General features: G+C 54.7%; 50 protein-coding genes and 1 tRNA gene (2 of these 51 cut by a window edge). 24 read left to right on the forward strand and 27 right to left on the reverse strand.

The genetic code is table 11. The features are described 5' to 3' along the window. From hflC to nnr, 9 genes are all read right to left on the reverse strand, one after another. Positions 1-399, reverse strand: the start of a protein-coding gene (gene hflC / locus ACFL9S_RS08820) for a protease modulator HflC (protein ID WP_405261471.1). The gene continues 606 nt to the left of window position 1, outside the view; only the first 399 of its 1005 coding nucleotides appear in the window; the start codon lies at positions 397-399; the stop codon falls past the left edge of the window. A gap of 3 nt (positions 400-402) precedes the next feature. Beyond that, complete coding sequence (gene hflK / locus ACFL9S_RS08825; RefSeq protein ID WP_405261472.1) at positions 403-1653, reverse strand: FtsH protease activity modulator HflK; 1251 nt, start codon at positions 1651-1653, stop codon at positions 403-405. Positions 1654-1721: 68 nt separating this feature from the next. Then, positions 1722-3002, reverse strand: coding sequence for a ribosome rescue GTPase HflX (gene hflX / locus ACFL9S_RS08830; RefSeq protein ID WP_405261473.1), 1281 nt, complete (start codon positions 3000-3002; stop codon positions 1722-1724). Positions 3003-3232: 230 nt separating this feature from the next. Continuing rightward, positions 3233-3544 carry an RNA chaperone Hfq gene (gene hfq, locus ACFL9S_RS08835; protein WP_191934338.1) on the reverse strand — a complete coding sequence of 104 codons (312 nt, stop codon included), beginning with the start codon at positions 3542-3544 and terminating at the stop codon, positions 3233-3235. 103 nt (positions 3545-3647) lie between these two features. Beyond that, positions 3648-4598, reverse strand: coding sequence for a tRNA (adenosine(37)-N6)-dimethylallyltransferase MiaA (gene miaA / locus ACFL9S_RS08840; protein WP_405261474.1), 951 nt, complete (start codon positions 4596-4598; stop codon positions 3648-3650). Further along, positions 4591-6438 carry a DNA mismatch repair endonuclease MutL gene (gene mutL, locus ACFL9S_RS08845; RefSeq protein WP_405261475.1) on the reverse strand — a complete coding sequence of 616 codons (1848 nt, stop codon included), beginning with the start codon at positions 6436-6438 and terminating at the stop codon, positions 4591-4593. The genes miaA and mutL overlap by 8 nt, the downstream gene beginning before the upstream one ends. 9 nt (positions 6439-6447) lie before the next feature. Next, a complete protein-coding gene (gene amiB, locus ACFL9S_RS08850) occupies positions 6448-8124 on the reverse strand; it encodes an N-acetylmuramoyl-L-alanine amidase AmiB (RefSeq protein WP_405261476.1) in 1677 nt (558 codons plus the stop codon). After that, on the reverse strand, positions 8121-8597 hold the full coding sequence (gene tsaE / locus ACFL9S_RS08855) for a tRNA (adenosine(37)-N6)-threonylcarbamoyltransferase complex ATPase subunit type 1 TsaE (protein WP_405261478.1): 477 nt from the start codon (positions 8595-8597) through the stop codon (positions 8121-8123). Before tsaE ends, amiB begins: the two co-directional genes overlap by 4 nt. Beyond that, a complete protein-coding gene (nnr, locus tag ACFL9S_RS08860) occupies positions 8594-10117 on the reverse strand; it encodes a bifunctional ADP-dependent NAD(P)H-hydrate dehydratase/NAD(P)H-hydrate epimerase (protein ID WP_405261480.1) in 1524 nt (507 codons plus the stop codon). The genes tsaE and nnr overlap by 4 nt, the downstream gene beginning before the upstream one ends. Here nnr and queG point away from each other — a divergent pair. Then, on the forward strand, positions 10116-11255 hold the full coding sequence (queG, locus tag ACFL9S_RS08865; RefSeq protein WP_405261481.1) for a tRNA epoxyqueuosine(34) reductase QueG: 1140 nt from the start codon (positions 10116-10118) through the stop codon (positions 11253-11255). The two genes, nnr and queG, sit on opposite strands and share 2 nt — an antisense overlap. An 855-nt stretch (positions 11256-12110) precedes the next feature. On the opposite strand, the gene orn is transcribed toward queG, so the two are convergent. After that, positions 12111-12656: an oligoribonuclease gene (gene orn, locus ACFL9S_RS08870; protein ID WP_405261482.1), complete on the reverse strand. Its 546-nt coding sequence runs from the start codon at positions 12654-12656 to the stop codon at positions 12111-12113. 119 nt (positions 12657-12775) lie between these two features. Between orn and rsgA the strand changes: the two genes are divergently transcribed. From rsgA to mscM, 3 genes are all read left to right on the forward strand, one after another. Continuing rightward, positions 12776-13834 carry a small ribosomal subunit biogenesis GTPase RsgA gene (gene rsgA / locus ACFL9S_RS08875; RefSeq protein WP_405261483.1) on the forward strand — a complete coding sequence of 353 codons (1059 nt, stop codon included), beginning with the start codon at positions 12776-12778 and terminating at the stop codon, positions 13832-13834. A 138-nt stretch (positions 13835-13972) separates the two neighbouring features. Further along, positions 13973-14872, forward strand: a complete 900-nt coding sequence (asd, locus tag ACFL9S_RS08880; protein WP_405261484.1) for an archaetidylserine decarboxylase — start codon at positions 13973-13975, stop codon at positions 14870-14872. 9 nt (positions 14873-14881) lie between these two features. Then, positions 14882-18217, forward strand: a complete 3336-nt coding sequence (gene mscM / locus ACFL9S_RS08885) for a miniconductance mechanosensitive channel MscM (RefSeq protein WP_405261485.1) — start codon at positions 14882-14884, stop codon at positions 18215-18217. Between the two features lie 63 nt (positions 18218-18280). Here mscM and epmA read toward each other — a convergent pair whose 3' ends face one another. Beyond that, positions 18281-19258: an elongation factor P--(R)-beta-lysine ligase gene (epmA, locus tag ACFL9S_RS08890; RefSeq protein WP_200641862.1), complete on the reverse strand. Its 978-nt coding sequence runs from the start codon at positions 19256-19258 to the stop codon at positions 18281-18283. A gap of 315 nt (positions 19259-19573) precedes the next feature. Here epmA and frdA point away from each other — a divergent pair, with 315 nt between their 5' ends. Genes frdA through blc form a run of 5 tightly spaced genes read left to right on the forward strand, consistent with a single transcriptional unit; the run spans position 19574 to position 23429 of the window. Next, positions 19574-21364, forward strand: a complete 1791-nt coding sequence (gene frdA, locus ACFL9S_RS08895) for a fumarate reductase (quinol) flavoprotein subunit (protein ID WP_405261486.1) — start codon at positions 19574-19576, stop codon at positions 21362-21364. Then, positions 21357-22091 (forward strand): succinate dehydrogenase/fumarate reductase iron-sulfur subunit, encoded by a 735-nt coding sequence (locus ACFL9S_RS08900; RefSeq protein WP_405261487.1) that lies wholly within the window; start codon positions 21357-21359, stop codon positions 22089-22091. The genes frdA and ACFL9S_RS08900 overlap by 8 nt, the downstream gene beginning before the upstream one ends. An 11-nt stretch (positions 22092-22102) precedes the next feature. Next, positions 22103-22498 (forward strand): fumarate reductase subunit FrdC, encoded by a 396-nt coding sequence (gene frdC / locus ACFL9S_RS08905; RefSeq protein ID WP_405261488.1) that lies wholly within the window; start codon positions 22103-22105, stop codon positions 22496-22498. Between the two features lie 9 nt (positions 22499-22507). Beyond that, complete coding sequence (gene frdD / locus ACFL9S_RS08910) at positions 22508-22864, forward strand: fumarate reductase subunit FrdD (protein WP_405261489.1); 357 nt, start codon at positions 22508-22510, stop codon at positions 22862-22864. A 40-nt stretch (positions 22865-22904) separates the two neighbouring features. Further along, positions 22905-23429 (forward strand): outer membrane lipoprotein Blc, encoded by a 525-nt coding sequence (gene blc, locus ACFL9S_RS08915; RefSeq protein ID WP_405261490.1) that lies wholly within the window; start codon positions 22905-22907, stop codon positions 23427-23429. A gap of 41 nt (positions 23430-23470) precedes the next feature. On the opposite strand, the gene ACFL9S_RS08920 is transcribed toward blc, so the two are convergent. The 3 genes from ACFL9S_RS08920 to efp form a co-directional block, all read right to left on the reverse strand. After that, positions 23471-23602: an entericidin A/B family lipoprotein gene (locus ACFL9S_RS08920; RefSeq protein ID WP_405261491.1), complete on the reverse strand. Its 132-nt coding sequence runs from the start codon at positions 23600-23602 to the stop codon at positions 23471-23473. Between the two features lie 107 nt (positions 23603-23709). Continuing rightward, entirely contained in the window at positions 23710-23835 is a 126-nt protein-coding gene (locus ACFL9S_RS08925) for an entericidin A/B family lipoprotein (RefSeq protein WP_133842573.1), read from the reverse strand. A 61-nt stretch (positions 23836-23896) separates the two neighbouring features. Then, positions 23897-24463: an elongation factor P gene (gene efp, locus ACFL9S_RS08930; RefSeq protein ID WP_405261492.1), complete on the reverse strand. Its 567-nt coding sequence runs from the start codon at positions 24461-24463 to the stop codon at positions 23897-23899. Positions 24464-24504: 41 nt separating this feature from the next. Between efp and epmB the strand changes: the two genes are divergently transcribed. Further along, positions 24505-25533, forward strand: coding sequence for an EF-P beta-lysylation protein EpmB (epmB, locus tag ACFL9S_RS08935; RefSeq protein ID WP_405261493.1), 1029 nt, complete (start codon positions 24505-24507; stop codon positions 25531-25533). Positions 25534-25619: 86 nt separating this feature from the next. On the opposite strand, the gene ACFL9S_RS08940 is transcribed toward epmB, so the two are convergent. The 4 genes from ACFL9S_RS08940 to ACFL9S_RS08955 all read right to left on the reverse strand — a co-directional run bounded on the left by ACFL9S_RS08940 (position 25620) and on the right by ACFL9S_RS08955 (position 28825). Further along, entirely contained in the window at positions 25620-25964 is a 345-nt protein-coding gene (locus tag ACFL9S_RS08940) for a DUF4156 domain-containing protein (RefSeq protein WP_227535189.1), read from the reverse strand. Positions 25965-26153: 189 nt separating this feature from the next. Beyond that, entirely contained in the window at positions 26154-27797 is a 1644-nt protein-coding gene (gene groL, locus ACFL9S_RS08945) for a chaperonin GroEL (protein ID WP_405261495.1), read from the reverse strand. A gap of 47 nt (positions 27798-27844) precedes the next feature. Further along, positions 27845-28138 carry a co-chaperone GroES gene (locus tag ACFL9S_RS08950; protein ID WP_405261498.1) on the reverse strand — a complete coding sequence of 98 codons (294 nt, stop codon included), beginning with the start codon at positions 28136-28138 and terminating at the stop codon, positions 27845-27847. A 225-nt stretch (positions 28139-28363) separates the two neighbouring features. Continuing rightward, complete coding sequence (locus ACFL9S_RS08955) at positions 28364-28825, reverse strand: FxsA family protein (protein WP_405261499.1); 462 nt, start codon at positions 28823-28825, stop codon at positions 28364-28366. A 368-nt stretch (positions 28826-29193) separates the two neighbouring features. Here ACFL9S_RS08955 and aspA point away from each other — a divergent pair, with 368 nt between their 5' ends. The 5 genes from aspA to ACFL9S_RS08980 all read left to right on the forward strand — a co-directional run bounded on the left by aspA (position 29194) and on the right by ACFL9S_RS08980 (position 34693). Beyond that, positions 29194-30630, forward strand: coding sequence for an aspartate ammonia-lyase (aspA, locus tag ACFL9S_RS08960; RefSeq protein ID WP_405261500.1), 1437 nt, complete (start codon positions 29194-29196; stop codon positions 30628-30630). Between the two features lie 118 nt (positions 30631-30748). Further along, positions 30749-32050 (forward strand): anaerobic C4-dicarboxylate transporter, encoded by a 1302-nt coding sequence (locus tag ACFL9S_RS08965; protein ID WP_405261501.1) that lies wholly within the window; start codon positions 30749-30751, stop codon positions 32048-32050. Positions 32051-32176: 126 nt separating this feature from the next. After that, the gene (locus ACFL9S_RS08970) at positions 32177-33889 is read left to right on the forward strand and encodes a protein-disulfide reductase DsbD (RefSeq protein ID WP_405261502.1); all 1713 of its coding nucleotides are present in this window, start codon (positions 32177-32179) and stop codon (positions 33887-33889) included. A 39-nt stretch (positions 33890-33928) separates the two neighbouring features. Further along, positions 33929-34507, forward strand: a complete 579-nt coding sequence (locus tag ACFL9S_RS08975; RefSeq protein ID WP_339458933.1) for a transcriptional regulator — start codon at positions 33929-33931, stop codon at positions 34505-34507. Between the two features lie 110 nt (positions 34508-34617). Then, positions 34618-34693: transfer RNA gene (locus ACFL9S_RS08980), tRNA-Phe, on the forward strand. Positions 34694-34801: 108 nt separating this feature from the next. Here ACFL9S_RS08980 and ACFL9S_RS08985 read toward each other — a convergent pair. From ACFL9S_RS08985 to ACFL9S_RS08995, 3 genes are all read right to left on the reverse strand, one after another. Next, complete coding sequence (locus ACFL9S_RS08985; protein WP_405261503.1) at positions 34802-36193, reverse strand: VasL domain-containing protein; 1392 nt, start codon at positions 36191-36193, stop codon at positions 34802-34804. 436 nt (positions 36194-36629) lie between these two features. After that, positions 36630-37538 (reverse strand): hypothetical protein, encoded by a 909-nt coding sequence (locus ACFL9S_RS08990; RefSeq protein ID WP_405261504.1) that lies wholly within the window; start codon positions 37536-37538, stop codon positions 36630-36632. After that, positions 37535-39556, reverse strand: coding sequence for an RNA-binding domain-containing protein (locus tag ACFL9S_RS08995; RefSeq protein WP_405261505.1), 2022 nt, complete (start codon positions 39554-39556; stop codon positions 37535-37537). The genes ACFL9S_RS08990 and ACFL9S_RS08995 overlap by 4 nt, the downstream gene beginning before the upstream one ends. Positions 39557-40101: 545 nt before the next feature. Here ACFL9S_RS08995 and ACFL9S_RS09000 point away from each other — a divergent pair. From ACFL9S_RS09000 to ACFL9S_RS09010, 3 genes are read left to right on the forward strand one after another with little or no spacing between them, the layout of a single operon-like run. Next, complete coding sequence (locus tag ACFL9S_RS09000) at positions 40102-41589, forward strand: OmpA family protein (RefSeq protein ID WP_405261507.1); 1488 nt, start codon at positions 40102-40104, stop codon at positions 41587-41589. A 15-nt stretch (positions 41590-41604) separates the two neighbouring features. Then, entirely contained in the window at positions 41605-43254 is a 1650-nt protein-coding gene (locus tag ACFL9S_RS09005; RefSeq protein ID WP_405261508.1) for a hypothetical protein, read from the forward strand. Beyond that, positions 43251-44081, forward strand: coding sequence for a hypothetical protein (locus ACFL9S_RS09010; RefSeq protein ID WP_405261509.1), 831 nt, complete (start codon positions 43251-43253; stop codon positions 44079-44081). The genes ACFL9S_RS09005 and ACFL9S_RS09010 overlap by 4 nt, the downstream gene beginning before the upstream one ends. Positions 44082-44146: 65 nt before the next feature. Here ACFL9S_RS09010 and ACFL9S_RS09015 read toward each other — a convergent pair whose 3' ends face one another. Beyond that, positions 44147-45085: a LysR family transcriptional regulator gene (locus tag ACFL9S_RS09015; RefSeq protein WP_405261510.1), complete on the reverse strand. Its 939-nt coding sequence runs from the start codon at positions 45083-45085 to the stop codon at positions 44147-44149. A gap of 99 nt (positions 45086-45184) precedes the next feature. Between ACFL9S_RS09015 and ACFL9S_RS09020 the strand changes: the two genes are divergently transcribed. Continuing rightward, a complete protein-coding gene (locus ACFL9S_RS09020) occupies positions 45185-46393 on the forward strand; it encodes an MFS transporter (RefSeq protein ID WP_405261511.1) in 1209 nt (402 codons plus the stop codon). Positions 46394-46534: 141 nt separating this feature from the next. Here ACFL9S_RS09020 and fsa read toward each other — a convergent pair whose 3' ends face one another. After that, positions 46535-47200: a fructose-6-phosphate aldolase gene (gene fsa, locus ACFL9S_RS09025; RefSeq protein WP_405261512.1), complete on the reverse strand. Its 666-nt coding sequence runs from the start codon at positions 47198-47200 to the stop codon at positions 46535-46537. Between the two features lie 258 nt (positions 47201-47458). After that, positions 47459-48196: a DeoR family transcriptional regulator gene (locus ACFL9S_RS09030; protein WP_405261513.1), complete on the reverse strand. Its 738-nt coding sequence runs from the start codon at positions 48194-48196 to the stop codon at positions 47459-47461. Between the two features lie 326 nt (positions 48197-48522). On the opposite strand from ACFL9S_RS09030, the gene ACFL9S_RS09035 reads away from it, so the two are divergent. Beyond that, positions 48523-49335, forward strand: coding sequence for a Cof-type HAD-IIB family hydrolase (locus tag ACFL9S_RS09035; protein WP_405261514.1), 813 nt, complete (start codon positions 48523-48525; stop codon positions 49333-49335). Between the two features lie 121 nt (positions 49336-49456). Here the strand turns inward: ACFL9S_RS09035 and ACFL9S_RS09040 are convergent, their stop codons facing one another. Beyond that, entirely contained in the window at positions 49457-50791 is a 1335-nt protein-coding gene (locus ACFL9S_RS09040) for a VOC family protein (protein WP_405261515.1), read from the reverse strand. Positions 50792-51274: 483 nt separating this feature from the next. Here ACFL9S_RS09040 and ACFL9S_RS09045 point away from each other — a divergent pair, with 483 nt between their 5' ends. The 3 genes from ACFL9S_RS09045 (at position 51275) to ACFL9S_RS09055 (ending at position 54597) form a co-directional block, all read left to right on the forward strand. Beyond that, positions 51275-52852 carry a carbohydrate porin gene (locus tag ACFL9S_RS09045; protein WP_405261517.1) on the forward strand — a complete coding sequence of 526 codons (1578 nt, stop codon included), beginning with the start codon at positions 51275-51277 and terminating at the stop codon, positions 52850-52852. Positions 52853-52890: 38 nt separating this feature from the next. Then, the gene (locus tag ACFL9S_RS09050; protein WP_405261518.1) at positions 52891-54075 is read left to right on the forward strand and encodes an alpha/beta hydrolase-fold protein; all 1185 of its coding nucleotides are present in this window, start codon (positions 52891-52893) and stop codon (positions 54073-54075) included. A gap of 105 nt (positions 54076-54180) precedes the next feature. Beyond that, entirely contained in the window at positions 54181-54597 is a 417-nt protein-coding gene (locus ACFL9S_RS09055; RefSeq protein WP_405261519.1) for an NUDIX hydrolase, read from the forward strand. On the opposite strand, the gene ACFL9S_RS09060 is transcribed toward ACFL9S_RS09055, so the two are convergent. Next, positions 54594-55343 carry a 6-phosphogluconolactonase gene (locus ACFL9S_RS09060; protein ID WP_405261520.1) on the reverse strand — a complete coding sequence of 250 codons (750 nt, stop codon included), beginning with the start codon at positions 55341-55343 and terminating at the stop codon, positions 54594-54596. The genes ACFL9S_RS09055 and ACFL9S_RS09060 overlap by 4 nt on opposite strands. 758 nt (positions 55344-56101) lie before the next feature. Between ACFL9S_RS09060 and ACFL9S_RS09065 the strand changes: the two genes are divergently transcribed. Next, entirely contained in the window at positions 56102-56881 is a 780-nt protein-coding gene (locus tag ACFL9S_RS09065; RefSeq protein WP_405261521.1) for a 2OG-Fe(II) oxygenase, read from the forward strand. Between the two features lie 2 nt (positions 56882-56883). Here ACFL9S_RS09065 and ACFL9S_RS09070 read toward each other — a convergent pair whose 3' ends face one another. Continuing rightward, a protein-coding gene (locus tag ACFL9S_RS09070; protein ID WP_405261522.1) for a DUF2817 domain-containing protein crosses the window boundary here: on the reverse strand, positions 56884-57671 show its 3' portion. 307 nt of this gene lie beyond the right edge of the window; the window shows 788 of its 1095 coding nt (coding positions 308-1095); the start codon falls outside the window, past its right edge — the gene reads right to left on this strand; the stop codon is at positions 56884-56886.

Below are 57671 nucleotides of genomic sequence, written 5' to 3' on the forward strand. Positions count from 1 at the left end.
ACGACCAATCTCAGAACGCAGACGGTCACTGAACTTACGTTTCAGCAGCACTTCGGCCTGAGACACATCACCGCCGCCAGTGGCGAGGTAGTAACGGCTGAAGTCGCTGACACGCCATTTGATGTAGGAATCAACGATCAGGTCTTTCTTCTCTTTGGTGACGAAGCGATCGGCCTGGTTGTCCATCGTCTGAATACGCGCATCAAGTGACTTCACGGATTCCAGGAATGGGATCTTGAAGTGCAGACCTGGCGCGTAGACCAGCGGTTTATTTTCAGAATCGCGCAGAACTTTACCAAAGCGCATCACAATGCCACGCTGGCCTTCCTGCACAACAAACAGTGACGCGTACAGCACCACCAGCACAACAATCAATACTACGATTAATGGCTTACGCATCGCTTACTCTCTCCCTTCGCGCTGGGTGTCGTTACGCTGAGCATTCACCCGGCGCTGATCCATAATGTCGTCCGGACTGAACGACGAACTGCCGCTGGCGCGCTCGTTACTGCCTGATGCCGGTGGCAGACGCAGCAGACCGCCGCTTCCGTCCTGACCATTGGCAGATGCACCGCTCTGGCCACGCATCAGCTGATCCAGTGGCAAGACCATCAGATTGTTGCCTTTATCGTTAACCAGCACCTTGCGGGTATGACCCAGCACGCGCTCCATGGTTTCGATATACAGACGCTCGCGGGTAATCTGCGGTGCGGCTTTGTATTCGGGCAGAATACGCGCAAAGCTGTCGACTTCACCCTGAGCTTCCAGTGTGACGCGAGATTTGTAGGCACGAGCCTGTTCCAGAATCCCCTGCGCATCACCACGAGCACGTGGCAGTTTGTCATTAGCGTAGGCTTCTGCTTCACGAACAGCCTGCTCACGGTTTTCACGTGCAGCAATCGCATCATCGAAGGAGGCTTTCACATCTTCCGGTGGACGCGCTGTCTGGAAGTTGACGTCCAGCAGGGTGATACCCATATCGTACGGACGCACAGTTTCTTCCAGCTCACGCTGAGTTTCGCTACGCACCACGGTACGGCCTTCGGTCAGGATACGGTCCATGGTTGAACGTCCGATGACGCCACGCAGGGCGCTGTCAGTTGCCTGACGCAGGCTGTCATCAGCACTGGTCACAGCGAACAGATAGCGTTCCGGGTTGGTCACGCGGTACTGCACGTTCATCTCAACGCGCACGACGTTTTCATCAGAGGTCAGCATGGTGCCGGAAGCAGACAGCTCACGCACCGCCTCCACGTTCACCGCACGCACCTGATCAACGAAAGTCGGTTTCCAGTTCAGACCAGGCTCGACCAGATGACTGAACTTCCCGAAGCGTGTTACCACGCCGCGCTCGGCTTCTTTGATGGTATAGAAGCCGCTGGCAGCCCAGATAACGACCGCAGCCACTGCCACGATGCCGACCAGACGTCCGGCATTGCCGGGTTTGCGCTGGCCACTGCCATTGCCGTCACCGCCTTTTTTACCACCGCCCAGGCCACCGAGCTTATTGCTCAGCTTACGGAAGATATCATCTAAATCAGGAGGCCCCTTATCGCGCCCTCCTTTATTTCCCCCAGAGTTGCCGCCTTGGTTATTGCTGCTTCCCCACGGGTCGCGGTCCTGTCCGTTATTCCCGGGCTGATTCCACGCCATGTTTATACTCCATTAATTGTGTGTGCGGTGGTATCCCAGGCCGGGATACACGTGTCAGGCAACATCAGTTAAACAATATAATCGACCAGCGAGGGTTCCTGTTTACACAGGCGACGCCAGTCAACGATTGGCATACGCACATGTAACCCTACGCTACCATCGTCTTCATTCCACTCTTTCTCTATCGCCTGCAACTGGTAAAAGCGGCTACGTAACCGCCCAGCTGCTGGCGGCAGGCGTAAATCATACTGTGCGATTTCACCGGCCAGACGCTCAGTCAGCGCCTGGAATAACAGTGGAATTCCTTCCCCGGTCTGGGCTGAAAGCCAGACGCGGATGGGCAGGTTTTCTTCATCACGGTCGATACGCGGAACGAAATCATCCAGCATATCGATTTTATTCATCACCAGCAGGCTGGGGATTTCATCGGATTCAATTTCTTCCAACACCACGTTAACCGCTTTGATGTTGTCATCAAGCCGGGCATCCGCTGCATCAATCACATGCAGCAACAAGGTTGCCTCACGGGTTTCCTGCAACGTTGCTTTAAATGCCGCCACCAGGTCATGGGGAAGATGGCGGATAAAGCCTACGGTATCGGCCAGCACCACTTCACCCACATCAACCACATCCACACGGCGCAAGGTCGGGTCGAGGGTGGCAAACAGCTGGTCAGCCACATACACCTCAGAGGTGGTCAGGCGGTTGAATAGTGTGGACTTACCGGCGTTGGTGTATCCCACCAGAGAGACGGTTGGGACATCGGCCTTGTTACGGGCCTGCCTGCCCTGCTCGCGCTGCTTAGAGACGCGTTCAAGGCGGGAAAGAATCAGGGTAATACGGTTACGCAGTAAACGGCGGTCGGTTTCTAACTGGGTTTCACCCGGGCCGCGCAGGCCAATGCCGCCTTTCTGGCGTTCAAGGTGCGTCCAGCCGCGAACCAGTCGCGTGGCAAGGTGACGCAGCTGCGCCAGCTCAACCTGCAATTTACCTTCATGAGTTCGCGCGCGTTGGGCGAAGATATCCAGGATCAGTCCGGTGCGGTCAATGACACGGCACTCACACAGGGCTTCCAGATTACGCTCCTGTGCCGGACTCAAGGCGTGATCGAACAGCACCACGGAGGCACCGCTCGCTTTTACCGCATCGGCAATTTCTACAGCCTTTCCTTCACCGACAAAATATTTGGGGTGTGGCGCTTTGCGGCTGCCGGTAACAACACACAGCGCTTCCACGCCAGCAGAAGACACCAGAGTTTCAAACTCCTGTAAATCTTCTGTATCTCTGTCTTGCGAGAAATAGATGTGCACCAGTACGGCCTGCTCACCGGCATCATAACGGTCAAACAAACTGAAAACCTCTCGATACTTTGTTAAACCTGCTGCGCGTTGGCCATACTGCGTCAAAACCAGATTCAAAATGCGCGTTTAGCTCACTAAACGGCGTTTTTTGCATGGATTCGCTTAATGTCTTAGCGCAATAAGGAAACCAGGCGATAGATTCGTTGCCATAAAAGGTATTGCCAGGACGGGGAACCAGGATCAAAAGACTCCCCGTCTTGGAGGGACAGCCACGCTAATTATTCAGCGTCATCGCTATCTTGTTGAGGCTGAGAAGACGCCCCCTGGTTACTGCCACTATGATGATAGTTGCTGCTTCCGCCACCTGCATTGTTGCTATGATGGGAGACCGGACGGGACGGAACAACGGTAGAGATCGCGTGCTTGTACACCATCTGGCTAACCGTGTTTTTCAAAAGAATAACAAATTGATCAAACGACTCGATCTGGCCCTGAAGTTTGATGCCATTTACCAAATAAATCGAAACCGGAACACGTTCACGACGCAGTGCGTTCAAGAACGGATCTTGCAATGATTGCCCCTTAGCCATTCTATCTTTTCCTTATATGCTTGTTGTTTGTAACTTTAAGAACCATAGGGTTCGAAATACGACGTAAAAAATTTGCGCAAGATAACGCACCAATTGTACACAATCACCCAGGCTTCGCACTAAGAACCTGTAACACTCTGTCGTAAGCAGCATCAGGCTGTTCGCTGTCAAGCCAGTGAACTTCCTTCCAGCCGCGTAACCAGGTTATCTGTCGTTTCGCTAACTGCCGGGTTGCGCAAATTCCCCGATAAACCATGTCATCGTAATCAATTTCACCGGATAAATATGACCACATCTGGCGATAACCAACACAACGAATGGAAGGCATGTCCGTATGCAAATCACCTCGGGCAAAAAGGGCCCGAGCTTCCGCTTCAAATCCTGACGCCAACATCTGATGGTACCGCTGCTCAATACGCTGATGAATCAATGCACGACTCGCAGGTGCGATAGCAAACTGTGCAACATCATATGGCAGAGGATCGCCCGACGTTTTTGTCAGTTCCGTTAAAGTTTTACCCGAAATAAAAAAAACTTCCAGTGCTCGCGAGAGTCTCTGGGGATCATTCGGATGAATACGACGTCCAGCAACGGGATCTACATCACATAACTGACGGTGAAGGGCTTCCCAGCCTTCTTCACTCGCCATCTGCTCTATACGCTGACGTACTTCTGGATCGGCCGAGGGCAACGGCGATAATCCTTCCAGTAACGCTTTGTAATAAAGCATGGTGCCACCAACAAGCAACGGAATATTTCCCCGCCGGGTAATTTCCGCCATTTCAGCCAGTGCATCGCGCCGAAACTCTGCGGCTGAATAGGCCTCAGAAGGATCGCGTATGTCCAGCAAACGATGGGGCGCGAGCGCAAGTTCTTCTGCGGATGGCTTGGCGGTACCAATATCCATCCCGCGGTAGATCAGCGCTGAATCAACACTAATCAGCTCTACCGGTAGCGCCTGACGCAATGCAATCGCCAGGGCGGTTTTACCGGAGGCCGTAGGCCCCATCAAAAATATTGCCTTAGGCAGGCCAGCCGTGGATTGTTCACTCATGCTTCAGGGCGTTCATCGCCGATTCAATATCGATGTATTGCAATAATCCAGAAGGTGGCGATTTCACTAACTGCGGGCAAAGCCGTTCGACTTCAGCCAGCAAGGTAATCGCCTGCGAGTGATTCCAGTGCTGATGTTCAGAAACCGACTGACGCGCTAACCACTGCGCCGTCTGGCTGGCTGAAGCATCTTGCTGCCGGGCCAAATACCCTAACATTTCTGGAATCAAGTTTTGTAAATTTTGTTGGCGTAATGGTAAAGGCACGGCGCGTAACATCACATGATGAGCGTCAAACAGCAGATCAATGCCCATCTCGCTCAATAAAGCAGCGTTGCGGTTGCCAGCCTCGCGCTCGGCCTTCTCCAGCTTCAGCCGGACCGGAATCAAGAGTGGTTGAGGTTTCAGCCCCTCGCTGCCGGGTTCCAGCTGCGTCTGCTTCAGCCAGCGTTCTGCCACTGCCAGCGCGATTAATGCCACACCCGCCGTTCCGTCAACCAGCGCATACTGTTCGCGTACCACCGTCAGCACCCGACCAAAGCTGTGCACATGCCCGCTTAACGGTGCGGGTTTGTCTTCTTTTGCGGCCGCCACCGGGCGCGGCACTTCACGACTGACCGGGGTATTCAACAGCTGCTGATAGACGGCACCTTCACGCTTCTGATACTGCGGCTCCTGCCGCTGCCAGCTGCTGTTGCCACCGCTCCCGGTATTTCCCGCCGGAGCAGTACGGGGTGGCGTCACTGGCGCAGGTTCAGCGAAATGATTCCCGCCAGCGGCCTGGCGGTTTTCCGGCTGCCAGCGTTCAGCGGGGGCAGATGACATCTCAGGCAGCACTTCAGTGCCCGTTTCCTGTAAGACACTCACCACGCCCTGATAGATAAAGTCATGCACCAGGCGCGACTGATGAAAGCGTACTTCATGTTTCGCCGGGTGTACGTTGACATCCACCTGATGCGGGTCAATTTCCAGATAAAGGACATAAGCAGGCTGGTGCTGTTCCCCCAGTTTATCCTGATAGGCCTGACGGATAGCGTGATTGATTAAGCGGTCGCGCATCATGCGGCCATTTACATAGCAGTACTGTAATTCCGTCAGCGCTTTTGATCCCACCGGGTCAGCCACCCAGCCGCGTAAACTCAGATCGCCATGCTGCCATTCAATGGCAAGCGCATGAGTCATAAAAGCAGTGCCGCAGATAGCAGCCACACGGCGCTCACGCTGCGAATTATCGCTGACGCCACGATACTGACGTACCAGCTTGCCGTTATGAGTCAGGGAGATCGCCACATCAAAGCGCGCCAGCGCGATGCGCCGGATCACTTCATCAATATGGGTAAATTCGGTTTTTTCGGTCCGCATGAATTTGCGGCGCGCCGGGGTGTTGTAGAACAAATCCAGGACTTCCAGCGTGGTGCCCACCGGATGCGCCGCCGGTTTGACGGTCACCGCCTGATCGCGCCCTTCCGCATACGCCTGCCAGGCTTCGCTTTGTGCTTCCGTCCGTGACGTCAGGATCAGACGCGACACCGAGCTGATACTGGCCAGCGCTTCACCGCGAAATCCGAGGCTGATAATCGCCTCAAGATCGTCAAGTGTCGTGATCTTACTGGTCGCGTGACGCGCCAGTGCCATCGCCAGCTCATCTTTATTAATGCCACAACCGTTATCACGAATGCGGATCAGCTTGGCGCCGCCCTTTTCGATGTCGATATCAATGCGCGTGGCACCCGCATCCAGACTATTTTCCACCAGCTCTTTCACCACCGATGCCGGGCGTTCAACGACTTCACCCGCGGCAATCTGATTAGCAAGTTGTGGCGGTAATACCTGAATGGGCATGATTTATCCTTATGAAGCTGGGATTTTTAACGTCTGGCCCAGCATGACATTCTGAGACTTCATTTTATTGGCCTGTTGGATAGCCTGCGGGCTGACGCCATATTGCGCAGCAATCGCCGTCAGCGAGTCGCCACGCACCACTTTATGCCGGGCCGGCTTTTTACTTTTTGCCACACTGGCGACGGCGGTAGTTTTGCTGCCTGCGGGCACTTTCAGCCGCTGTCCCACCCACACTACATCTTTTTTCAGGGTGTTCATGGCGCGCAGTGTCGACATGCTGACGCCGTAGCTGGCGGCAATACCGGATAACGTTTCGCCGCGTTTCACCACATGGCGCTGCGTTGCGCCAGTGTATTCGGTCGCTGTTGGTTCCGGGTTAGCCTCGACTTCAACCGCCGTTGCGGCTTGCAACGGACGGTTTTCCTCCTTTGGGATCGACTGTAGCGGGTGCGCCAGGAAGTAGTTGCGCAGGCCTTTATAAATCGACTCGGCAATCTTCTGCTGGTAAGCGCTACTGCCCAGCAGTCGCTCCTCCGAAGGGTTACTGATAAAGCCGGTTTCTACCAGCAAAGAAGGAATATCCGGCGAGCGCAATACGCCCAGGCTGGCATGTTCCGGCCGACGCTTGTGCAGCGCACCGACGCGTTGCAACTGTGCGATCACTTTCACTGCCACATCGTAGCCAACACGCTGCGAGTGGCCGAACTGTAAGTCCAGTACAGCCTGGCTCAGGTAGGGATCGGCCTGACTGTTGGCCAGCAGGTCACCTGCGCCACCCAACAGTTCGGATTGCTTCTCATGCTGCTCCAGCCAACCCGCCATTTCACTATTGGCACGACGGTTCGACAGCACCCAGACCGATGCCCCGGAGGCACCACGGTTTGGTGCGGCGTCAGCATGAATAGAAACCAGCAGATTCGCGTTCTGTTTACGCGCCACATCCGAACGCCCCATCACGGAGATAAAGTAATCACCGTCGCGGGTCATCACCCCTTTAAACATCGGGTCGGCATTGAGCAGCTCTTTCAGCTTACGCGCAATCGCAATGGTGACGTTTTTCTCTTTCAATCCACCACCGCCAATGGCGCCGGGGTCCTGACCACCGTGACCGGCATCAATCGCCACAATCACCGTATCGTTGCTGCTGACCGCGCTGCGCGGTCGCGCCACCTGATTACCGCTGCTGACCGACGTCACCGGATTGGCATCAAACGGGCTTTTTCCAGGCTGGCTGGCCGGTCGCGAACTGGACACACTGCTGACCGGTGCATGACGACTGGCAGTTTGTGCGGCAGGCTGCGTACCGGTAATGGTAAACACCACATTGTAGTTACTGCCGTTACGCTGGGTGACCGCACGGGTTTTCCCGCGCTGGGTCAGCTCAAATACCAGCCGGATACTCTGGCTGTCTTTCGCGGTACTGGAGCGAATGCGTTTGACAATATTTTCACCACTGAAATTCAGCGGCAATCCCCGAACAATCCCGCTCTGGCGAATATCCAGCACCACACGGTCCGGGTTATGCAGCGGGAAAAAGGCATAGACGGGCTGCCCGGCAAAACTCAGGGTGACTTCCGCCTGATTACTGCCGTTCGAAACTTGAATATCTGATAAATTTGCCGCCAGCGAACTAAACGAGCAGCAGAACAGCGCCAGCAGACACCAGGCTTTCAATCGCAGCATCATGCTCCACCCTGCTCAGCGGTCATCCGCGCCAGCATCACTTCACCCGCAGGCGAGCGGGCACGCAATAAGGCTTCGCGCGCATGCCCCTGATAACTGAGGTGCAGTTCCAGATCCGGCTCAGGGAGTACACCCGCCCCCTGCTGCGGCCATTCGACCAGACACAAGCTGTCCGGGCCAAAGTAATCACGAATTCCCATAAACTCCAGTTCTTCCGGGTCAGACAAGCGGTACAGGTCAAAGTGATAGACCCGGCGATCCGGTAGCACATAAGGCTCAACCAGCGTGTAGGTAGGGCTTTTCACATTGCCTTGATGGCCGAGTGCCTGCAAAAATCCGCGACTGAACGTGGTTTTACCCGCTCCCAGATCGCCATAGAGATAGAGGGTCGCCGCGCCATCACAGGCGCGGGCCAGGCGGGCACCCAATGCGAGGGTTGCTGCCTCATCGGGCAACGCAATGTCACAGGTCATCATTCTTTAGTATTCGAGATCTCAGGATTGACAAACAGATACAGCTCGGAGAACAAATCGGTGGCTAACATTCCGCGTGTACCGCGACGTTGCGCCACTGCGTCAGCCGCCGCTCCGTGCACTACGCATCCTGCGCAGGCGGCATCGTACAGTGAGAGCTTTTGCCCTGCCAGGCTGCCGATGATACCAGATAACACATCTCCCATTCCCCCGCTGGCCATACCGGCGTTGCCAACATCGGCAATTGCCAGTTCGCCCTGCTCGCTGGCAATGAGCGTCCCGGCACCTTTCAATACCACAACGCCGCCATAACGCTTTTGCAGGCGCCGTACAGCCAGTAAGCGGTCACTCTCAATATCGCTAACTTTGCTATTCAAGAGCCTCGCGGCTTCGCCGGGGTGCGGCGTAATAATTCGATTTTGACGTTTATCGGGACTGATTGCCAGCAGGTTAAGCGCATCCGCGTCCCAAAGCATCGTTTTCTGGGAGTTTTCTACCTTTTTCAAGGCTTTTTTACCCCATTCACCCAGACCAAGACCGGGACCAACGACAATCACATCAGCCCATTCCAGACCGGCATCCAGCGTCTGTGCCGTCATCTCCTGCACCATCAGCTCGGGCCGTGCGGTCAACAGCGGGCCAACATTCTCAATGTGAGTAAGCACTCGCACCAGACCTGAACCTGCACGTAAAGCGGCCTCAGCCGTCATGCGGATGGCCCCGGCAGTACCATGATCGCCACCGATAACCAGCAGGCGACCATGATCCCCTTTATGCGAGGTGGAACGACGGGGCGGCAGCCAGGCTGCCAGATGATGAGCGTCATAACGCGTGATGGGTGCAGTCCGGCTCTGCAACCACGAGTCGAGATGCAAACTGTGGTAATGCAATTGTCCGACATGGTCACGTGCTTTACCCGTCAGTAAACCAGGCTTTAACGCCACAAACGTCAGCGTGTGTTCAGCATCTATCGCTACACCCGGTGTTGTACCGTTAGCAGCCACTAACCCGGAAGGAACATCCAGAGAAAAAACCGGCGCAGTATGACGGTTTGCCTGCTCGATAAGGCGGTCATAAGGGGCCGCAGGGGCGCGATTGAGACCAGTACCCAGCAGCGCATCGACAATGACATCTGCCTGTTCAGGCCATGCAAACGAGACATCGTGGATCACACCACCGGCCGCCAGCCAGTTTTCACGTGCCTGACCCGCTTCCTCCGGCAGTGGGCTGTCACTCTCAACCATAATCAGCGTTACCGCCATACCTGCCGCCTGCGCCAGACGCGCCACCACAAAACCGTCACCACCGTTGTTACCGTGTCCGCACAGGATCACCCAGTGTTGCGCCTGCGGCCACTGCTGACGCAGCAAACTGAAGGCGGCTTCCCCCGCCCGCTGCATCAATTCAAACAGGGTAATGCCCAGACTGTCTGCCCCCTCGCGCTCCAGCCCGGCTATCGCCTCCACAGGCCAGACAGAATAGGGTAAACTGACAGGGTCTTTTTGCTGGTTCAGGTTATTCATGTCGCATCCTCTCGATTTCCATCAACTCGCCCTGGATATTAAACAGTGGGGGCTTGACCTCGGCTTTCAGCAGGTGGGTATCTGTGATACCGACTTAACACTGGAAGAGCCGCGTCTTCAGGCCTGGCTGGATAAACAATATCACGGAGAAATGGACTGGATGGCGCGTCATGGCATGATGCGCGCCCGTCCCCATGAACTGCTGCCCGGCACGTTACGGGTGATCAGCGTGCGGATGAATTATCTGCCCGCAAAAGCCGCCTTTGCCAGTACGCTGAAAAATCCGCGCCTTGGCTATGTCAGTCGTTATGCCCTTGGCCGCGATTACCACAAAGTATTACGTAATCGACTGAAAAAGCTTGGCGATATGATCCGCGAACACTGTAACGAGGCCCAGTTCCGGCCCTTTGTCGACTCAGCGCCCTTGCTGGAGCGCCCACTGGCCGCCAAAGCGGGCCTGGGCTGGACGGGCAAACACTCGCTGATCCTCAACCGTGAAGCGGGTTCGTGGTTTTTCCTTGGCGAATTACTGATCGACCTGCCGCTGCCGGTCGATCAACCGGTAGAAGAAAACTGCGGGCGCTGCGTTGCCTGTCTCACCACCTGCCCAACGGGCGCGATTGTCGAACCCTATACCGTTGATGCCCGTCGCTGTATCTCCTACCTCACGATTGAGTTAGAAGGCGCGATCCCGGAAGAGTTTCGTCCATTAATCGGTAATCGTATTTATGGATGCGATGACTGCCAGCTGATCTGCCCGTGGAACCGTTACGGCCAGCTCACCGATGAAGATGATTTCAGCCCGCGTGCGGTGTTACACGCCCCACCGTTAATCGAACTTTTTGCCTGGGATGAAGCGAAATTTCTGCGTATCACGGAAGGATCCGCGATCCGACGCATTGGTCATCTGCGCTGGTTACGTAATATTGCGGTGGCGTTGGGCAATGCTCCCTGGGATGAAAAGCATCTGGCGGCGCTGGAAACACGGCGTGGCGAAAACAGCATGCTGGATGAGCATATCGACTGGGCTATTGGCTGCCAGTTAGCACGACGTGAAGAAAACAGGGTCGATGTTCAGAGCAACCAGCACAAACGCCTGGTGCGCGTCATTGAGAAGGGATTACCACGTGATGCTTAATTGCACAACATACTGAATATTACCCACGCGAAATCTTTTCCACATGCTGTGAATAAAAATAAAAAGTCGTTGTCATTCAACCGTCACAGAATCCACAAGTGATCCAGATAACAATTTGAAAGATTCACAATAGTAGACAAAACAGTAAGTTACACAGAGCGCTTGATCCAGCGCGGTTTTTTCGCGTTCGAAGATCAACAACATAAGCTGTGGATAAGTCTGTTTAAAACATTTTTGACCCATGCGAAAATGGGTTACCGCACGGCGCTTAACGCTGTGGATAATTTGGAAGGCTATTGAGAAAGATTTTTATTTGGAGCGGGAAACGAGACTCTACCAACTGAGCTATTCCCGCTTAGGAGTACTGCTGAATTTCTGTGCTAAAAACCTTATAACTACTTGATTGTTTTAGCTTTTAACTCTTCCTTCCGGAGGAGAGGTCGCTATTATGGACCTGTTTACAGGCGCTGGCAAGGCTTGTGCGAAAAAAATTTAACGTAGATCGCAGGATGATCAATCCGTTTACAAAAGCGCATAAATACAGGCATAAAAAAAGAGCCTCTCGGCTCTTTTCTTACTGGCTTGCAGACAGGATGCCCTCTCTACAACCTAAATTTTGGAGCGGGAAACGAGACTCGCTACCAACTGAGCTATTCCCGCTCTGGGTAACGATGAAAATTCTTCACCGGTACGGGGTGCGCATTATACGAGAATTCTTTCTCCTCGCAACCCTGCCACAAACATTTTTTGCTTTTTTTCTTCCAACTGCCGATTAAACCGTCATTACGCTGATTTAATCGGCATTTTTGCATCATTTACCGGGGTTTCCCCCTTTTTCATCCGGATGTTAAAAAATCACAGTTGAATAAAATGTTCGCGGTAATAGGCCAGTTCCGCCACGGACTCGCGGATATCGTCCATTGCCTGGTGGGTGCCCTGCTTTTTGAAACCTGGCAGAATCCCCGGCTTCCAGCGACGCGCCAGTTCTTTCAGCGTGCTGACATCCAGGTAACGGTAATGGAAGTAAGCTTCCAGTTCCGGCATATATTTGAACAGGAAGCGGCGATCCTGACCAATGCTGTTGCCACAGATCGGCGAGCTGTTGTGTGGCACCCACTCTTTCAGGAACGCAATCGTGGCCTGCACGGCAGCGTCTTCATCGTACTGGCTGGCTTTAACACGCTCAACCAGGCCGCTGTTAGTGTGCGTACGCACGTTCCACTCATCCATTAATGCCAGCTGGGCATCGGACTGATGGATGGCAAGCACCGGTCCTTCCGCCAGGATATTCAGATCGGCATCGGTCACCAGCGTGGCGATCTCAATGATACGGTCCTGCTCCGGGTCCAGCCCGGTCATTTCAAGGTCAATCCAAATCAGGTTGTCGGCGTTGGCAGTCATAGTACGTCTCACAATGTATACTCGAATAATTCAGAGTATAGGGCTGCATGGTTAAGTAGCGTGTATGATAGACGTTTTGCCCTCTCAGGGCGAAATATGCAAAACCGATGTGAGGAACAGTGACTAAAAACAAACTATCCAAGGGTCAGCAACGTCGCGTGAGTGCCAACCACGATCGTCGCCTGAAGCAGCGTGGCGATAAACCTGAGCCAGATGACAATCTGTTCGGTGAAGTCCGCGATGGCGTGGTGATCAGCCGTTTTGGTATGCATGCTGATGTGGAAGATGCGGATGGTTCCGTTCACCGTTGTAACATCCGCCGCACCATTCGTTCGCTGGTGACCGGTGACCGCGTGCGCTGGCGTCCAGGCGTTGAAGGCGGTGCCACCGTTAAAGGCATTGTTGAAGCCGTTCACGAACGCACCTCAGTACTGACCCGTCCTGATTTCTATGACGGCGTAAAGCCGATTGCTGCCAACATCAATCAGATTGTCGTGGTCTCGGCGATTTTGCCGGAGCTGTCGCTGAACATCATTGACCGCTATCTGGTGGCGTGTGAAACGCTGGGCGTTGAGCCGTTGCTGGTGCTGAATAAAACCGATTTGCTCGATGACGAAGGCCGCGCCTTTGTCGATGAGCAAATGGATATCTATCGTCACATTGGCTACAACGTGCTGATGGTCTCCAGCCACCGTAAAGAGGGGCTGGTTGAACTGGAGCAGGCACTGACCGACCGTATCAGCATCTTCGCCGGGCAGTCTGGCGTGGGGAAATCCAGCCTGTTGAACGCCCTGCTGGGGCTGGAACTGAGTCAGGCTGAGATCCTCACCAATGACGTCTCGGATAACTCAGGCCTTGGCCAGCACACCACCACCGCCTCCCGTCTGTATCACTTCCCGCAAGGCGGCGATGTGATTGACTCCCCAGGCGTACGTGAATTTGGCCTGTGGCACCTCGAACCGGAACAAATCACGCAAGGATTTGTCGAATTCCGTGACTATCTGGGTGGATGCAAATTCCGTGACTGTAAACATGACAACGATCCCGGCTGCGCCATTCGCGAAGCAGTGGACAAAGGTGAGATCAACGAATCACGTTTCGTTAACTATCACCTGATTCTGGAAACCATGTCGGAAGTGCAGGGTAAAACCCGCCGCTTTACCACGGATAAAAACTGATTATACCTGCCCACGTGGCGTGAACGTCATGCAGCAGCCCCGAGCGTCAGGCAATAGCCTAAACCTCCGGGCGCTGCTACAATCCGCCCCCTTTATTTTAAAGCGCTATACCCGTCTGATTTGAGCCAGGAGGCTAACGTGTTAGATCGTATTAAACTCGGCCTGAATAACTTACTGCCTAAAAAGGCCCTGACTGAACTGGCCGGCTGGGGTGCCAGCAAGCGTGGTGGACGGCTGACCAAAGCAGTGATTGATGCTTTTGTCTGGTACTACAAGGTGGATATGAAAGAGGCGCAGAAGCCTGATACCGCCAGCTATCGCACCTTTAACGACTTCTTCGTCCGCCCGTTGCGTGATGATGCGCGTCCGATTGAAACGGACCCGAACCTGCTGATCCTGCCTGCTGATGGTGCTATCAGCCAGCTTGGCCGTATCGAAGGTGAACAGATTTTCCAGGCCAAAGGCCACACCTATTCGCTGGAAGCGCTGCTGGCAGGCAACGCCGCGATGACCGATATGTTCCGTGACGGCGAGTTTGTCACCACGTATCTCGCACCGCGTGACTACCACCGTGTCCATATGCCGTGTAATGGTATCCTGCGTGAAATGATCTATGTTCCGGGCGATCTCTACTCCGTGAACCCGCTGACCGCGCAGAACATTCCCAACCTGTTTGCACGTAATGAGCGCGTCATCTGCCTGTTTGATACTGAATTTGGCCCAATGGCGCAGATTCTGGTCGGTGCAACCATCGTCGGCAGTATTGAAACCGTATGGTCCGGTACCGTTACGCCACCGCGTGAAGGTGTGATCAAACGCTGGAGCTGGCCTGGTGCTGATGCCGAAGGTTCTGTCGTGCTGCTGAAAGGCCAGGAAATGGGCCGTTTCAAACTGGGATCTACCGTCATCAACCTGTTCGCAGCGGGCAAAGTGAAACTGGCTGAAAGCCTGGCGGCAGAAAGTAAAACCCGTCTTGGCGCCACGCTGGCCATCGCACTGCAGAAAGAAAGTGCGGAAGACGTCCTCCATCATCCATAGCGAATTGCCATGTCACGTCTGATTCTTACTGTGTTATTAGGCTGGAGCTTACTCCAGCCGGTTTATGCCGCCAGCGCACCGGATGCATCGCTGATCAAACAGCAGCTGGAAGAGGCGAAGTCAGACAAGACGTCGGCGAATCAGACGGCTATCGTCGATGCCCTGCAATCCACGCTGACCTGGCTGGACGAGTATCAAAACTCGCTCAACCTCACGCAGGATTACCAGCAGGTCATTGACGATTTTCCTAAGCTTTCCCGCGCATTACGTCAGCAGATCGTCACGCTGACGGACAGCAGCAAGCCCCTGCGCAGCAACATGAGTGCCGCTGACCTTGATCAGGAGATCTTACAGGTCAGCAGCCAGCTGCTGGAAGAGAGCCGCCAGGTTCAGCAGGAGCAGGATCGCGCACGCGAAATCAGTGATTCCCTCTCTCAGCTACCGCAGCAACAAACAGAAGCCCGCCGGGCGCTGAACGAGATCGAACGCCGTTTACAGGGGCAACCCTCCCCGACCACGCGTCTGGGTCAGGCACAGCTGGCACAGCGTCAGGCTGAATCTGCCGCGCAAAAAGCCCGGGTGGATGAACTTGAACTGGCACAGTTATCGGCTAACAATCGCCAGGAGCTGGCGCGTATGCGCGCCGAAGTCCACCAGCGCAAAGCCGCCAGCCTGGATGCCTACCTGCAAGATTTACGTAACCAACTGAACAGCCTGCGCCAGCGCGAAGCCGAAATGGCGCTGGCCCGCACCGAACAGCTGGCAGAAGACAGCGGTGATATGCCGAAAGGCATCACCGAACAGTTCCGCATTAACCGCGAACTGTCCAGCGCACTGAATCAGCAGGCGCAGCGTATGGACCTGGTGGCGTCGCAGCAGCGCACCGCCGCCAATCAGACCATTCAGGTCCGTCAGGCACTGAGCACCATTCGCGAACAGTCACAGTGGCTGGGCGTATCCAATGTGCTGGGCGAAGCGCTGCGTGCGCAGGTGGCACGTCTGCCAGACATGCCAAAACCCCAGCAGCTGGACAACGAAATGGCCCAGCTGCGCGTCCAGCGTCTCTATTACGAAGACCTGCTGGAACGCCAGAACGCCCTGCTGCAGCTGCGCCAGGATGACAACAGTAATCTGACCGCAGAACAGCGACGCATTCTGGATGCTCAGCTCAAAACCCAGCGTGAACTGCTCACCTCTCTGCTCTCCGGCTGCGATAACCTGATCCTTGGTGTCACCAAGCTGAAAGTCGGTAACAGCCAGCTGGTGGATGCGCTGAATGAAGTCAAAGAGGCCACGCACCGCTATCTGTTCTGGACGGCCGATGTCAGCGCAGTGGACTTCAGCTACCCGATCAATCTGGCGCGCGATCTGCATCGTCTGCTGTCGCTGGATACCCTGGGCCAGCTGGGTGGCGCAATGGTAATGATGGTCACCAGCCGCGAAACCGTGCTGCCTCTGCTGGGCGCGATGCTGCTGGTCAGCTTTAGCATCAGCTCCCGCCGTCATTTCCGTAAATTCCTTGAACGTGCCTCCAGCAAGGTCGGCAAAGTCACCCAGGATCACTTCAGCCTGACACTGCGCACGGTGTTCTGGTCGATTCTGGTGGCGTTGCCGCTGCCGGTGTTATGGGCGGCGCTGGGTTACGGTTTACAGCATGCCTGGCCGTATCCTATTGCCATCGCCATCGGCGACGGCGTCACCGCCAGCGTACCGCTGCTGTGGGCCTTTATGGTGAGTAATACCTTTGCCCGTTCGCAGGGTCTGTTTATCGTCCATTTCCGCTGGCCGCAAACCCGCGTAGCACGCGCCATGCGTTTCTACACGCTGTGCATCGGCCTGGTCGTGCCACTGATGATGATGCTGATCGCCTTCGATAATCTCGAAGATCGTGAATTCTCAGCCACCCTCGGCCGCCTGTGCTTTATCCTGATTTGTGGTGCATTAAGCCTGGTGACCGTCAGCCTGAAGCGTGCCGGTATCCCGCTGCACCTCGACAAAGAGGGCAACGGCGAGAACTTCATGAACAACGTGCTGTGGAACGCGATGATTGCCATTCCGATGGTGGCGGCACTGGCCTCCTGCATCGGCTATCTGGCCACCGCGCAGGCCTTGCTGGCGCGTCTGGAAACCTCGGTGGGTATCTGGTTCCTGCTGCTGGTGATTTACCACATTATTCGCCGCTGGATGCTGATCCAGCGGCGACGCATCGCCTTTGATCGCGCCCGTCAGCGCCGTGCTGAAATCCTGGCCCAACGTGCCCGCGGCGAGGAAGAAGTCGCGGCACAACAGACCGCCGTTGATAGCGTGGATGTGGAAGAGCCGGTTATCGACCTTGATGCCATCAGCGCACAGTCATTACGCCTGGTACGCTCGATTCTGACGCTGATTGCGCTGGTCTCCGTGATTGTGCTTTGGTCGGAGATCCACTCGGCCTTTGGTTTCCTGGAAAATATCCGCTTGTGGGATGTCAGCACCACCGTTCAGGGCGTCGAAAGCCTGCAGCCGATCACTCTCGGGTCGGTAATGATTGCTATCCTGGTGTTGGTTATTACCACCCAGCTGGTACGCAATATGCCTGCCCTGCTGGAGCTGGCCCTGCTGCAACACCTCAGCCTGACACCAGGCACCGGTTACGCTATCACCACGCTGACCAAGTATCTGTTGATTCTGATTGGCGGCCTGGTCGGGTTCTCGTTGATTGGTATCGACTGGTCGAAGCTACAGTGGCTGGTCGCGGGTCTGACCCTGGGCCTGGGCTTTGGTATGCAGGAGATCTTTGCCAACTTTATGTCCGGCCTGATCATTCTGTTTGAGAAACCGATCCGCATCGGCGATACCGTGACCATTCGCGATCTCACCGGCAGCATTACGCGTATCAATACCCGCGCCACCACCATTACCGACTGGGACCGCAAAGAAATTATCGTGCCGAATAAGGCCTTTATCACCGAACAGTTTGTTAACTGGTCACTGTCGGATTCCGTCACCCGCGTGGTGCTGACGATCCCGGCCTCGGCAGAGGCCAACAGTGAAGAGGTAACGAATGTCCTGCTACAGGCCGCGCATCGCTGTAGTTATGTGCTGGAAACGCCGCAGCCGGAAGCCTTCCTGGTGGATTTACAGCAGGGTATTCAGCTATTTGAATTGCGTATTCATGCGGCAGAGATGGGGCACCGTATGCCGCTGCGCCATGAGCTGCATCAGTTGATCCTGCGCGGTTACCAGGAACACGGGCTGGAAATGCCGTTCCCTCCGTTCCAGGTACGGGTGGATACCATCGGGCGTAAAACCCCGGCCAGCAACGGTGCACCGGCAGCAAGAAACTATAAGTCAGGCGGATTGTAACGACTGGGATCACGGGGCGATCGAAAAAAATGATCGCCCCCTACGATTTGATTGATGGCCGGATTAACAACGGTCGACGGTAAACGCGATCACATCACTGAGCTGTTCGGCTTTCAGTGCCAGCATCACAATACGATCAACGCCTAATGCCACACCGGAACACTCCGGCATACCGTGCGCCAGCGCGTCCAGCAGGTTAGTGTCAATCGGTTGTACCGGCAGGCCTGCGGCCGCACGCTTACGGTTATCCTGCTCAAAACGCAGACGCTGTTCACGACTGTCGGTCAGTTCACGGAAACCATTCGCCAGCTCAATGCCTTTAAAGTAGACCTCGAAGCGTTCTGCCACGCGGTGATCTTCCGTACTGATCTCAGCCAGCGCCGCCTGACTGGCCGGGAAGTGATAGACGAACGCAGGTTTCTCTTTACCGATTTCCGGTTCCACACCCAGCATAAACAGCAGTTGCAGCAGCGTATCGCGATCTTCTTCACGATGGGCGAGATCGCCTGCACCCAGTTTTTCGGCCGCTTCACGCAGCTGCGCTTTATCCGCAGACAGCGGGTCAATCTCCAGATGACGAATAAACGCCTGCTGGTAGGACAGGGTTTCAGCCGGAGCACACTCCAGCACCTGTTGCAGCAGATCGTCCACCTCGTTCATCAGGCGGTACATATCGTAGTGCGGGCGATACCATTCCAGCATAGTGAATTCGGGATTATGGTGGCGCCCCATCTCTTCATTACGGAAACTGCGACACAGCTGGAAGATCGGCCCGCTGCCTGCGGCCAGCAAACGTTTCATATGGTATTCAGGGCTGGTCATCAGATAAAGATCGATACCGGCGGCGGCGCCTGGGCCAACAAACCGGGTCTGGAACGGGAACAGATGCACATCGGTCACCGTCGCCTGGCTCATGGCCGGGGTTTCCACTTCCAGTACGCCACGATCGGCAAAGAAACGCCGGATTTCAGCCATGATCGCCGCACGCTTTAATAAATTGGCGATGGATGCACTTGGCTGCCAGCTAGCCGAATCGCTCATCTTTTTTACTCCAAAATCAGTAGGGCCAGGAAGTCTACCTGTACGCGCCGCAACACACAATTCTACGTCGAAAAAACCAGCAATACGCTTCTCCACAAAAAGCGAATGGTTTTTATCGTTTACCCACCTAAATGCCCGAACACATCAAATTGACGCCATTTTAACCCCCTTATACTGAGCCGCGACTGTCGGGTAGAGCCACCCGCTTTGCCTCTGGAAAAATCTCAAACACAAAATACCCATCATGGTTCGCGTGGCAGAAAGACAGGCAACACAGATGCTGCGCGACGTATGCAGGGGATAAGGGAGGAAATTGTGCAAACCCTGAATGCCGATTTGGTCATTGTTGGTGCTGGTGGAGCCGGGCTGCGTGCTGCGATTGCCGCCGCAGAAGCCAACCCGCGATTGAAGATTGCTCTGATCTCCAAAGTCTATCCGATGCGCAGCCACACGGTGGCCGCCGAAGGCGGTGCCGCTGCCGTCACCCAGGAGCAGGATAGCTTCGATTCTCATTTTCACGATACCGTTGCCGGGGGCGACTGGCTGTGCGAGCAACCCGTGGTGGACTACTTTGTTGAGCACTGCCCGCAGGAAATGGCGCAAATGGAGCTGTGGGGCTGTCCCTGGAGCCGCAAAGAAGATGGCTCCATCAACGTCCGTCGCTTTGGCGGGATGAAGATTGAACGCACCTGGTTCGCCGCCGATAAAACCGGCTTCCATATGCTGCATACCCTGTTTCAAACCTCGCTGAAATACCCGCAAATCCAACGCCTTGATGAGCATTTCGTCCTCGACCTGCTGGTGGATGACGGCGTGGCGCACGGACTGGTGGCGATCAACATGATGGAAGGCACGCTGCTGGAAGTGCGCGCACAGTCGGTGATCCTCGCGACCGGCGGTGCGGGCCGCGTCTATCGCTACAACACCAATGGCGGCATCGTCACCGGCGACGGTATGGGCATGGCGTTCCGCCACGGCGTGCCGCTGCGCGATATGGAGTTTGTTCAATACCATCCCACCGGCCTGCCGGGTTCCGGCATCCTGATGACGGAAGGCTGCCGTGGTGAGGGCGGTATTCTGGTCAATAAAGACGGTTACCGTTATCTGCAGGATTACGGCATGGGGCCGGAAACCCCGCTCGGAGAACCAAAAAACAAATATATGGAACTCGGCCCGCGCGACAAGGTTTCCCAGGCCTTCTGGCACGAATGGCGTGCCGGGCGCACCATCGCAACACCGCGCGGGGATGTTGTTTATCTCGACCTGCGCCACCTCGGTGAGAAAAAGCTGCGTGAACGCCTGCCGTTTATCTGCGAACTGAGTAAAGCCTATGTCGGCGTAGACCCGATTACCGCCCCAATCCCCGTGCGCCCCACCGCCCACTACACGATGGGGGGAATTGAAACCAACGGTGAATGTGAAACCCGTATTCAGGGGCTGTTTGCCGTCGGTGAATGCTCCTCCGTTGGGCTGCACGGTGCGAACCGCCTCGGTTCTAACTCGCTGGCAGAGCTGGTGGTGTTCGGGCGTCTGGCGGGAGAGCAAGCCGCACAGCGTGCTTCCCAGCCGCATCCGGTGCGGGATGCCGCGCTGAGTGCGCAGCGCAACGACATTGAAAAACGTCTCCACGGGTTAGTGAATCAACAGGGCAGCGAAAATGCGGCCACGATGCGTGATGAAATGGGCATGGCCATGGAAGAAGGCTGCGGGATTTACCGCACCACGGAGCTGATGCAAAAAACCATCGATAAGCTGGCGGAGCTGAAGCAGCGTTTCTCTAAACTGCGTGTAACCGATACCTCCAGCGTGTTCAACACCGAGCTGCTGTACGCCGTTGAACTGGCCCACGGGCTGGACGTCGCGGAGTGTATGGCGCATTCGGCCATTCAGCGCAAAGAGTCTCGCGGTGCGCATCAACGGCTGGATGAAGGCTGCACCACGCGTGATGACGAGCATTACCTGGCGCATACCCTGACCTTCTTCAACCCGCAGGGAGCGCCTTCGGTCGCTTACGATCCGGTGACCATTACCCATCTGCCGCCTGCTGCGCGCGTGTATGGCGCGGCCTCTGAGGGCAGCACCCACAAGGAGCCTGGCCATGAGTGAGAGCAAAAACCGTCAAATCAACATCATGCGCTACAACCCGGAAACCGACCGCGTCCCGCGCAACGAGATTTTTGACGTCCCCTGGGATGAAACCACCTCGCTGCTTGATGCCCTCGGCTACATCAAAGACAACCTTGCTTTTGACCTGTCGTATCGCTGGTCATGCCGCATGGCGATCTGCGGTTCGTGCGGGATGATGGTGAATGGCGTCCCCAAACTGGCGTGCAAAACCTTCCTGCGCGATTACCCGGCAGGCGTGAGAGTCGAGCCGCTGGCCAACTTCCCGATCGAGCGCGATCTGGTGGTCGATATGACCCACTTTATGGAAAGCCTGGAAGCCATTAAACCCTGGGTGATCGGCAACCCGCGTGAAGCCAGCGAAGGCCCGGGCCTGCAAACGCCGGCACAGATGGCGAAATACCATCAGTTCTCCGGCTGCATCAACTGTGGTTTGTGCTATGCCGCCTGCCCACAGTTTGGCCTCAATCCTGAGTTTATTGGCCCTGCGGCGATCACCCTTGCCCACCGCTATAACCTCGACAGTCGTGACCGGGGTAAAGCGCAGCGGATGCCGCAGCTTAACGGCATTAATGGCGTCTGGAGCTGTACGTTTGTCGGCTTCTGCTCCGAAGTGTGCCCGAAACATGTCGACCCGGCGGCAGCTATCCAGCAAGGCAAAGTGGAGAGCAGTAAAGACTTCCTGATCGCCACCCTGAAACCCCATTAAGGAGGCTGTAAATGACCACGAAACGTAATGCTTATATTCGTCCGATGTCAGGAAGCTGGTGGCAGTCGCTGCAGTTCTACCGTCTGTATATGCTGCGCGAAGGTACCGCCATTCCGGCACTGTGGTTCAGTATTGAGCTGATTATCGGTCTGTTTGCCCTGAAAATGGGGCCGGAAAGCTGGGAAGGTTTTGTTTCCTTCCTGCAACATCCTGTCGTTCTGCTGCTGAATCTGGTGACGCTGGTCGCCGCCTTGCATCACAGCAAAACCTGGTTTGACCTCGCCCCGAAAGCACAAATTATTATCGTTAAAGGCGAGAAGCTGCCGCCGGAACCGATCATTAAAGGGCTGTGGATCGTGATGATTATGTTAAGCGGCGTGGTACTGGCCGTGTCGCTGCTGGCTTAAGGAGTGATAATGAACACACAACCGCAACGTTCTAATGAACCCATCTTCTGGGGACTGTTTGGTGCCGGAGGAATGTGGGCTGCGCTGGTCAGCCCGGTTATCGTTCTGCTGGTCGGGTTGCTGCTGCCGCTCGGCTGGGCACCGGCAGAGACCTTCAGCTATGAGCGGGTTATAGGGTTTGCCCAGTCATGGCCTGGCCGATTGATCCTGCTGCTGGTGATTGTGCTGCCGCTGTGGTGCGCCCTGCACCGCCTGCACCACAGTCTGCATGATCTGAAACTGCATATTCCCGCCAGCAAGCGGCTGTGCTACGGCATTGCCTCGCTGTTAAGCGTGGTGGCATTGATTGGCGTGATCGCTGTATAAATCTATACTTAAGCCATTCATACAAAAAGGAATGGCTTAGATGTCACTGTGGAAAATGCTTACCGCAGGTGCCGGGGCGTTGCTCTCGGTTGCCTGCTCTACCACCCCGCCGCAAGGCGTTACCCCGATTTCTGGATTCAATGCCGAACACTATCTTGGTCGCTGGTATGAAATTGCACGCCTGGACCACCGTTTTGAACGCGGCCTGGACCAGGTGACGGCGACCTACAGCAAACGCGACGATGGCGGGCTGAAAGTGGTTAACCGTGGCTTTAATACCCGCAAACAGCGCTGGCAGGAGAGTATTGGCAAAGCATATTTTACCGGCCCTGCTGACCAGGCTGCACTCAAGGTGTCATTCTTCGGGCCATTTTACGGTGGGTATAACGTGATCGCGCTGGATAACAATTATCAGCACGCGCTGGTGTGCGGGCCGAATCGGGATTATCTGTGGATTTTGTCGCGGACGCCGCAGCTGGAAGCCGGGGTAAAAGCAGAGTTAGTGTCTAAAGCACGCAGTGCAGGCTTTGCCGTGGATAAGCTGATTTGGGTCAATCAGCAGTAACAGCACTCGTGCCGGTGCAGCGCACCGGCCTTTCAGACAGATTAGTTCGTGCTTTTCTGAATTGCCTTACCGCCCGCCTCAACATCTTCACCCACACCACGCGTGGTATTACAGGCAGAGAGTACGGAAGAGAGCACCAGAACAGAAAGAAGGGCAATAATACTTTTCTTCATAGCTATTTCCTTTTAATGAGAGATAAAGCACAGCGTTATAAGCATAGCTCTATTTTACCCGCCTGCCTGGAAGGCATCACGAAAAGGGAATGATCTAAGAAAGGAGGTTACTTATTGGCTGCGTCAGTGATGGCGCCGCCGAGATGCTGCACGTCCTCACCAAAGCCATGGAAGGTATTGCAGGCGCTCAGTGCGCAGGTCATCAACAATGCAACAGCAATGAATTTCAACATATACTTAAACTCACATCGTCAAGGATAAGGGCCTGACCGGCAGGCCCTCACTGGTTCGGGCTTATTTTACGCGTGAAACGTATTCGCCAGAACGGGTATCAACTTTGATCACTTCACCAATCTGCACGAACAGTGGCACTTTTACTACCGCACCGGTAGACAGTGTCGCTGGCTTGCCGCCAGTACCTGCGGTATCACCCTTCAGGCCTGGGTCAGTATCAGTGATTTCCAGCTCAACGAAGTTCGGTGGTAACACCTGGATCGGCTTGCCGTTCCACAGGGTCACAATACACTCAGCGTTGTCGAGCAGCCATTTTGCTGCATCGCCCACGGTTTTCTCTTCAACAGGGTGCTGTTCGAAGGTTTCCGGGTGCATGAAGTGATAGAACTCACCGTCGTTGTACAGGTAGTTCAGGTTGGTATCTACTACGTCAGCGCCTTCAGCGGAGTCGGTAGATTTAAAAGTTTTCTCAACACGCGTTCCGGTCAGCAGACGACGCATTTTTACGCGTGCGAATGCCTGGCCTTTACCCGGCTTAACAAACTCGCTTGATTCGATGGCAAAAGGCTCGCCTTCGAACATGATTTTAAGACCGGGACGGAAATCGTTGCTAGAATAAGTCGCCATAAAGGCCCTCTACAATTTATTACTGGTACTTAGCCAAAAAAATGGCACACATTGTAACCCTAAATACCCCTGTGCGAGAAGATTGGTTGCATCAACTTGCCGATGTAATCACTGATCCGAATGAATTACTGCAACTTTTAGCGTTGCAACATCACCCTGAACTGGTTTCAGGCCATGACGCACGGCGTCTTTTCGCCCTGCGCGTCCCCCGGGCCTTTGCTGCACGTATGCGCAAAGGCGATCCGCAGGATCCTCTGCTGCTTCAGGTTATTACCTCGCAGCAGGAGTTCGTTGATGCACCGGGTTACAGTACCGATCCGCTGGATGAGCAGAGCAGTGTGGTGCCGGGTCTGTTACATAAATATCGTAATCGTGCGCTATTGCTGGTCAAAGGCGGCTGCGCCGTCAATTGCCGTTACTGTTTTCGCCGCCATTTTCCGTACTCTGATAATCAGGGCAATAAACGCAACTGGCAGCAAGCCCTGGAGTATATCCGACAACAGCCAGAACTGGATGAGATTATTTTCTCCGGCGGCGATCCGCTGATGGCAAAGGATCACGAGCTGGACTGGCTGATCGCAGAACTGGAACAGATTCCCCATATCAAGCGCCTGCGCATCCACAGCCGCCTGCCGGTGGTGATCCCCAAACGTATCACCGAAGCACTGTGCCAGCGGCTGGCACAGTCACGTCTGCAAACGCTGATGGTGACCCATATCAACCATGCGCAGGAGATCGATGACGACCTGCGCCACGGTATGCATAGGCTAAAACGTGCTGGGGTCACGCTGCTGAATCAGAGCGTACTGCTGCGCGGCATTAACGATGATGCCACCACGCTGGCCGCACTGAGTAATGCGCTGTTTGATGCCGGGATCCTTCCTTATTACCTGCATGTGCTGGATAAGGTCCAGGGCGCCGCGCATTTCTACGTTGATGACCAGCGCGCACGCGCCATTGTGCGTGAGCTGTTGGCTAAGGTTTCAGGTTATTTGGTGCCGAAGCTGGCGCGTGAGATTGGCGGAGAACCGAGTAAAACGCCGCTGGATTTGCAGCTACGTCAGGAGTAGTCGCGGCGACATTGCAGCAATAAAAAAGGGTGTGCTGAAAGCCACCCTTTTTTATTCATCGTCGAATGCCCGTCAGGCGATAACGATTACGAGCACTTATACACCTGGCCACTCATTTTGCTGTCGAGCGGTGCAAAGTTGGACCAGATGTTCTGGGTTGGGCTGGTGGCACCGTAAATCACGTTACCGCCCATCTCTGCCGCACGGTTACGCAGATCGTTGGCTGCGCCGCGCAGTGAACTGCCTTCACCACCAGAACCTGAGAACCAGTTACTTTGTGCGCCGGTCACGTTGCCCAGCAACTGGCAGCTGCTGGCCGGTTGTTGATCGGTAAAGGTGACACGTTCGCCCGCAGAACTCAGCGTGTTAGAAGAACTACAGCCTGCCAGCAGCAGGGCCGCCACAGAGAGTCCCAGCAAGTTAATCCGCATTATAATCCCCATTTATTATCATCAGAATCAGGCCAGTGCGTAACAGAAATCAGCATGATTTCGTATTCATCCTTGCCCCATAACCCTGTCACCAGGTTAGCTTTGCGCCATTACTTATACTATCTTCCCCCCAAAAAGAAAAACCCCCTGTCAAAGACAGAGGGTTTTTACTCACGCGAGGTGGGGGGATTACATCATGCCGCCCATGCCGCCCATACCACCCATGCCGCCAGCACCTAAATCAGGCGCATCGCCTTTAGGCAGATCAGTCACCATACATTCGGTGGTGATCATCAGGCCGGCAACAGAAGCCGCGTACTGCAGAGCAGAACGGGTCACTTTAGTTGGGTCCAGGATACCGAAGTCGATCATGTCGCCGTACTCTTCGGTCTGCGCGTTGTAACCGTAGTTACCTTCGCCTGCTTTCACGTTGTTGGTAACAACAGATGGCTCTTCACCGGCGTTAGCCACGATCTGACGCAGTGGGGATTCCATTGCGCGCAGCGCAACTTTGATACCCACGTTCTGGTCTTCGTTCTGGCCACGCAGTTCAGACAGTTTAGAAGCCACGCGCACCAGTGCAACACCACCACCCGCAACCACGCCTTCTTCTACTGCTGCACGGGTTGCGTGCAGAGCATCTTCAACGCGTGCTTTCTTCTCTTTCATTTCAACTTCAGTCGCTGCGCCAACTTTCAGAACGGCAACGCCGCCTGCCAGTTTCGCTACACGTTCCTGCAGTTTTTCACGATCGTAATCAGAAGTCGCTTCTTCGATCTGCTGACGGATCTGAGTCACACGGCCCTTGATCGCCACTTCTTCACCAGTACCATCGATGATGATAGTGGTGTCTTTGTTGATCACAACGCGTTTCGCCTGGCCCATATCTTCCAGACCTGCTTTCTCCAGTTCCATACCGATCTCTTCAGAGATAACGGTACCACCGGTCAGAACAGCGATGTCCTGCAGCATGGCTTTACGACGGTCGCCGAAACCTGGTGCTTTAACAGCAGCCACTTTCACGATACCGCGCATGGTGTTCACCACCAGCGTTGCCAGAGCTTCGCCTTCAACATCTTCAGCGATGATCAGCAGGGGTTTACCGGCTTTCGCAACGGCTTCCAGCACTGGCAGCATTTCGCGGATATTGGAGATTTTTTTGTCAGCCAGCAGGATGAATGGAGTTTCCAGCTCAACTGCGCCAGTTTCTGGCTTGTTGATGAAGTAAGGAGACAGGTAGCCACGGTCAAACTGCATACCTTCAACCACGTCCAGCTCGTCTTGCAGGCCGGTGCCTTCTTCAACGGTGATCACGCCTTCTTTGCCGACTTTTTCCATCGCCTGAGCAATCAGTTCGCCCACGGTTTCGTCAGAGTTAGCAGAGATAGTACCTACCTGGGCAATCGCTTTAGAATCAGAGCAAGGAACAGACAGTTTTTTCAGTTCCTGAACCGCAGCGATAACAGCCTGGTCGATACCGCGCTTCAGATCCATCGGGTTCATACCCGCAGCGACGGCTTTCAGGCCTTCGGTGATGATAGACTGTGCCAGTACGGTAGCAGTGGTGGTGCCGTCGCCCGCAGCGTCGTTCGCTTTGGATGCGACTTCTTTTACCATCTGAGCGCCCATGTTTTCGAACTTGTCTTCCAGCTCGATTTCACGCGCAACAGAAACACCATCTTTCGTGATGGTCGGTGCACCAAAAGATTTATCCAGGACCACGTTACGGCCTTTCGGGCCCAGGGTAACTTTTACTGCATCTGCCAGTACGTTCACACCGCGCAGCATTTTTACGCGCGCGTCATTACCGAATTTTACGTCTTTAGCTGCCATTTTATCTTTTTCCTTAAATTCGTTACGTTCAGTGAATTACGCGTTAATTACGCTTCAACAATCGCCAGAATGTCGTTTTCTGAGATGATCAGAACTTCTTCGTTGTCGATTTTTTCAGTTTTCGCGCCGTAGCCTTCGCTGAAGATGACCACATCACCTACTTTCACGTCCAATGGCTTCACGTCGCCATTTTCCAGGATACGACCGTTGCCAACAGCCAGGATTTCGCCACGAGTAGATTTACCCGCCGCAGAACCGGTCAGCACGATGCCACCTGCAGATTTGGATTCAACTTCTTTACGTTTGACGATAACACGATCGTGCAATGGACGAATTTTCATTGTTAGCTCTCCTTTGAGAAGTCCAATCAGTTTTGGGATGAAAGCCGGGCTGCATTGGCTACCGGCCTCGTGACGGAAGAGATGCGGCCGCCGAAGAGGCCTTTCAAGGGCCAGAAGTAATTTTTTTTGTTAACTGCCTCGTTCGGTGGTTTTTTGCACATCCTGTCCGGCAGGCAAAAAAAACGGCGCTCCATCAGGAAAGCGCCGTCGTTGACTGGCAAAACGTTAACGTCGGTCGTCGTCGCGGTCGTGCTCAATCAGGTTCGATTCTTTACGCTCGTATTCGCCATCAACGGTAAAGCCGCTGTCAGGCGCAGCACGCGCACCGCCCCAGACTTTCAGGTGCGGCATCAACTTTAGCGTCAGATGCTTCTGTACCGGAGGCAACAGCAGCAGCAGACCAATGAAGTCGGTAAAGAAGCCTGGCAGCAACAGCAGGAAACCGGCCAGCACCAGCGAGACACTCTTAATCATCTCTGCCGCCGGGCTTTCGCCCGCATTCAGCTTCTGCTGCATCAGCATAAAGTTTTTCATCCCCTGATTTTTCACCAGAGAGATGCCGATGCAAGAGGTGAAGATGACCAGCAGCATGGTCATCAACACACCCATCACATGGGCAACCTGGATGAAGAGAGAAATCTCGATCCATACCAGGGCAAACATCACTAAGAACGGTAACCAGCGCACCGTATTCTCCTGTATCAATGGCCACCCTGCGGAGTGCACGGCGGCATAAAATGGCGATCATCATGACCGATAGTATAGAAGGTGGGAGCGACAGCCCTCTTTTTCAACGGGAAATGTTGAAATAGATCCGACACCTTTCATTGTGAGTACGATCACATATCATTGAAACTGTTTGATATGGCAGGCAGTTTAAGTGATCTGGATTCAGGCTTTTGCATCACGACAGAATATGATCGTGCTCGGTGTGACACAAACAGATAAAATCTTGCGGCAGCCGTTCTCCGGCCCGATATTCTCTGGATGTCGACCGCAGAAACAGGCACTTAAATTGTGATGATTTTACCGGTAATCCTTTAAAGAAGGTTCTCATGACTAATAACATTCGTATCGAAGAAGACCTGTTAGGTATGCGTGAAGTCCCCGCGGATGCTTACTACGGTGTTCATACTCTGCGTGCGATTGAAAACTTCTATATCAGCAACAGCAAAATCAGTGATATCCCTGAATTTGTGCGCGGTATGGTCATGGTTAAAAAAGCGGCGGCGCTGGCCAATAAAGAGTTACAAACCCTCCCCCGCAACGTGGCAAACACCATTATCAGTGCCTGTGATGAAGTCCTGAACAACGGCCGGTGCATGGATCAGTTCCCGATCGACGTCTACCAGGGCGGCGCTGGCACCTCGGTGAACATGAACACCAACGAAGTGCTGGCCAATATTGGCCTTGAGCTGATGGGGCATCAGAAAGGGGAGTATCAGTACCTCAATCCGAATGACCACGTGAACAAATGCCAGTCCACCAATGATGCTTACCCAACCGGGTTCCGCATCGCGGTTTACAGCTCCATTTTGAAACTGCTGGACGCTATCGGCCAGTTGAGTGAAGGCTTCCAGCGCAAAGCGGTGGAATTTAACACCATCCTGAAAATGGGCCGTACCCAGCTTCAGGATGCAGTGCCAATGACACTCGGCCAGGAATTCCATGCCTTTAACGTGCTGCTGAATGAAGAGATCCGCTGCATCCTGCGCACCGCCGAACTGCTGCTGGAAGTGAACCTGGGCGCGACCGCTATTGGTACACGTCTGAATACCCCGGACGGCTATCAACAGCTGGCGGTACAGAAGCTGGCAGAAGTCAGCGGCCTGGCCTGCGTGCCTGCGGAAGATCTGATCGAAGCCACCTCCGACTGCGGTGCCTACGTGATGGTGCACAGTTCGCTGAAGCGCCTGGCGGTTAAGCTGTCGAAAATCTGTAATGACCTGCGCCTGCTCTCTTCCGGCCCACGCGCTGGCCTGAACGAAATCAACCTGCCGGAATTGCAGGCAGGCTCTTCAATCATGCCTGCCAAGGTGAACCCGGTCGTGCCTGAGGTGGTCAACCAGGTGTGCTTCAAAGTCATCGGCAACGATATTACGGTGACGATGGCCTCTGAAGCCGGTCAGCTTCAGCTTAACGTGATGGAACCGGTTATCGGCCAGGCGATGTTTGAGTCAATTCATATTCTGACCAACGCCTGCTATAACCTGCTGGAAAAATGCGTCGACGGTATTACCGCCAACAAAGCGGTGTGCGAGGCCTACGTGTTTAACTCTATCGGCATTGTTACCTACCTTAACCCGTATATCGGCCACCACAATGGCGATATCGTCGGCAAGATCTGCGCCGAAACGGGTAAGAGCGTACGTGAAGTGGTACTGGAGCGCGGTTTACTGACCGAAAGCGAGCTGGATGATATTTTCTCTACGCAGAACCTGATGTTCCCGGCTTATAAAGCTAAGCGCTATACCGATGAAAATGAACAATAATTTTAATCACAGTTAGCCTTTTAGGGCACGTCAGTTCTGACAGAACGGCGTGCCTTTTTACTTTTCGCAGCACACAAAATTTTAACGGTTTATTAGCAAAAAAATTAAGGAATACCCAATGTTATTACCTGAGCTTATCGTCGTCTTTGCCGCGATTTATCTGGGCAGTCGGCTGGGAGGGATTGGTATCGGTTTTGCCGGGGGTCTTGGGGTGCTGGTGCTGACCCTGGGATTTCAGATCAAACCCGGAGCTATCCCATTCGACGTTATCGAAATCATCATGGGCGTTATTGCCGCTATCGCCGCGATGCAAGTGGCCGGAGGGATGGATTATCTGGTCAATCTGGCCGAGCGCCTGCTGCGTAAACATCCGCGCTATATCACCCTGCTGGCACCGCTGGTGACCTATGTGATGACCCTGCTGGCTGGCACCGGGCACACCGCGTTCTCCACGCTGCCAGTGATTGCCGAAGTGGCCAAAGAGCAGGGCATACGCCCTTCCCGTCCGCTGTCGATTGCCGTGGTCTCTTCGCAGATTGCGATTACCGCCTCGCCGATTTCAGCGGCAGTGGTGTTTATGGCAGGCATCCTTGAACCCAAAGGCATCAGTTACCTGATGCTGCTGGCCGTCGCAATCCCCTCCACGATGGCGGCTATCTTTATCGCTGCGCTGATCACCAACTTCCTCGGCAAAGAGCTGAAGGACGATACGGTGTATCAGGCTCGCCTGGCAAAAGGCGAAGTCGCCCTGCGCGGTGCCAGTAAGTTTGCAGAAAAACCGGGCGCCAAACGTTCAGTACTGCTGCTGCTGCTCGGCATTGTTGCCGTGGTGCTGTATGCCACCGCGATCAGCGATGCGGTTGGCCTGATTCAAAACCCGGTGCTGCCGCGTAACGAAGCCATCGTGGTATTTATGCTGACCGTCGCCGCGCTGATCTGCTTAACCTGCAAAATTGATACTGGTGAAATTCTCAGTGCCAGCACCTTTAAATCCGGCATGAGCGCCTGTGTCTGCGTGCTCGGCGTGGCCTGGCTTGGGGATACCTTTGTCAAAGCGCACATCGGTGACATCCAGCAGGTGGCGGGCGAATTGCTGCACGATTATCCGTGGATGCTGGCCGTGATCCTGTTCTTTGCCTCAACGCTGCTTTACTCGCAGGCGGCCACCACCAAAGCGCTGATGCCGGCAGCCCTGATGCTCGGTGTTTCCCCGGTCACTGCTGTTGCGTCGTTTGCCGCGGTATCCGCACTGTTCGTGCTGCCGACCTATCCAACGCTGCTGGCCGCCGTAGAGATGGACGATACCGGTTCCACGCGTATCGGCCGCTTTGTCTTTAACCACTCGTTCCTGATCCCCGGCACACTGGCCATTGTGCTGTCGGTAGCGTTTGGGTTCCTGCTGGGTGGCATCATTCTCTAATCTCTCCACGGGCCGATCGGAATACATGATCGGCCCCAGGCTCCGGTCGCCCCTCACCAATGAATGTCATGCTATCATCTCCCTTTGCCGTCCGGTCGGTCCCCCATGGAGAGAGCAAGACCCGTTATGACCCAGCGACTTATCCCCTTTATTTTCCTGCTGTTTGCCAGCCTGTTCAGCGTGAACGCCAGCGCGTCACTGTTCGGCCAGAACCACAACAGCCAGTTTGTGACGGTCAATCAGGCCTTCGCTTTTGATTTCACACAGCAGAATGACATTCTCACCCTCAACTGGCAGATCAAGCCGGGTTACTACCTGTATCGCCAGCAGATAAAAGTCAGCGTGCAGGGCGCGACGCTCGCCGAGTGGAGCCTGCCCGCAGGCAAACCGCATGAAGATGAGTTTTATGGCAAAACGGAGATCTACCCGGACAGCCTGACGCTGCCTTTCACCCTCAGGCAGGCCGCCACGGGCGCGCAGATGACGGTGGTCTATCAGGGTTGTGCCGCCGCGGGATTCTGTTATCCGCCGGAGACGCGCATCGTACCGCTGGATGCGGTGGCGGCGCATAGCACGCCTGCAGCCACACCGGCGGTCACGCCTTCAGAGGTTTCCGACAGCAACAGCCTGCCCTTCTCACCGCTGTGGGCGCTGCTGATTGGTATTGGCGTGGCGTTCACGCCCTGCGTACTGCCGATGTATCCGCTGATCTCAGGGATTATCCTCGGTGGCAATCGCCGCTACAGCCTGGCCCGCCTGTTTGCGCTGGCGATGGTCTATGTGCAGGGCATGGCGCTGACCTACACCCTGATGGGGATTGTCGTGGCCGCCGCCGGGCTACGCTTCCAGGCCGCGCTTCAGGCACCCGCCGTACTTATCGGACTGTCCGTTCTGTTTATTCTGCTGGCCTTGTCGATGTTTGGCCTGTTCACCCTGCAACTCCCCTCGTCATTGCAGACCCGGCTCACGCTGTGGAGTAACCGCCAGCAGGGCGGTTCTCTGCCGGGCGTCTTCCTGATGGGCGCACTGGCCGGGCTGATCTGCTCGCCCTGCACCACTGCCCCGCTTAGCGCCATCCTGCTGTACATCGCCCAGAGCGGCAATATGCTGGCCGGTGCCGGAACCTTGTATTTGTATGCGCTGGGTATGGGCCTGCCGCTGGTCGCCATTACGCTGTTCGGCAACCGCCTGCTGCCGAAAAGTGGCCCGTGGATGCAGACCGTTAAAGAAGGTTTTGGTTTTGTGATCCTGGCCCTGCCGGTGTTCCTGCTGGAGCGGGTGATTGGGGATAGCTGGGGATGGCGTCTGTGGAGCCTGCTGGCCGTCGCCTTCTTCGGCTGGGCGTTTATCAGCAGCCTGAAAAGCCAGCGTGGCTGGCTGCGAGTGCTGCAAATTCTGCTGCTGGGCGCCATGCTGATTGCTGCCCGTCCCTTGCAGGATTGGGCGTTTGGCAGTGCTGCCCAGCAGGAAGCTGGCCCGCAGTTAACCTTCACCCGCATCAGTAACATTGAGCAACTCAATCAACGGCTGGCAAACAGTGCAGGCAATATCACCATGCTTGACCTGTATGCTGACTGGTGCGTGGCCTGCAAAGAATTTGAGAAATACACTTTCAGCGATCCACAAGTGCAGGTAGCCTTTGGTCACATGCAGCTATTGCAAGCTGATGTCACGGCCAATAATGCCAGCGACAGCGCCCTGCTGAACCATCTGAATGTCCTGGGTTTGCCCACCCTGCTTTTCTTTGATGCTCAGGGTCATGAAATCCCAGGCTCACGCGTGACCGGGTTTATGAAACCGGCGGCGTTTCAGGCGCATTTGCAGAAACTGACGCAGTAAACGACACTAGGTTTTGATCAAGATAAACGAGGAGATGACGTGCAGCGTGAACAGGTACTGGAACAGGCTCTTGGCATCCTTGAGCTGAACGGACTCGCCGCCACCACTTCTCTTGCCATGATGGCGGATGAATTGGGGTGCAGCGAACAGGAACTTCAACGCTTCTGGCCGGACCGCGATGCGCTGCTGTATGACGCGCTACGCTATCACGGGCAGCAGATTGAAGTCTGGCGACGTAAGCTGCTGCTGGACGACAGCCTCAGCCCGGAGAAGAAGCTGATGGCCCGTTATCAGGTGCTGGCCGAAGCCGTTAACAACCAGCGCTATCCCGGCTGTCTGTTTATTGCCGCCTGCAGTTTCTATCCGCAGCCGGACCATCCGATCCACGAAATAGCAGAGCTGCAAAAACAGGCATCCTGGCAATATACTCATGCCCTGTTGAGCGAGCTGGAAACTGATAATCCTGAGCTGGTGGCACATCAGATGGAACTGATTCTGGAAGGCTGCCTGTCGCGTCTGTTGGTGAAGCGCAAGGTGCAGGAAGTGGAGAATGCCCGTCGCCTGGCAGAAGACGTTCTGAGCATTGCTCTGTGCCGCAAGAATGGGGCACTAAGCTAACGCACTTTCACCGTATCCGGGTAAAAAGCAGGCAGTCAGCAGGATTTTACGACTTTTTTATGACAAAGCCGTTGACGCCGAACGGCCTTTACGGTTTAATGCGCCCCGTTGCCCGGATAGCTCAGTCGGTAGAGCAGGGGATTGAAAATCCCCGTGTCCTTGGTTCGATTCCGAGTCCGGGCACCATATTTAGAAGAACCCGCCTATGGCGGGTTTTTTGCTTTCTGGGGTTCATACACTCACTCCAGCGCCTTGAAAATAACCCGCCTGTGGCGGGTTATTTTACGTTATGCGTTACGGACTCTCTTTTCCTTTTTCCTGGCTCAGCAAGAAGTAACGCTTCTGCAGCTGATCCAGCGCCATTTCCGTCTGCCGTTTCTGAATATCGGAAGGGCTGACCGAGTAAAGACGCAGCTGTTCCTCAACAGGAATCGATCGATTAAATGCCTGCCTCGCGGTATAAATCACAGACTTCAGCTCGCTGACCGTAATGTATTTTCCACGCTGGCTGTCGAGCGTATTCAGCTTCGCACTCAGTTGCTGTAGCTGCGACATCCCCTGGTGCCAGCCGCTCATGACATCGGCGGGCAACGCTGCCGCATTGAGCTGCTGTTGCCATCTCTGGACCAGCTGTTTCGCCACCTCATCTTCCGGCTTGAATGACTGCAACTGATTGATTAACCCCTGGCTGTAGGATAAAGACCAGTCGGGGCTGTATGCCTCTACCCGCTCCAGTTGCTGCTGCGTTTGCTTCACAAAGTTTTCCGCAAGCTGTGGCTGACTCTGAAGCAAAGCCTGACGCTGACCAGGGGATAATGGAGTGGCAAGCGGCATGACGGACGCCTCCAACTGCACCAGCAGTGGATCAGGAGGAAATACCTTATCCCAGGCCAATGTTACCGCGCTGCCCACCACAAGCATGACGCACATCCCCGCCGAAAATGGCTTCCAGGGCATGTTTTTAAACGGCATCTGCATGGCTGCCTTCGGCTGCGCCACATAGACCCATTTCACGGGTTCCTCCGTTTCCTTCGGTGTAAACATGAGGGATCCTGCAACCGCCTCAGGCAACACCACGCCCAGTTTAGCCACCGTACTCTTAGTGCCCTTCGCCAGACGGTTTCCGGCCATTGCCTCGCTGTTTTTTCCCGCTGCGTCACTGTTTTCCAGCCGGACTGCAATGTTGTGCATCAAGGTGGCCAGTACATCAAACTGGCTCAGTTGTTTTAATTCCCGCCGATCCAATGCCTCATTCAGGCGCGCGAGCAGATGCTCCGCCTGGTACAACTGGCTTAGGTTGAGGTCACTGTAACTAATGGGAAGCGTGCGCATCAGTTGCTGGATACGTCGGCTCAGGCTGCTGAGGATTTCCATCCGCGCATGTCCCTGCTTAGGCCACAGCGCCCCCCACTGGTGGCTGATGAGTGCATCGAGGATCGCCAGGCCTTCGTTCAACCCGGATAGACCGGCAAGTTGCGTTCGAACCTGGGTATACCAGGCCGCCGTCTGTAATTCAATGCCGTTGCGCTCAAACAGTGCCAGGCACAATTTTTGTACCCGGGGCCAGTCTACGTCCGGCCGTGCAGAATGAGCGAACTTACTCATTTCATCGTGCAGGGAAATATAGTCCGGCAGCATGCTCGGGTCACCGCCGGTTTTCAGGTAACGTTCAGATAATTGGTTCATAGTGGGCTTCTAAGTTGAGGAGATGTATTTATCTTATTTAAGCAAGTTCACAAAAGTATCGTTTAAATAAAAACAGGCGGACAGGCCGCACCACGCTCATTGCGCGTAACATTATCTTTATAAATATATATATTTTTTGAACTACTTTTTGATATACAATCAGAAACCCATACAAAGGAAATAATCATCGCTACGCATTCTGGCAGTGTTCTGGGAAACAGGTTCACGAAAACTCCTTTTATAAGTTAAATCCTATAAATCCATTAAATATCCCAAAAAATACCCCACCGATTATTCATAATGCGGCTTTATTATCAAGGTATTCGTTTTAACAGAGAGATCACCACCATCCAGCACAGTGCATCAAAAGGGGGGATGGTTGCCGCGTCTTGCGATCGAACGCAGTTCGTCAGTCTCCCCTCTGGGGAACTTCACCTTACTTTAGCGTCTCCGCCTTGATCCAGGCGACGAGAGGGGAGCCTTTGGCATTAATGTAACCCACATTTACCCACTGATTATCAGGTGAACGCTGTATGATTTTTATTTTATCCCCCGGAACCAGATATGCCTTAGTCTGGCTGTTGTCATCTGCTCCGGTGAATAATAAGGATTTGGACTCTATTGATGCGGCCATCGTCAGGCTATTTAAATAACGGGTTATCTGGCTGCGCACTGCGTTTGCCGATTTTTTATTTAATTTAGCCAACTGTTGATAGTCATTGATATTGCCTTTCCCCGGCACATCGCAACGCATAATATTCATCACCCGGGCATTATCCATAATGGCAAAATCCCCTTTAGACTCACGCAGCACGGGACGCATGGCGGTGAAGTTAAAGGTATCTGCATCGGGTTTTTCTGATCTGGCAATAATATCTTTGCCTCTGACCCACGTGTAACCGCACGCCTCACCGCTCCAGTCACTGGTGATACAGCCATTCTTCATATCGACCACACTGCAATAGGCGCGGTCGGTCCAGGTCACCGTACCATCTTCCTGCCACAACTCCCCACCTGAGATGCTGTTGACGATCAGATAACGCCCGGAGGGAGACACCCGGGAAGAGCCATCCTCAGTGTAATAACGATCGTCCTGGCTGAGGTCTACCTGAACATTTTTATTCGAGAAGACGATTTTCCCCCATGCATTGGCATCGTAATGCTCCCCTTTTTTTTCCTGGGAAAAGGTTAATACGCCGCCCTCCGGAGAGGTAATCTTCACATCAGCATGGCTTATTCCAGAAAATAGAAGAGAGAACAAAAAGGTATTCACATAACGATGCTTCATCATCCCGATGCGATTGATGATGGGGAACCCTCGATAGATGCTAAAAATTAGCTTCATGCTGCACTATATCCTTGCTTTGGATCATTTTTGTACTGTGGAAATGCGAGCTTAAGCTCACCCTGCTCCACCAAAATTTTCAAATATTGCTGGCGTAATGCATTAGGATTGCGATTCAGAATCGCCCCCAGCGCTGCTACAGAAATATACTGCCCGTGGCAGACACTCAAGATGACCTTTTTCATTAACTCTTTATCTCCCAATCGCAGCCTTTCACGCGGGATGGCAGCAAGTGAAAATAGCGATTCGCGAAAAACATCTGTAAGACTTTCCACCGAATCGATATAAGGCAGGTCAATATAATTATTGAGCAAACGCCCATGCTCATCGCGCATTACAGACGCGTTAAATTCTGGGCCAGATACCGAGTGGTCAGTGGCACTATGTGTGGAGCTGCCACCGCTATGTGTGGAGCTGCCACCGCTATGTGTGGAGCTGCCGCCGCTATGTGTGGAGCTATCTGGAATATTAACTAAGCCCAAAGAAAAAACTTCATCCGGAGTCATTACCGAAACCCCTGGAAGAGTATAATACTTACTCTTTTGCTCGCCACGGGCTACCAGGAATCCTTTACTCTCCAGGCGGGGGAGTGTCAATGTGACCTCGCGGGGGTGACGCGTTGTCAGCTGACAGGCGCGTTCATGGTTAACCCACCCTTCAACGGCTGCCGTAGCAACAAGAATTTGCTCAAAATCATCCAGCAGATCGAACTGTTGATCAAATCGATGATGCAGCTCATCCAAAATATGTTGTGGGATTAAGCTGGCGGTAGGAAGTTCCAATATCGTTTGTGCTGGTGATGAATTTTCTCTGAGCCTTGGCATCCGCCAGTTGGCTGACTGCCAACCACTAAATATTTTAGGCATTCCTGATCCGGCCCTTTCTCCTAAACCGATCAGCAGAAACATCTGATGTAATAATCGATTTCGACAATCGCTCACACCACCGGAGATAACATCCTCCAGCGGGAGACGCATTAAACCTGGATTTCTAAAACCAAACATATCAGGGCGCTTCACAATAAGAATGGAGACGCGTTCAGAAAAATCCGCATGCACAAGCGCATTAACTAAGGCTTCTCGTAAAGCGATATGCACTGGTGTATCCGTTTTACGTTGTCCATCCTCAAGGGTGAACGGCACTTTTAAATCAGCAACTAATTTTTGGTACACTTTACGGTAAAAATCAAACAAATTTCCTGACCAGGTACCATCCGGAAATACTCTATCCACCCAACGTAATTCGGTTTTTGCTTCAGGTCTTTCCTGATAATCCACCACATAATTAGGTGCTGATGCAGTGATCGCGTCCCATTTTCCAAACATTAAAACACCTGCAAGCGTAATGCCTTCTTTACCTGTTTCCCTATCTTTCCTCCAGCCTCCAATCGCCTTGAAGAGTTCAAACGGGCCGTAGGTTAAATAAGGGTGTTGTGGATTATTTGCAGAAAGCAAGTTGCGGTAAATTCTCAAACTATCTGAGTCGATGTCTTCCACAAAGGCATAATGTTCAGAAAGGACTTCATTATCACGGCTATCATAAAGTTGCTCCGCTAACATCCTCTTAACAGTAATGTCATCACAAAGGCGATCGCCCTCGTGCAAGCGCCAGTACGTATTTCCAAAAGGGGATTTTTTCAAATAAACAGGTTTTTGCTTACGCATAGCCTGTGGAATATGTATCGCCAGAACGTCCTTCCCCTGTAAAGATACAATCTGGACATCCTCTTCAGATCGAAGCACGTTCACACTGACCCGATCGCGATCATTTAGCTGGTTGAACAGATCTGTCTTTATCTTTTCGGGGTCAACAACACCCACCGGAGAGAACTTACCTGCCTGCTCTTTGACACCAAGAACAATCCAGCCTCCCCTACCATTTGCCATCGCTGAATAAGTTGGCCAAAAATCCCTTGGCAACTCACCTTTCCCCTCCTTTCCTCCAGCCAGCTTGAACTCTACCTGTTCAGATTCGATAAGGGTTTGCAGATCGATAATGTCTTTTATTTGCAAAGGCATAGCAGTTCCTCCGACTGAAAAAATCCTGCAATATCATACCGTACTTGCCGATTTTCAGGTATGCCGCCGAATATTACATCTTTCTTTATTTGCTATTTTTAATGTTTAGATTTTAGGCAATTAGCGATTCATCGCTGTCGGCTAAGGCTGGTTCAATGCATAACATCTTGCAATGACTGTAGGAAATAGCACTTTTCAGCCACTTCACAGCACAATAGGATCTTTAGCCCCTTATTGACCGCTTAACTTTAAATGTTCTACTATTTGGCCGCTTCGGAATCTTCTTATAACAATATCCTTACAGAGTCTGAGTGCGCTTTCGCATCATCGTTAACTACCCGTTACTCATAGAATTACCTCTTAAATTCACAGGATGCAGGCATATCTTTTCCTCCAATACGTAACAGGAAAGTAACGTTCTAACTAAAGACAAATTTTTGTATTTTCCGTAGAGATCTGCACATAAAAGCCACTACGGCTTTAAGAGCGTATTCCGCGATAAAAAACGGACACTATTTATTCTCAGGGCAGGAGAAAGGGGTGAAATGAAAGAGTATCCATTAAGGAAGATCAGTCTGGTGGCGGCGGTGGTGACACTCACCTCAAGCTGTGCTTCTATGCATCAGGCAGGCGAGGATTACGGCACCGCCATTGGCTGCGTCGGCGGTGCGGCACTGGGAGGTGGATTAACCTATCTGCTCACCGGCGATGCAAAAAAAGCCGTAGTCGGCGGATTAATTGGTGGCGTGGCTGGCTGTGCTGCCGGGAATATCTGGCAGAACCGCGAAAAAGCGCTGGCGAAGATCGCCGCTGAAGAAAATATCGCGATTCAGACCCGTACGCTGGAAGCCCAGGCGAAAAGCAGTAAACAAGCCGTTGGGCTGGTGGCCCAGGTGCAGGATAAAGGGATGTTTGACACCAACAGCGCTCAGCTCTCCTCTGACGGCCTGCGCCAGGTGCGGAAACTGGCGGCTGCAATGAAGGAAGGCGATCAGGGTGGTGTGATTCTGGTGGTGGGGCATACCGATGCCACTGGCAATCCACAGCTGAACCAGCACCTGTCAGAACAGCGTGCCCAGAACGTTGGGCGGGTGCTGGAGCAGGCCGGTCTGAGCGGCAAGAATCTCTATTTCCAGGGCGCAGGTTCGTCACGCCCGGTGGCCGATAACGCCACCAACGAAGGCCGCGCCGCCAACCGCCGTGTGGAACTGGCTGCTTTAGCCAGCGAAGCGCTGCTCAAACAGCGCCTGGAACAGGAAGGCAGCAACCTCGCCTATCTGCGTTACGACACCAGCAACGAAAACCCGAAATCGGTCACTGCACGTAGCAGCAGCAAGAAAGCCTCGCCTGCAGTCACCCGCAAAACCAGCGCGCCCCGCCCGGCAACGACGACCGAAACAGCCAGCGTGGAAGCGCCCAAAGCCAGCACGCCACCCACACGCACCTCTGGCCCGGCAGCCATTGTCGATTTTGGCGGGCAGCCGGTCAGCAGCAGCACCGCGTCTCTGGCCGCCAGCCTCAAGCCCCGCAGCAGCGGTTTCAGTCTGATTTCTGAAGCCCATGCCGGTGGCGTGATGAAAAGCTGTTACAGCGATAACGCACGTGTCAGCGGACAGGCGAAAAATCTGGCCAGCGGCAAGGCCGTGGAAACCTCTGAGACGAAAAAATACCTGCCAGGCATGAACGGCCGTGCGTGGGCCGGGTTGGTTAACGGTCACCTGGTGACACTCTCCCCGGTGCGGGTACTGAGTGATAACGCCACGGTCACGGAAAATCCAAAGGTCTACATCACCCGCGACTACCAGGCCAAACATAACCGTAAAGCCGATGCTCCGCTTGCCGCCGTGGCGAACGCATGGGAAGGGGAAGACAGCATTCTGTATCGCGTTTACCTGCAAAATGAAAAACAGCAGGCGCTCTCCTGTATCGACCTTCTGGTACAGAAAGATGCGAAAAAAACGCAGCAGGGACAACTCTACTACAGCGATCACAACAGTCCATACCAGGCGGCTTACGCCCCTGTTGGTCTTTAAATTCAGGAACAGATAATGGAATTTCTGCAAAGCATTGCCGAAGCGATCTCTTTATATCGTTATATTTTTTGGCCGCTACTGGGCCTGATGGCGTTGATCATCATTTTCATCCGCTGGTGGGATCAGGTGAGTTATTTCTTCCTTAACCTGATGAGTAGCCTGCCGCTATTTGGCTATATCACTCGTCTGTCACGCAGTAATGAACCGCGCCGCCGCAGCACTGGCGGCCTGACGTGGTATCCGGCCGAGGAAGCGATCTGCGCCAAGTACTGGCAGTATTATAAAACCTCCAACCTCGATGCAGACTTCTACCTGCGCTGCGTGAACTACCTCAACAAAGTCGACGAACGCGGCCGCAAACCCACTGGCATTATTCTCTGGTGCGTTAGCGTTGCCCTCGTACTGTTGGAAGCGTTTATTTTTGCCTTAGTGCTGTCGCCGTTTATCGCCAACAATATCTCTGCCAATCAGGCCGAGTTTTCTGCGGTAGTGATTTCCGTGCTGATCGGGGTGGTGCTGGTGCCTGCCACGCATCTGATGGGATCTGAACTGCATAAAAACACCCTGCTGAAAAAGATCCGCTACTGGTATAACGAAGCACGCCACGGCGGTACCGCACGGGGACTGAGTAAGAACACCGAGATCTCACTCGAAACCACGCGCCTTGACGATAACGACCCGAACTACCTGCAAATGCTGAACCGCGTGACCCATAACGCGCAGATCACGCCGCAGTACTGGGCTACCGGCATTGCGCTGGCGCTGATCCTGTTCTTTGCTGTCGGGGCTTACTTTGTCCGTGCCGCCACCATCGATGCCATTGATACCCAGGCCGTCAACGGTTCACCGTTCAGCCAGCAGGCCGGAGCCGCTGCCTCCAACTCGCCGTTTGATCTGCCTGCTGCTGCGGTAGAAGACAATGCCAGCGCTGACCGTCAGGCCGCGAAAGAGATCACCGATAACCGCGTATTTGCCTCCAAACTGACCTTTATCATCCTGTCAGTGATCTTCGTGGGTGTGCAGCTGATTGGTATCCTGGTGGGTCTGTTCCGCTCCTTTGCCGGGATTGAGTCAAAGGCTGCGTCTAAATACATTGGTAATTTCAGTGGGTCAGAGGAGTTTGCTGCCTGGCATGCCGCGCGCCGTGAACGTGTTGAACGCGATGCCCAGGAGAAACTGACCTCACTGCAAAATCGCCTGATGATGAAGCGCACCAACAGCCAGAGCGAAGCGTTGACCACCCTGCCTACGTTCCATGACTACGCCAGTGGCAAAGTGCGCGATAAAGCCCGCCTGGATGCAGAACAACATGCCCAGATGCAGGAATACAGCGTGCCTCAGGCACAACCTGTGGTTCAGCCAGTCCCTGCCCCAGTGCAGCAGCCAGCACCGGCACCTACCCCACAACCGATCGTGAGCGCACCCGTTGCAGCACAACCCGTTGCTCCGGCACCTGAACCGATTGTCGCACCTGTGCCTGTCGCCGCTGTTACCGATGACAGCGCAGAGAAGCAGCGTATTCATGCCCTTGGCGATCTCTCCTCGTTCAGCGCTGATGAACTGCAACTGATTGCTGACGACCAGGGATTATCCCTGCCCGCACTGCAAAAGCGCCAGCAGGTCCAGGCCCTGCTGAGTAAAGCACGCAACGGAGGAACGGCATGAAACGCCTTGTCGCGCTGATCCTGCTGGGCCTGAGCGCTACGCTGCATGCCGCCGAGCGTAACGATATTCCCAGCTGTTACAGCTACGCCAAACTGGATAGCGAACGCCCGCCAGCCAGTGGGCGCGAACTGGTGATCATCATCGACCAGACGGTAAAAGTGCCGACCGAGCTGAAAAAGTCGATCTGGCATCAGGTGCTGCGCTACACCCAGCCCGGCGACCACATCATCATGTATCAGTTCTCTGCTCTGTTGCAGGACAACTACATGAAGCGCACCTTCGACGGCAAACTGGAAGCGCCCTTTACCAATCAGAAAGCACGTAACAGCCTGGGAATGGATAGCCTGAAGTCTCTGGATGGGTGCCTGAATCAGCAGAAGTCTTTCTTTGACCAGACGATCGGTAAAAAGCTGGCCGCCGCGTTTGCCAACCAGGGGGATAACATCGCTAAAAGCGAGATTATGGACAGCCTGAAGCGCATCAGTGCCGATTTGAAAGCGGAACCTGAGCAGGCGAAAACGATTCTGCTGGTGTCCGATATGCTGGAAAACAGCGATTTCGGCAGCTTCTACAGCAATAATCAGATCCGTCTTCTGGTGCCGGAAAAAGAGATGCAGCGCGTCAGCAAGCAGAACCTGCTGGCCGACTTCGCGGGTAGCCGGGTCTATATTGCCGGCGCGGGCCTGATCGACAGCGATGCGAAAAATAACTACCGTTCCGGGAAAATTGTGCAGCAGCTGGAAGCGTTCTGGCGGGCGTACTTTGAAGCCTCTCAGTCAACGGTGGTCAGCTTTGGCGCACCGGAACTGACGGTTGATTTGCAGTAACCCCACAGCCTGACGCAACCTCGCGACGCAACGCGCTTTCCTCACCGGAAGCGCGTTTTTTTATGCTAACGCACCGGGTGCTGGGTCCCCGACAGGACCGGCATCGCTTCACGCATCATTGCCAGAAACATACGCAATCGCGCCGGATAGTAACGGGCATGCGGATAAACCAGATAGACCGGGAGCGCAGCGGCCTGCCACTGCGGGGCCAGATGCAGCAGTTCCCCACGGGCAATATCCTCCTGCACGACCCACGACGAGGCGATCCCCACGCCCATTCCCGCCAGCACCGCATTACGCAGCGCGTACAGGCTGTCGGTCAGCAATCGTGGCTGGATGTCAAAGCGCTGGCTTTCGCCGCTGTCCTGATGCTGCAGCGCCACGCTGTGGCGGTAAAAGGTGCTGAGGGCCAGCCACGGCAGATCCTGCAACTGTTGAGGATGCTGCGGCGGCGTGCGCGATGTCAGCAGCGAGGGAGCGCCAATCACAATCCGCGGCACTTCGGCCACCAGCAGCGCGACCACTGACGGCTCCGTGACCGGGCCGACATGCACCGCGCAGTCGATGCCCTCGGCAATAAAGTCCGGGTGCCGATCGCTGAGCATCCACTCCACCGTCATCTGCGGATACCGCTGCAAATAGTTCTGCAACGGTAAAATCATCTGATCCTGACCGAACGCGTGCGGGGCCAGCACGCGCAGCACGCCCTGCGGCTCCTCGGTGACGCCGCGCAGGTCGTCCTCAATCCCCTGCCAGCTTTCCAGCAGGGTTTTCGCATGGGCATAACAGCGTTCACCATCTTCCGTCAGCTTCATCACATGGGTGGTGCGCTGCACCAGCTTTAACCCCAGCAGCTTCTCCAGGGTTTGCAGGCGACGGCTGACGGTCGGCTGACTGGTGCCCAGGCGTGCAGCGGCCGCCGACAGATTGCCTGCTTCCACGATGCGCACGAAGGTCTGCATCAGTTCTATACGGTCAACGCCGGGAAATTGAGAAGTATTCATACGCCCATCGTATAACAGTTCTACCAGGCAGGCGACTACCGCCAACCCAGGCTCCGGTGAATAATAGCGACAACTTCACAGACACACAGGTTCTTCACCATGTCGACCCACACACTTTCATCACCGCAGCCCCTTTCCGGCCCCACCGTGCTGATGCTGGCCAGCGGCGCTGGCTTCAGCGTGGCATCTATCTATTACAGCCAGCCGATGCTGGAAATTTTATCGCGCCAGCTTCATGCCAGCGTCACCACCAGCGGTCTGGTGCCGACGCTGACGCAAATGGGTTATGCCCTCGGTATTCTGCTGCTGGCACCGCTGGGGGATCGCCACGATCGCCGCACCATTATTACCATCAAAGGCGTCCTGCTGACGCTGGCTTTGCTGCTCAGCGCAGCGGCTGGCAACATGACGGTATTGCTGGCCGCCAGCCTGGCGATTGGCATTACCGCAACGATGGCACAGGATATCGTTCCGGCCTCGGCCAGCCTGTCGCCGGAGGCCCAGCGTGGCAAAACCGTTGGCACGGTGATGACCGGGCTGCTGCTCGGCATTCTGCTCTCCCGAGTGGTGAGCGGGCTGGTGGCACAGTATTTTGGCTGGCGGGTGATGTTTGTGCTGGCTGCCGTGCTGGTGCTGATGATTACGCTGGTGCTCTGGCGTCGCCTGCCGCATATCGCCCCCAGCACCACGCTGGGCTATCCGGCGCTGCTGGCCTCAATGCGCCATCTGTGGCGGCATCATGGTGAACTGCGCCGTGCCACGCTGGCTCAGGGGCTGCTCTCTGTCGGGTTCAGTGCGTTCTGGTCAACGCTGGCCGTGATGCTGCACAGCCGTTATGGTCTGGGCAGCGCGACGGCAGGCGCCTTTGGTCTGGCAGGCGCCGCAGGGGCAATGGCTGCACCGCTGGCCGGGATGATGGCCGATCGTCGCGGCCCGGCGCTGGTCACGCAGTTCAGCACCGCGCTCGCCACGATCTCTTTTGCTGCCCTGTTTTTACTGCCGCTGCTGCCGGTGCCCGCCCAGCTGGCGCTGATTGTTGTCTCGGCGATTGGCTTTGATTTCGGTGTACAGGCCACGCTGGTTTCACATCAGACGCTGATCTTCAGCCTGGAACCCGCTGCACGCAGCCGCCTCAATGCGTTGATGTTTACCGGGGTGTTTATTGGCATGGCAACCGGATCGGCGCTGGGCAGCCTGATGCTGGAAAAAGCGGGCTGGCCGGGCGTGGTCGCGCTGCTGACGCTGGCCGGGGCAGGCAGTTTTGCGGTGCGGATGAATGCCCGTCGCCTTCGGTTGGCACAGGCATAGAGCCACAGAGGCTGACCCTTTGTTTCGGTCAGTCAGCAAAGTGCAATCCCTCAGTACGGGTCGATCGGAAGAGATGATCGACCCCTACGGTTTTTGTGGCGTGACCCAATAACGTCAGCATCCTTACGCTCAGCAGGCAACTTATGACAGCGTCAGGCTACCGTAGGCTGATGACCAGTCCTGGTCAAAGCGTTGCAGGGCGCTGTCCACCGCCGGATCGAGCAGGAACAGTTCCGCCACATCCGGATCGACGGTGATCGCCTGGCATCCGGCGAGCATACAGTCCAGTACCTGGCGCGGCGTACGGAAGCTGGCGGCCAGCACTTTGCTCTGCGGGCAGTGGAGATCCAGCAGGGTTTGCAGCTCCCTGGCCAGTGCAATGCCGTCGCCGCCCTGCGCGTCAATGCGGTTAACATACGGAGCAATGTAACTGGCCCCTGCCAGCGCCGCGTAAAAACCCTGCCCGGCCCCGTAGACCGCCGTGCCCAGCGTCGGGATATTCTGCTGAGTCAGTGCTTTAATCGCCGTCAGTCCCTGATGGGTCACCGGCACCTTCACCACCAGCGACGGCACGATTTCACGCAGCCGTAGTGCCTCATCCACCATCGCGGATGCCTCATGGGCCATCACCTGAGCGAACAGCGTGCTGTCGGCAGGCAGAACCGCGACCAGCTCCTGCAACACGCTGCTGAGCGGGCGCTTGCTGCGCGCCACAATGCTGGGGTTAGTGGTCACGCCTTTTATCGGCAGCACTGCCGCCAGGCGCTGCACCACCGCCACATCTGCCGTATCTAAATAGAATTCCATCACATCCTCCGGGAGACTACGCTGAGAGGTTTCATATGAAACCTTTTTTGCTTTCGCAGTACGATAAGTGAAATATCTCAGGTGAAATATGATCGCCGTCACGCTTCTCCGTGCGTAAAAAAACAATAATAAAATACGGTAAACAGTTTAAAAACAAGATATTAGACACGAAGGCAGGCGGCATGTTGCGATTGGTGAAAGTGGCCTTTCACCAGGCGGGGAATAACGAAACAAAGCAGCGCAAAGATGAAAGCGGTGTCAGGCCTTCAGCACCGTCACCCCCTGTTGAACCAGGGCATTTTCGAAGTTCAGCAGCAATCCGGCGTCGGTGATCACCGTGTCAATATCGCTGTGTTTCGCCACGTTATAGGGGAACAACTTGCCGAACTTGCCCGACTCGGCAATCACAAAGTTCTGCACCCGCTTCTCAATCGCCAGCCGGATATTTTCAGCACGCATAATGTCACGCCCGGTAAAACCGTAATCGGGGTTATAACCATCAATACCGATAAACACCTTGTTGAAATTGATGTTATTGATGCACAGATGGGTCAGCGGCCCGACCAGGCACTCGCTGCGCTTTTGCAGTACCCCGCCGATCAATACCACATCCTGATGGCAGTTTTTCAGCTCGTTAGCCACATACACGCACGGCGTCACCACCGTGACATCCATCCCGGAGCGGCCAATCTCGCGAGCGAAATGGGCATTACTGCTGCCTGCTTCAATAAACAGCGTGTCCCCTTCTGACAACAGCATCAGCGCCCGCTTTGCCATCGCTTCTTTGGTGGAAAAGTTGCTGCTGACGCGCTCAGAGAGATCGTTAAGCGACACGGCATAACCGTGAGCACGGCTAAGATAATGCAGGCTTTCCAGTTCGGCCAGGTCTTTGCGGATCGTCACGCCAGAGACACCGTTGCTTTGTGCCAGCTCATTAATGCTGACCTTGCCCTTCTCTTCCACCCGATCGAGAATACGCCGGTGCCGCTGTTTCATATTGACCTCATTTCGTTTGAACGACCTTCATCAGTAATCGCTGACTTTCATATTATGTAAGCCGCGTGCCGATCACAATCTGATGCGCGTCGAAAATCACTGCCTCTTTTCCAGGTAGGTTTTTCCCCTTACGGCGACTTTTATTGCCAACAACTTCCAGTAACCGTACAAAAAGCGCCAGTCAGGGGATAAATACGCCAATAACGGCTCAATTTCGGCAGGCACACCCATAAAAGGGGAACACACAGGCAAAAGCTGCCTCTTTTTACATTCACTGTTTCCACCGATGATGGGGCAATATTTCACTTTTTTACCCAGGGGACCTGATGATTAAAATGATTGCTGTTGATATGGACGGCACCTTCCTCGATGACAACAAAACCTACAACAAAGCGCGCTTTTTGGCGCAATACCAGCAACTGAAAAAGCAGAACATCAAGTTTGTGGTCGCCAGCGGCAACCAGTATTACCAGCTCATCAGCTTCTTCCCGGAAATACGTGATGAGATCGCGTTTGTCTCCGAAAACGGTGCCAATATTGTCGATTGTGGTAAGACATTGTTCTGTGGCGAGTTAAGTGACGATCATCTGGCAAGGGTGCTGGAGGTGCTCGCAGGGCTGCCTTACGCCCATACCGTCGTCTGCGGGCCTCGCAGTGCCTATATGCTCAACAGCGCTCCTGATTCCCTGGTGGCCCTGATGTCCAAACACTATCACCGCCTGGAACTGCGCGAGAATTTCAGCGCGCTGAATGACACCATCTTTAAATTCTCACTGAACCTGGCCGATGAAAAAATCCCGGAATTGATGGCGCACATCGGCCATGCGCTCGACGGCATCGTCACGCCGGTTTCCAGCGGATTTGGTTTTGTTGATCTGATCATTCCCGGCGTCCACAAAGCGCACGGGCTGGCGCTGCTGCAACGTCAGTGGCAGATTGCCGACAGTGACGTGGTGGCCGTGGGTGACAGCGGTAACGATATTGAGATGGTGGCACACGCCGGTTATGGCTTTGCGATGGCTAACGCACAACCCGCCGTGAAGCAGGTTGCGCGATACCATACTGACAGTAACAACCAGGAAGGCGCGCTGAATGTGATTGAGCGCGTGTTAACCGGTAGCGCGCCATTTACTGATTAATTGCGTTGGTCAGGTCGGCTGGACACCAGGGGTCGATCATCTTTTCCGATCGACCCGTGCCGATTGCCTGCACCACGGGCGAGGTCTGCGCCACTGGCTGACCGGAAAAGAAGGTCAGCCACTACAGGAACAGGCGATCGAGTGAATCCTGCTGTAACTGCTGATACAGCGCAAATTCATCAAGCACCTTCCCCCCCAGCGCCTGCTCAAATGCCGCCTGGCTGGCATGACCGCTGCTCACGCGCTGCGTGTCATTGCCGAGATTGGACTGGAAAATGCCCGCCGCACTGACGGGCAGAAAATCTTCATAAGTCATCGGCTCTGCGATCACCGCCCCCCGTGCAATCTGGCTTTCCAGATCCTCGCCCGGCACCGCATCCCGCTGCGGATGACGACGATAACGGTAAAAGGCCAGCTGCTGCTGACGCAGCTGGTCAGCATCATCCGGGAAGGCGGCAAACACCGCGCTTAAATGGCGCTGATGGCTGTCGTTGTCCGCGTGCTTTTCCGCTGAGGCTTCACGCAGCAGACGATCGTACAGCTCCCGCCCCTTACGCGTCAGTGCCACGCCGCGCTGCTCAATTTCCCCAAAGCGCGCAGTATGCGTGCCCGCCGTCTGGTCAGTAAAATCAATCGCCTCATTCAGCGCTTTAAAGCTGGTCTGCCGCAGCAGGATCGGACAGCGCCGCGCAGGCGGGCCTTCAATGGTCTCTTTTGGCGTGATGCCATATTCCGGCATCAGCTGCTGCACGCGGTCGATATCCAGCGTACGCGGCGTCAGGTGGTTGATATGCGGCCCACGGAAGCACGCCACATCGGCAATCAGGCGGTGCTGTGCCAGCAGCTGGTTATAGGTGCTGAGGTCGACCGAGGCCTGATGATGCCAGCGGAAGGTTTCCAGCGCCTCCTGCACAAATTCATCAGCCTGCGCATCGTCCAGGCCGCCCTGCTGCTGCCACAGCGCCAGCAGTTCGCGTAGCCGGGGCGTGAAGATATCGCGCCGGGCCAGGATCTCACTCACCTGCTGACGCAGTGTCGCATCGTCAATCAGCTCCAGCCGCAGCAGTGAGGTAAACACGCGGAACGGGTTGATTTGCAGCGAGTCCTCCGTCACCGGGCGAAACGCGGTGGAGTGGACCGGCACCCCGGCCACCGAGAGATCGTAATACCCCACCGCCGACATCCCCATCACGGCAAAAAGCTGACGCAGCGTGGCCAGCTCCTGCGCCGTCCCCACGCGAATCGCGCCGTGGCGCTCCACACTCAGGCGATTGACTTCCTGGGGCCACTGCTCTGCATTCAGTGCGCCGGGATGCTGCGCTAATGCCTGCTGATTCACTTCGCGCACCAGGTGCAACAGCGTGCCATATTGCGGCACTTCCGTCTGATACATCGCCGACATCGCTTTGGAGAAGCGGTCACGGATCTGGTCTTCGTTGATCACTCTGTTGCTCATTACTGCTCTCCTGAAAGGTCCTGTTCACCATCCCCCCCGGAGGATAGCGGTGACCTTAACGGCTAAGTGTTAGTTTCATCACAGATTATAAACAGAGAATGAAAATGTCATTGCAGCCGCAGGCGTAACTGAGACAGAATTCTCATATTACGAAATGTTTCACACTGATTTTCGTTAATCTCAACCCTGGATTGTTACTGTTTGCCGGATAACCGGTAACAGGCAAAACCTGAAACGTTTTTCCGTCTGCTGATAAAGCGGCGAGAAAAGCTGTTCAGGTTTTTTTTTGCCTTCAGGAAAGTTGGCCGCAGGAAATTTTAAGGAGAACGGCGTAAAGAAAAAAAACGAAAAAAAATAACTTTCTGATTTAAAGAGTGTTGTCTGCGTCTGCACCCACTCTCATCTTTATGCCCGTTAGCGGTACGACCGGCAGGGATTCCGCATGCCTTTTATTTATCATGCAACACCTGGGAAACTAAAAAAATGAAAACACACTCCTTAAAAATAATAGCCGTTCTTATTACTTCTGCACTGTTTCCAAACCATGTTCTTGCCGCTAAATTAACGATGGAACAGCGACTGGAATTACTGGAAAAAGAGTTACAGCGCACTCAAACTGAATTCAGCGAATATAAAGCACAGCATGAACGGCCCGCTATGGCGAAACGTGCGGCACCGGTCAGCGGTGAAAATGCCACCCCGGTTGCAGTCAGCTCAAGCTCAACGGTTGACGTTGCCAGCACCTCTGCCAGCGGCGAAAGCAGCCAGCCTGTCACCCTGAAAGACATCAGCCAGTATGTGAAAGATGATATTGGCTTCACCTATTCCGGCTACCTGCGCAGCGGTTGGGCCTCCGGCAACAACGGTTCGCCGCAGTCTTATGCCATCGGCTCCGTTGGACGCTTTGGTAATGAACACAGCGGCTGGTTCGACTTACTGCTGAAACAGCGCGTGTATAACCAAAATGGTAAAACCGCCGAAGCCATCGTCAAACTGGATGGTAACGTCAGCCAGCAGTACGGTTCAGGCTGGTTTGGTGATAACGCAGGTAATGAAAACCTGCTGCAGTTCTCAGATATCTACCTGACCACCAAAGGCTTCCTGCCGTTTGCGCCAGAAGCGGACTTCTGGGTGGGTAAACACACCCTGCCGGTGTATGAAATCCAGATGCTCGACTGGAAAAGCGTGCGTACTGACGTAGGCGGCGGTGTCGGTATTGAAAACCTGGCGGCCGGTCCGGGCAAGGTTGACCTGTCTCTGACCCGGGAAGATATCGATGTTTACTCGCGCGATCTCGCCAATAAGACGCAGATGAACACCAACTCCGTCGAGGTTCGCTATAAAGATCTGCCATTGTGGGATAGCGCAACACTGACCATGATGGGTAAATATTCGATGGCGAATAAAACTAACGAGCAGGAAAGCAATGAAGATAACAGCAGCTTCTATGCGCTGAAAGACGCGTGGCTGGCCACCGCCATCGTGCGTCAGCAGCTGTACAACAAAGGCTTTAACGACTTCAGCCTGCAAGCCGGTAACAACTCCTTCGCCAGCAGCTTTGCCAATTACAACGGTGCCAGCTCCAATGTCAGCTACAACGGCTACTATTATGGCGACCACACCAACGGCACTGCGTTCCGCGCTATCTCCCAGGGTGAAATGTACCTGAGCGATAAGATTATTATGGCGAATGCGCTGGTTTACTCACGCGGTAACGATGTCTACAGCTACGAGAGTGGTTCACACAGTGATTTCGAAAGCCTGCGTGCGGTGGTGCGTCCGGCCTGGATCTGGGATAGCTACAATCAGACCGGCGTTGAACTGGGCTGGTTTACTCAGACCAACAAAACCCAGGCAGGAGAGAACCTGAAAGAGTCCGGCTATAAAACCACGCTGTATCACGCGCTGAAAGTCGATACCAGCATCCTGAACTCGCGCCCGGAAATTCGTTTCTACGGCACCTATCTGCATGTGCTGGATAACGAGCTGTCCAATTACAGCTTCCAGGACAGCAAGAACGACCAGTTCACGCTGGGCGTTCAGGCGGAAGTCTGGTGGTAATCTGCCCCTGATTTTCTTAACCGATAAGGAAATAACTGATGAAGAAGTCTGCCGTTGCACTGTTGCTGTCCGGGCTGGTACTGGGGGCATCGCTCCCGGTCTTTTCCGCGACGCTGCCCGCTGATTTCCCTGTATTCCCGCCGCAGGACCGGGCGGTGAAGGAATACGTGACCCAGGTAAATGCGGATCGCAGCATCACCTTCCGGCTGTTCGCCCCGCAGGCGAAAAAAGTCTCGGTGTTTACCGGGGCCACGCCGGACAGCTATGTTTCGCATCCGATGGTGAAGGATGCCAGCGGGATCTGGAGTTTCCGCTCGGCGGTGCAGGCACCCAATCTGTATGAGTACTTCTTCAGTGTGGATGGTTTCCGCAGTATCGATACCGGTACGGCGTATGCCAAACCTCAGCGCCAGGTGAATACCAGCCTGATCCTGGTGCCGGGCAGTCTTCTCGACGTGCGCAATGTGCCTCATGGCGAACTGCGCACGCTGACTTATCACTCTCCGCAGTTGAAGCGCGAGCGTCAGGTGGCGGTCTGGACGCCGCCGGGCTATGACGGCAAAGGAGCACCGCTGCCGGTGCTCTATTTCTATCATGGCTTTGGGGACAGCCTGCGTTCGGCCATCGATCAGGGCCGCGTGCCGGAAATGATGGATAACCTGCTGGCAGAGGGGAAAATCAAACCTATGCTGGTGGTGATCCCGGATACCGAAACCGATACCGCCACCACCACGCCGGAAGAGTATGTGCCACAGGATCGCCGTAAGCTGTTCTACCCGCTGAATGCGGCGGCGGCTGACCGTGAACTGATCCACGATATTATCCCGCTGATTAACCAGCGTTTTAATGTGCGCCATGATGCGAACGGACGCGCACTGGCCGGTTTGTCGCAGGGAGGATATCAGGCGCTGGTATCCGGTCTTAGTCATCTGGACAGTTTCAGTGCGCTGGCGACCCTGAGCGGCGTCAGCACCAGTACCGTGCCGAATGACAAGGTAGCGGCACAGCTGGAAAAACCGGATCAGATTAACCGTCAGTTGAAAAACTTTACCGTTGTGGTGGGCGAGAACGACACCATAACCGGTAAAGATATCGCCGGGCTGAAGCGACAGCTTGAAGAGAAAGGCGTGAAGTTTGATTATCATGTCTGGCCGAAGCTGGGGCACGAAATGGACGTCTGGCGACCGGCCTATGCTGAATTCGTCCAGAAACTGTTCCGTTAACCTGCCATCGCGTTTCTTTTCACAAACCGATCTGGCTGCTTTATAGTGCGCTTTCCGGCGGGCCACACCACCGTGACCCGCCGGAAATCACTGAGGGAGAGAAACATGTCACCACCACGTATTGGCGTCGGGGTTTTAATTTTCCGTGATGGCCGGTTATTACTGGGCAAACGTAAAGGCAGCCACGGCGCAGGCGACTGGTCTGCACCCGGCGGGCATCTCGAATTTGGGGAAACACCGCAGCAGTGTGCGGCGCGTGAAGTGCTGGAAGAGTGCGGGTTAGTCATGGGTGACTGTATCGCCGGGCCGTTTACCAACGATATTTTCCCGGCCGAACAGAAGCACTATGTCACGCTGTTTATGCTGGCATACCACGCCAGTGGCACCCCGGAGTGTCTGGAGCCGGACAAATGTGAAGGCTGGCAGTGGTGTGATCCAGCGGCACTGCCGCAGCCGCTGTTCGCCCCACTTCACTCGTTGCTAAAACAGGTTGATCTGGTCGCCCTTAGTCGCGGGTATTAACGTTCTGCGCGGGCCGCCAGCCAGTCCGCATCCAGCAGTCGTGCCGCCGCCGCATCGAGATACAACGTGCAGTTGGCGTGGCGCTGTAATATTGAGGCGGGCAGCGCTTCCACAGGCGGCTCCATCAGCATCCGTCGTACCACCTCCGCTTTGTTCTCACCGTTGATCAGCACCCTGATGTGCCGCGCCTGCATAATGGTGTGAATGCCAAAACTCAGGTAGCTGTCGGGAACATTTTCCTCCGATCCCACTTCCTGCACTAAAGCCGCCATCAGCACACCGTGGCAGCGGTCGACCTCAATTTCGCGCGTCAGCGTGTCAAAAGGCGTGCCCGGCAGGTTCGCGGCGATATGTCCGTCCTGACCAACGCCCAGCAGCAGCAGATCCAGCCCGCCGTCAGCGGCAATCGCGGCATCCTGCTGCGCAGCATTGGCCAGGGTTAACGGATGGATGCGCTGTGGCGGGATACCCGCCGGGGCCAGCAGATGCCGGTCAATATGCTGATAAATCACCCCTGGCTCCTGCTCATGACCGCGCAGCGGAACGTCATCCTGCAAATAATAGTGCACCTGCTGCCCGGCGTTTTCCGCCCGCAACCGCGCGACCAGGTGCTGATACAGCCGCAATGGCGAAGAACCGCCGGTCGGGGCAAAGTTAATACGCCCGCCGCTGTTCAGCTCAGTAAAAATATCCGCCGCCGCCTGCTGGCTGAGGGCTTCCTGATCGTCAAATAACCGTATTTTCATTTTTTCATTCCCTTGTATGGCTGCTATACAGAACCGACTAAAATATGACAAATAGTGCAGTGCAAGATACCGTTATGACAGTATTTTTTATGATCCCACGCCAATATATCTATCGTATTATTCGCTACGGGCCACAGACATGAAAAAAGGCGAAGAGGTAACTTCGCCTTTGATCAGAGTTCCAGTGTCCTTACTGTCTACTGGTCAGTTGCCTTACAGCAACGATAATTTGCAAGCCAGCGAGAAGGATATTCAACGCCAGCAAGATAGCTTCTGCAATTACCACTCAGCACGCTCCTTGTGAGAGAGTGCGCACAGCGCCATCAGTGCCTTTCCATTTTCCCCTGTTGGCGTTATACGGTTTGTTAGGACGTATACATGGCACTCTTCAGGTGGAGGCAAATCGGACAGCACCACCTGTTACCGATCGGGAGTAAATCGTCCCCAATGCCACCTGCAAAATGACCATTATCGTCTCGAACAAACGACAGGATTATAATCCCTGACGTGATGATTTAGTACCGTTCTTATATTGACCATGCTCACATAACGTACTAACATCGCATCGTTAGGACGTATACGTGGTACCGTTCTTCACATCGTTACCGCGATGTCGGGAACAAGAAAAAGAATCTGGCTTATCGCCAGGTTCTTTTTTTTTTGCCTGAAAAAAGCGCTAAAAAGTCCGAAAAATCAGTAGTACAGGACACAGCGTCATCGTACAGTGAATAACCTGCTTTTCTGCCAACGAGACCCTGATGAATCCTCTAGCTTCCCTGCTTAACCTGAGTGCTCACCCGATTACCGATGCAGGTTACACTGCAACATGCCAGCAGCAGCTGGCTGCCGCGGGCGCGCTGGTGCTGCGTGGTTTTTTAACCCCTGCCGCGCTGGCCGCGATCAAGCAGGAAGGGGACGATAACCAGCATCTGGCGTTTTATGCCAGCAGCCAGCATAACGTCTATTTGCAAAAACCGGACGATGCCTTTGCCGCCGATCACCCGCGTAACCGCCAGGTGGTTTCGTCGAAAGGCTGCATTACCGATGAAGAGATCCCGGCGGACTCTGCCCTGCGTACGCTGTACGACGCGGACGCGTTCAAAGCATTTCTTTGCGGCGTGCTGGAAGAGCAGCAGCTGTTCCCCTATGCCGACAGCCTGTCGTCGATTAATCTGCACTACGCACACGCAGGGCAGGAACTGGGCTGGCACTTTGACAACTCCTCCTTCGCGATTACGCTGCTGATCCAGAAACCCGAAGCAGGCGGCGTATTTGAATACGTCAGCCATCTGCGCAATGCGGAAGCCGGAGAGATGAACTTCAGTGGCGTTGAGGCGGTGCTGGACGGTGAGCATCCGGTAGAAAAACTGGCGATTGAGCCGGGGGATTTGGTGCTGTTCAGGGGGCGTAATGCCCTGCACCGCGTCACGCCAACGGAAGGGGACACAACGCGTATGCTGGTGGTGCTGGCGTACAATGCCCAGCCGGATGTCTCGCTGTCAGAAAGCGCCCGCATGACCTTCTACGGGCGCCTGTAATTTCACTGCTGTAAGGCGTCCCAGCCGCGCTGGAAAATCTGTCGGGTGCGCAGTGCTACCAGCGCCCGCCAGTCCGGATCGGCCGGGTAAAACCCGTCAAACAGCTGCTGCTTCACCCGTTTTCCCTGTTCACTGTCCGGGTCACCGTACAGATGCAGCCAGTGGTCATCACGCACGCGACGGTGCATATCGCGGCCGTCGTAAGTCCCGCACTCCACCACCAGCTGTAGCAGTTCAGTCTCTGGCAGTTGATCCAGCATAAACTGCGACAGATAGCCGGTGGCAGTCGCCGTCACGCCAGTGTCACTCTCCCCGCTGGCCCCGGTGATAATCACCGTCAGCCACTCGCCAAACAGGCGTTTCGCCTCATTAAGCGCCGGGTAAGGGTGCTGCGCAATCGCCAGCAGCATCGGATGACCGTAAGCCCCGGCACCGGTATGCAGATCGAAGCTGATAATACGCCGCGCCATTTGCAGATGATTGGCGATAATCTGGCGCAGCGTTTGCTGTGACCAGCTGGCCTCGCTACCGCCGTAAAAGATGCCGTCCGCGAACTGATACTGCCCGGCTTCTACAATGCGCTTTACGCCATCCCAGCCGATCTCCGCGCACTTCAGTGCCATCTGCACATCGGCGGCCGCACGCTCTGCACCGTCCAGGTCACGGCAGGTATAGATACTGTGCAGCGCCGGATACGCCGGGTTAGACGGCACATCGCCCGAGAAGTCGATAAAGTTACGGTTCAGGTCGGCGTTGTCTTCGTTGACCCGCCGCAGCCAGGCGGTGCCCC

It is taken from the genome of Erwinia sp. AnSW2-5 (assembly GCF_045107195.1).
In the GTDB taxonomy this organism is placed as follows: Bacteria; Pseudomonadota; Gammaproteobacteria; order Enterobacterales; family Enterobacteriaceae; genus Erwinia.

Coding starts and splice junctions, on each gene's coding strand:
- hflK (WP_405261472.1), bottom strand. CDS start 1,653: ATGGCGTGGAATCAGCCCGGGAATAACGGACAGGACCGCGACCCGTGG.
- hfq (WP_191934338.1), bottom strand. CDS start 3,544: ATGGCTAAGGGGCAATCATTGCAAGATCCGTTCTTGAACGCACTGCGT.
- miaA (WP_405261474.1), bottom strand. CDS start 4,598: ATGAGTGAACAATCCACGGCTGGCCTGCCTAAGGCAATATTTTTGATG.
- mutL (WP_405261475.1), bottom strand. CDS start 6,438: ATGCCCATTCAGGTATTACCGCCACAACTTGCTAATCAGATTGCCGCG.
- amiB (WP_405261476.1), bottom strand. CDS start 8,124: ATGATGCTGCGATTGAAAGCCTGGTGTCTGCTGGCGCTGTTCTGCTGC.
- tsaE (WP_405261478.1), bottom strand. CDS start 8,597: ATGATGACCTGTGACATTGCGTTGCCCGATGAGGCAGCAACCCTCGCA.
- queG (WP_405261481.1), top strand. CDS start 10,116: ATGTCGCATCCTCTCGATTTCCATCAACTCGCCCTGGATATTAAACAG.
- nnr (WP_405261480.1), bottom strand. CDS start 10,117: ATGAATAACCTGAACCAGCAAAAAGACCCTGTCAGTTTACCCTATTCT.
- orn (WP_405261482.1), bottom strand. CDS start 12,656: ATGACTGCCAACGCCGACAACCTGATTTGGATTGACCTTGAAATGACC.
- mscM (WP_405261485.1), top strand. CDS start 14,882: ATGTCACGTCTGATTCTTACTGTGTTATTAGGCTGGAGCTTACTCCAG.
- epmA (WP_200641862.1), bottom strand. CDS start 19,258: ATGAGCGATTCGGCTAGCTGGCAGCCAAGTGCATCCATCGCCAATTTA.
- ACFL9S_RS08900 (WP_405261487.1), top strand. CDS start 21,357: ATGAGTGAGAGCAAAAACCGTCAAATCAACATCATGCGCTACAACCCG.
- frdC (WP_405261488.1), top strand. CDS start 22,103: ATGACCACGAAACGTAATGCTTATATTCGTCCGATGTCAGGAAGCTGG.
- frdD (WP_405261489.1), top strand. CDS start 22,508: ATGAACACACAACCGCAACGTTCTAATGAACCCATCTTCTGGGGACTG.
- blc (WP_405261490.1), top strand. CDS start 22,905: ATGTCACTGTGGAAAATGCTTACCGCAGGTGCCGGGGCGTTGCTCTCG.
- ACFL9S_RS08920 (WP_405261491.1), bottom strand. CDS start 23,602: ATGAAGAAAAGTATTATTGCCCTTCTTTCTGTTCTGGTGCTCTCTTCC.
- ACFL9S_RS08925 (WP_133842573.1), bottom strand. CDS start 23,835: ATGTTGAAATTCATTGCTGTTGCATTGTTGATGACCTGCGCACTGAGC.
- efp (WP_405261492.1), bottom strand. CDS start 24,463: ATGGCGACTTATTCTAGCAACGATTTCCGTCCCGGTCTTAAAATCATG.
- epmB (WP_405261493.1), top strand. CDS start 24,505: ATGGCACACATTGTAACCCTAAATACCCCTGTGCGAGAAGATTGGTTG.
- ACFL9S_RS08940 (WP_227535189.1), bottom strand. CDS start 25,964: ATGCGGATTAACTTGCTGGGACTCTCTGTGGCGGCCCTGCTGCTGGCA.
- groL (WP_405261495.1), bottom strand. CDS start 27,797: ATGGCAGCTAAAGACGTAAAATTCGGTAATGACGCGCGCGTAAAAATG.
- ACFL9S_RS08950 (WP_405261498.1), bottom strand. CDS start 28,138: ATGAAAATTCGTCCATTGCACGATCGTGTTATCGTCAAACGTAAAGAA.
- aspA (WP_405261500.1), top strand. CDS start 29,194: ATGACTAATAACATTCGTATCGAAGAAGACCTGTTAGGTATGCGTGAA.
- ACFL9S_RS08965 (WP_405261501.1), top strand. CDS start 30,749: ATGTTATTACCTGAGCTTATCGTCGTCTTTGCCGCGATTTATCTGGGC.
- ACFL9S_RS08970 (WP_405261502.1), top strand. CDS start 32,177: ATGACCCAGCGACTTATCCCCTTTATTTTCCTGCTGTTTGCCAGCCTG.
- ACFL9S_RS08985 (WP_405261503.1), bottom strand. CDS start 36,193: ATGAACCAATTATCTGAACGTTACCTGAAAACCGGCGGTGACCCGAGC.
- ACFL9S_RS08990 (WP_405261504.1), bottom strand. CDS start 37,538: ATGAAGCTAATTTTTAGCATCTATCGAGGGTTCCCCATCATCAATCGC.
- ACFL9S_RS08995 (WP_405261505.1), bottom strand. CDS start 39,556: ATGCCTTTGCAAATAAAAGACATTATCGATCTGCAAACCCTTATCGAA.
- ACFL9S_RS09000 (WP_405261507.1), top strand. CDS start 40,102: ATGAAAGAGTATCCATTAAGGAAGATCAGTCTGGTGGCGGCGGTGGTG.
- ACFL9S_RS09005 (WP_405261508.1), top strand. CDS start 41,605: ATGGAATTTCTGCAAAGCATTGCCGAAGCGATCTCTTTATATCGTTAT.
- ACFL9S_RS09010 (WP_405261509.1), top strand. CDS start 43,251: ATGAAACGCCTTGTCGCGCTGATCCTGCTGGGCCTGAGCGCTACGCTG.
- ACFL9S_RS09015 (WP_405261510.1), bottom strand. CDS start 45,085: ATGAATACTTCTCAATTTCCCGGCGTTGACCGTATAGAACTGATGCAG.
- ACFL9S_RS09020 (WP_405261511.1), top strand. CDS start 45,185: ATGTCGACCCACACACTTTCATCACCGCAGCCCCTTTCCGGCCCCACC.
- fsa (WP_405261512.1), bottom strand. CDS start 47,200: ATGGAATTCTATTTAGATACGGCAGATGTGGCGGTGGTGCAGCGCCTG.
- ACFL9S_RS09030 (WP_405261513.1), bottom strand. CDS start 48,196: ATGAAACAGCGGCACCGGCGTATTCTCGATCGGGTGGAAGAGAAGGGC.
- ACFL9S_RS09035 (WP_405261514.1), top strand. CDS start 48,523: ATGATTAAAATGATTGCTGTTGATATGGACGGCACCTTCCTCGATGAC.
- ACFL9S_RS09040 (WP_405261515.1), bottom strand. CDS start 50,791: ATGAGCAACAGAGTGATCAACGAAGACCAGATCCGTGACCGCTTCTCC.
- ACFL9S_RS09045 (WP_405261517.1), top strand. CDS start 51,275: ATGAAAACACACTCCTTAAAAATAATAGCCGTTCTTATTACTTCTGCA.
- ACFL9S_RS09050 (WP_405261518.1), top strand. CDS start 52,891: ATGAAGAAGTCTGCCGTTGCACTGTTGCTGTCCGGGCTGGTACTGGGG.
- ACFL9S_RS09055 (WP_405261519.1), top strand. CDS start 54,181: ATGTCACCACCACGTATTGGCGTCGGGGTTTTAATTTTCCGTGATGGC.
- ACFL9S_RS09060 (WP_405261520.1), bottom strand. CDS start 55,343: ATGAAAATACGGTTATTTGACGATCAGGAAGCCCTCAGCCAGCAGGCG.
- ACFL9S_RS09065 (WP_405261521.1), top strand. CDS start 56,102: ATGAATCCTCTAGCTTCCCTGCTTAACCTGAGTGCTCACCCGATTACC.